Annotated in this window: 42 protein-coding genes (1 of these 42 running past the window's edge); 10 read left to right on the forward strand and 32 right to left on the reverse strand. The window is 39.1% G+C overall.

What is annotated here, in order from left to right; genetic code table 11:
• Nucleotides 1-172 carry the beginning of a hypothetical protein gene (locus ASG14_RS14810; protein WP_056871860.1) on the reverse strand. It extends 260 nt beyond the left edge of the window, so only the first 172 of its 432 coding nucleotides appear in the window; its start codon is at nucleotides 170-172; the stop codon falls past the left edge of the window.
• A 714-nt stretch (nucleotides 173-886) separates the two neighbouring features.
• Here ASG14_RS14810 and ASG14_RS14815 point away from each other — a divergent pair.
• Nucleotides 887-1,315 (forward strand): CBS domain-containing protein, encoded by a 429-nt coding sequence (locus ASG14_RS14815; protein ID WP_056871861.1) that lies wholly within the window; start codon nucleotides 887-889, stop codon nucleotides 1,313-1,315.
• A 9-nt stretch (nucleotides 1,316-1,324) separates the two neighbouring features.
• Here the strand turns inward: ASG14_RS14815 and ASG14_RS14820 are convergent, their stop codons facing one another.
• The 3 genes from ASG14_RS14820 to ASG14_RS14830 all read right to left on the reverse strand — a co-directional run bounded on the left by ASG14_RS14820 (nucleotide 1,325) and on the right by ASG14_RS14830 (nucleotide 5,016).
• Nucleotides 1,325-2,773 (reverse strand): M28 family peptidase, encoded by a 1,449-nt coding sequence (locus tag ASG14_RS14820; protein WP_056871862.1) that lies wholly within the window; start codon nucleotides 2,771-2,773, stop codon nucleotides 1,325-1,327.
• Nucleotides 2,774-2,989: 216 nt separating this feature from the next.
• Nucleotides 2,990-4,045: a TerC family protein gene (locus ASG14_RS14825; protein WP_056871863.1), complete on the reverse strand. Its 1,056-nt coding sequence runs from the start codon at nucleotides 4,043-4,045 to the stop codon at nucleotides 2,990-2,992.
• A complete protein-coding gene (locus ASG14_RS14830) occupies nucleotides 4,045-5,016 on the reverse strand; it encodes a polyprenyl synthetase family protein (RefSeq protein ID WP_056871864.1) in 972 nt (323 codons plus the stop codon). Before ASG14_RS14830 ends, ASG14_RS14825 begins: the two co-directional genes overlap by 1 nt.
• A gap of 71 nt (nucleotides 5,017-5,087) precedes the next feature.
• On the opposite strand from ASG14_RS14830, the gene ASG14_RS14835 reads away from it, so the two are divergent.
• Nucleotides 5,088-6,089: a carboxylesterase gene (locus ASG14_RS14835; protein WP_056871865.1), complete on the forward strand. Its 1,002-nt coding sequence runs from the start codon at nucleotides 5,088-5,090 to the stop codon at nucleotides 6,087-6,089.
• A 31-nt stretch (nucleotides 6,090-6,120) separates the two neighbouring features.
• A complete protein-coding gene (locus ASG14_RS14840) occupies nucleotides 6,121-6,942 on the forward strand; it encodes an alpha/beta hydrolase (protein ID WP_056871866.1) in 822 nt (273 codons plus the stop codon).
• Nucleotides 6,943-6,962: 20 nt separating this feature from the next.
• Here the strand turns inward: ASG14_RS14840 and ASG14_RS14845 are convergent, their stop codons facing one another.
• The 7 genes from ASG14_RS14845 to ASG14_RS14875 all read right to left on the reverse strand — a co-directional run bounded on the left by ASG14_RS14845 (nucleotide 6,963) and on the right by ASG14_RS14875 (nucleotide 16,251).
• A complete protein-coding gene (locus ASG14_RS14845) occupies nucleotides 6,963-7,925 on the reverse strand; it encodes a YpdA family putative bacillithiol disulfide reductase (protein ID WP_082491626.1) in 963 nt (320 codons plus the stop codon).
• 78 nt (nucleotides 7,926-8,003) lie between these two features.
• Nucleotides 8,004-9,416, reverse strand: a complete 1,413-nt coding sequence (locus ASG14_RS14850; RefSeq protein WP_056872075.1) for a rhodanese-like domain-containing protein — start codon at nucleotides 9,414-9,416, stop codon at nucleotides 8,004-8,006.
• A 137-nt stretch (nucleotides 9,417-9,553) separates the two neighbouring features.
• Nucleotides 9,554-10,570, reverse strand: a complete 1,017-nt coding sequence (locus tag ASG14_RS14855) for an asparaginase (RefSeq protein WP_056871867.1) — start codon at nucleotides 10,568-10,570, stop codon at nucleotides 9,554-9,556.
• Between the two features lie 109 nt (nucleotides 10,571-10,679).
• A complete protein-coding gene (locus ASG14_RS14860; RefSeq protein WP_056871868.1) occupies nucleotides 10,680-11,447 on the reverse strand; it encodes a TatD family hydrolase in 768 nt (255 codons plus the stop codon).
• A gap of 104 nt (nucleotides 11,448-11,551) precedes the next feature.
• The gene (locus tag ASG14_RS14865) at nucleotides 11,552-12,547 is read right to left on the reverse strand and encodes an FKBP-type peptidyl-prolyl cis-trans isomerase (RefSeq protein ID WP_056871869.1); all 996 of its coding nucleotides are present in this window, start codon (nucleotides 12,545-12,547) and stop codon (nucleotides 11,552-11,554) included.
• Nucleotides 12,548-12,684: 137 nt separating this feature from the next.
• Complete coding sequence (locus ASG14_RS14870; RefSeq protein WP_056871870.1) at nucleotides 12,685-13,695, reverse strand: bifunctional oligoribonuclease/PAP phosphatase NrnA; 1,011 nt, start codon at nucleotides 13,693-13,695, stop codon at nucleotides 12,685-12,687.
• A 159-nt stretch (nucleotides 13,696-13,854) separates the two neighbouring features.
• Nucleotides 13,855-16,251 carry a TonB-dependent receptor gene (locus ASG14_RS14875; protein WP_056871871.1) on the reverse strand — a complete coding sequence of 799 codons (2,397 nt, stop codon included), beginning with the start codon at nucleotides 16,249-16,251 and terminating at the stop codon, nucleotides 13,855-13,857.
• A 274-nt stretch (nucleotides 16,252-16,525) separates the two neighbouring features.
• On the opposite strand from ASG14_RS14875, the gene ASG14_RS14880 reads away from it, so the two are divergent.
• From ASG14_RS14880 to ASG14_RS20290, 3 genes are all read left to right on the forward strand, one after another.
• Entirely contained in the window at nucleotides 16,526-16,945 is a 420-nt protein-coding gene (locus ASG14_RS14880; RefSeq protein ID WP_056871872.1) for a nucleoside-diphosphate kinase, read from the forward strand.
• A gap of 131 nt (nucleotides 16,946-17,076) precedes the next feature.
• Complete coding sequence (locus ASG14_RS14885) at nucleotides 17,077-17,805, forward strand: FKBP-type peptidyl-prolyl cis-trans isomerase (protein ID WP_056871873.1); 729 nt, start codon at nucleotides 17,077-17,079, stop codon at nucleotides 17,803-17,805.
• A gap of 55 nt (nucleotides 17,806-17,860) precedes the next feature.
• Nucleotides 17,861-18,034, forward strand: a complete 174-nt coding sequence (locus tag ASG14_RS20290) for a hypothetical protein (RefSeq protein ID WP_200940356.1) — start codon at nucleotides 17,861-17,863, stop codon at nucleotides 18,032-18,034.
• 63 nt (nucleotides 18,035-18,097) lie between these two features.
• Here the strand turns inward: ASG14_RS20290 and ASG14_RS14890 are convergent, their stop codons facing one another.
• The gene (locus tag ASG14_RS14890) at nucleotides 18,098-18,388 is read right to left on the reverse strand and encodes a DUF721 domain-containing protein (RefSeq protein ID WP_056871874.1); all 291 of its coding nucleotides are present in this window, start codon (nucleotides 18,386-18,388) and stop codon (nucleotides 18,098-18,100) included.
• Nucleotides 18,381-19,484: a DNA replication/repair protein RecF gene (locus ASG14_RS14895; protein ID WP_056871875.1), complete on the reverse strand. Its 1,104-nt coding sequence runs from the start codon at nucleotides 19,482-19,484 to the stop codon at nucleotides 18,381-18,383. Before ASG14_RS14895 ends, ASG14_RS14890 begins: the two co-directional genes overlap by 8 nt.
• Before the next feature lie 43 nt (nucleotides 19,485-19,527).
• On the opposite strand from ASG14_RS14895, the gene ASG14_RS14900 reads away from it, so the two are divergent.
• Nucleotides 19,528-19,977, forward strand: coding sequence for a hypothetical protein (locus ASG14_RS14900; protein ID WP_056871876.1), 450 nt, complete (start codon nucleotides 19,528-19,530; stop codon nucleotides 19,975-19,977).
• A 120-nt stretch (nucleotides 19,978-20,097) separates the two neighbouring features.
• A complete protein-coding gene (locus ASG14_RS14905) occupies nucleotides 20,098-20,763 on the forward strand; it encodes a tetratricopeptide repeat protein (protein ID WP_056871877.1) in 666 nt (221 codons plus the stop codon).
• 170 nt (nucleotides 20,764-20,933) lie between these two features.
• Here ASG14_RS14905 and pth read toward each other — a convergent pair whose 3' ends face one another.
• From pth to ASG14_RS14920, 3 genes are all read right to left on the reverse strand, one after another.
• On the reverse strand, nucleotides 20,934-21,494 hold the full coding sequence (gene pth, locus ASG14_RS14910; RefSeq protein ID WP_056871878.1) for an aminoacyl-tRNA hydrolase: 561 nt from the start codon (nucleotides 21,492-21,494) through the stop codon (nucleotides 20,934-20,936).
• 148 nt (nucleotides 21,495-21,642) lie between these two features.
• Nucleotides 21,643-22,227, reverse strand: a complete 585-nt coding sequence (locus tag ASG14_RS14915) for a 50S ribosomal protein L25/general stress protein Ctc (RefSeq protein WP_056871879.1) — start codon at nucleotides 22,225-22,227, stop codon at nucleotides 21,643-21,645.
• A 72-nt stretch (nucleotides 22,228-22,299) separates the two neighbouring features.
• Nucleotides 22,300-23,241, reverse strand: a complete 942-nt coding sequence (locus ASG14_RS14920; RefSeq protein ID WP_056871880.1) for a ribose-phosphate pyrophosphokinase — start codon at nucleotides 23,239-23,241, stop codon at nucleotides 22,300-22,302.
• A gap of 357 nt (nucleotides 23,242-23,598) precedes the next feature.
• Between ASG14_RS14920 and ASG14_RS14930 the strand changes: the two genes are divergently transcribed.
• Both ASG14_RS14930 and ASG14_RS14935 read left to right on the forward strand, forming a co-directional pair.
• Nucleotides 23,599-26,625 carry a DUF2723 domain-containing protein gene (locus tag ASG14_RS14930; RefSeq protein WP_056871881.1) on the forward strand — a complete coding sequence of 1,009 codons (3,027 nt, stop codon included), beginning with the start codon at nucleotides 23,599-23,601 and terminating at the stop codon, nucleotides 26,623-26,625.
• A gap of 228 nt (nucleotides 26,626-26,853) precedes the next feature.
• Nucleotides 26,854-29,895: a DUF2723 domain-containing protein gene (locus ASG14_RS14935; RefSeq protein WP_056871882.1), complete on the forward strand. Its 3,042-nt coding sequence runs from the start codon at nucleotides 26,854-26,856 to the stop codon at nucleotides 29,893-29,895.
• Between the two features lie 319 nt (nucleotides 29,896-30,214).
• On the opposite strand, the gene ASG14_RS14940 is transcribed toward ASG14_RS14935, so the two are convergent.
• From ASG14_RS14940 to ASG14_RS15020, 16 genes are all read right to left on the reverse strand, one after another.
• Complete coding sequence (locus ASG14_RS14940) at nucleotides 30,215-31,177, reverse strand: acetyl-CoA carboxylase carboxyltransferase subunit alpha (RefSeq protein WP_082491627.1); 963 nt, start codon at nucleotides 31,175-31,177, stop codon at nucleotides 30,215-30,217.
• Nucleotides 31,178-31,326: 149 nt separating this feature from the next.
• Entirely contained in the window at nucleotides 31,327-32,886 is a 1,560-nt protein-coding gene (locus tag ASG14_RS14945) for a S10 family peptidase (RefSeq protein ID WP_056871883.1), read from the reverse strand.
• Between the two features lie 124 nt (nucleotides 32,887-33,010).
• The gene (locus ASG14_RS14950) at nucleotides 33,011-34,591 is read right to left on the reverse strand and encodes a SusD/RagB family nutrient-binding outer membrane lipoprotein (protein WP_056872077.1); all 1,581 of its coding nucleotides are present in this window, start codon (nucleotides 34,589-34,591) and stop codon (nucleotides 33,011-33,013) included.
• Between the two features lie 19 nt (nucleotides 34,592-34,610).
• Entirely contained in the window at nucleotides 34,611-37,886 is a 3,276-nt protein-coding gene (locus ASG14_RS14955; RefSeq protein ID WP_235528596.1) for a SusC/RagA family TonB-linked outer membrane protein, read from the reverse strand.
• Between the two features lie 179 nt (nucleotides 37,887-38,065).
• Nucleotides 38,066-39,124: a FecR family protein gene (locus ASG14_RS14960; protein ID WP_056871885.1), complete on the reverse strand. Its 1,059-nt coding sequence runs from the start codon at nucleotides 39,122-39,124 to the stop codon at nucleotides 38,066-38,068.
• A gap of 284 nt (nucleotides 39,125-39,408) precedes the next feature.
• Entirely contained in the window at nucleotides 39,409-39,963 is a 555-nt protein-coding gene (locus ASG14_RS14970) for an RNA polymerase sigma factor (RefSeq protein ID WP_056871887.1), read from the reverse strand.
• Nucleotides 39,964-40,088: 125 nt separating this feature from the next.
• Nucleotides 40,089-41,972 (reverse strand): alpha-amylase family glycosyl hydrolase, encoded by a 1,884-nt coding sequence (locus tag ASG14_RS14975; RefSeq protein WP_056871888.1) that lies wholly within the window; start codon nucleotides 41,970-41,972, stop codon nucleotides 40,089-40,091.
• Between the two features lie 93 nt (nucleotides 41,973-42,065).
• Complete coding sequence (locus ASG14_RS14980) at nucleotides 42,066-43,442, reverse strand: MFS transporter (protein WP_056872078.1); 1,377 nt, start codon at nucleotides 43,440-43,442, stop codon at nucleotides 42,066-42,068.
• Between the two features lie 149 nt (nucleotides 43,443-43,591).
• Complete coding sequence (locus tag ASG14_RS14985; protein WP_235528597.1) at nucleotides 43,592-45,457, reverse strand: alpha-amylase family protein; 1,866 nt, start codon at nucleotides 45,455-45,457, stop codon at nucleotides 43,592-43,594.
• Nucleotides 45,454-47,772: a glycoside hydrolase family 65 protein gene (locus tag ASG14_RS14990; protein WP_056871889.1), complete on the reverse strand. Its 2,319-nt coding sequence runs from the start codon at nucleotides 47,770-47,772 to the stop codon at nucleotides 45,454-45,456. Before ASG14_RS14990 ends, ASG14_RS14985 begins: the two co-directional genes overlap by 4 nt.
• A 75-nt stretch (nucleotides 47,773-47,847) precedes the next feature.
• Nucleotides 47,848-48,528, reverse strand: a complete 681-nt coding sequence (gene pgmB / locus ASG14_RS14995) for a beta-phosphoglucomutase (protein WP_056871890.1) — start codon at nucleotides 48,526-48,528, stop codon at nucleotides 47,848-47,850.
• A 44-nt stretch (nucleotides 48,529-48,572) separates the two neighbouring features.
• Nucleotides 48,573-50,417 (reverse strand): glycoside hydrolase family 13 protein, encoded by a 1,845-nt coding sequence (locus tag ASG14_RS15000; protein ID WP_056871891.1) that lies wholly within the window; start codon nucleotides 50,415-50,417, stop codon nucleotides 48,573-48,575.
• A 197-nt stretch (nucleotides 50,418-50,614) separates the two neighbouring features.
• A complete protein-coding gene (locus ASG14_RS15005; RefSeq protein ID WP_235528598.1) occupies nucleotides 50,615-51,592 on the reverse strand; it encodes a SusE domain-containing protein in 978 nt (325 codons plus the stop codon).
• Nucleotides 51,593-51,635: 43 nt separating this feature from the next.
• A complete protein-coding gene (locus tag ASG14_RS15010) occupies nucleotides 51,636-53,219 on the reverse strand; it encodes a RagB/SusD family nutrient uptake outer membrane protein (RefSeq protein WP_369817231.1) in 1,584 nt (527 codons plus the stop codon).
• 12 nt (nucleotides 53,220-53,231) lie between these two features.
• Nucleotides 53,232-56,186, reverse strand: coding sequence for a TonB-dependent receptor (locus tag ASG14_RS15015; RefSeq protein ID WP_056871894.1), 2,955 nt, complete (start codon nucleotides 56,184-56,186; stop codon nucleotides 53,232-53,234).
• A 422-nt stretch (nucleotides 56,187-56,608) separates the two neighbouring features.
• Complete coding sequence (locus ASG14_RS15020) at nucleotides 56,609-57,634, reverse strand: LacI family DNA-binding transcriptional regulator (RefSeq protein WP_056871895.1); 1,026 nt, start codon at nucleotides 57,632-57,634, stop codon at nucleotides 56,609-56,611.
• Nucleotides 57,635-57,671: the final 37 nt, after the last annotated feature.

Consider the following 57,671-nt stretch of genomic DNA (forward strand, 5'->3'; position numbering starts at 1 on the left):
AATCGCAGTTAAAGATAAAAGTTCTTTCAAATGGACTACCATACGTTATAGATAGCCTTTTGTCATGATTTATTGCCGCTGTATCAGCAACAAAGTAAAGTTTTTTTCTCTCCTGAGAATAACCGACAATTATGATGGAGGCGAGCAGGATTGTAAAAAATATCGTTTTCATATCTATTAGGTTTAAGGGCAACACACATCAAGAGCTTAATCACCCCCTCTATTCCACCGCACTTACTTTCAGTACGAACATCAACAATTTTATTAGGGAAATTTTTACCAATCTTTAATGCAAAACTGAAATGGTCTTGCCTTGGATTTAGGTATCCACAACTGAAAATAGAAAGTGCATTCGAAAGAACTTCCATAGACTATCGTCAAGCCTTATCAGGATTCCGTGTGGACCTGTCAGCTAAAAGACATTGAGGTTGTTGGGCTGGACAATCTAGAGTGATAATCATAAGAATAAATGAGAAACTTGCTGTTATCACCATCTTAGTTATTCTGTGGTCAATTTTGAAATCATTCTTTTAAGCATTTAAAATTTAGATAGCTTCACAACATCGTGAATTACAATATACAAAATTTTCAAAAACATAACATCATTTTTTAAACGTAACCTTGATTACGCTCCGATTAACTTAACACTTACTCCTAATTAAAAATTTACGCAACGGGTCCAAGTCAAAACCAAATAAATGATTTCGATATTTAATGTCCATAGCCTAATGTAACCAGACGACCAAAATCCTTAAAAGGACTCTGCCATTGCTTTCCTGTTTAATATCGTGGTAGATGTCTCTTTTGAAAAAATATTAACAACACGAATAAAAGTTTGATTTACAGGCGATTATTTGTTAAATTGAGACAACCAAATTAAACAATTATGAAAAGTGTAAAACATCTGTTAGATGCCAAACAGGCACGCATTATCTCTGTAACCGAGAACAGTTCGGTTTTAGATGCATTAAAAGTCATGACTGATAAAAACATTAGTGCGGTTCTTGTTATGCAAGGCGCACTGCTTTCCGGCATTTTTACAGAACGCGATTATGCACGAAAAATCATCCTTCAAGGCAAATCTTCAAAAGATACGATGATAAAAGAGGCGATGACCGCGAATCCCATCTCCATTAAACTTACTGATACCATCGACTATTGCATGGAATTAATGACAGAAAAGCACATTCGCCATTTACCAATTGTAGAAAATGATGAAGTTAGGGGCATGGTTTCAATCGGCGATGTGGTTAAATTCATCATCGCAGATCAAAAACAAACTATTTCACAACTGGAAAGCTACATTAGCGGATAGTCTCCGGTTTTATTTCCACCGCCACTCCCCTGCTATAGTAAGTGGCTCCTTAAGGTTTTGCGATTCTAAAAACGCTCTCAATTCTTCTTCGCCTTGCACGCCAACCGGAATTTTCGGTGTATTAGCCAAGGCATAGGCAAGCATTGCGCTATATCGAACCGTATTTTTAAGTTCCTGTTCATCAACCAGCTTGAAACTATCACCATCAGAATGGTAAAAAGGACCTGAATTATTTGGTAATTTTCCACCGGCTCCGCCCCCCGTAGGGATTCCTTCCAGCATAAATGGCTGATGATCGCTATGCAAACCGGCGCCTGCGTTAAATAAATTTTTGAAACCTGTATCAATCTTAACAATTTCAGCGCCCCAGGCAGTAAACAGTTCTTTCATCTCTGCTCTCGAAGTCGAAAATCCTTTAGGATCATTAGTCATGTCGTAATTAAGCATGAATTTAACCTGCCCAATAACTCCACCTTTTTTCGCCTGATCTACATACGCCTTCGAACCTAGCAAACCTTGCTCCTCGCCCATAAACAAAACAAACTCTACAGTTCGTTTAGTATTCAAGTTAAGTTTTTTAAAGGTACGGGCCATATCCATAATTGCAAAAGAGCCGATACCGTTATCAATTGCGCCTGTTGCTAAATCCCAGCTATCCAGATGCCCGCCAACAACAATCTTATCTTTGCGCATTTCTGAGCCTTTAAATGTTGCAATAACATTCCTTGCTTTAATCAATCCGGAAAAGTTCGTCATGGCAATGTGCGCAACCTGACTTTGATTTTTTAACTTTTCTTTAAGCAGCATGCCGTCTTCCAAACCAATGCAAACGGCAGGTATTGGTATTAGTTTACCGGTTACTGAGGCCGTTCCCGTTAACAATACGCCGTCTTTAACGGTGTTTATAATGATAACGCCTTTAGCGCCATACTTTGTTGCTATAGCCGTTTTTTCCGACCGGTGTAATGCCTTTGTGCCAGCTGCCGAACCTGGCAAAACGCCCAAATAAATTAATGCAATTTTACCCTTGAATTTAGCAGGGTTTGCCTGATAATCTACTTCCAGGCCGTTACCAGCATCAACAATATCACCAGTAATATCTGCTGTAACAGGCGAATGCGCCAAGGTAACAGCTTTCATTTTTACCAGGCTGCCTTTATCGTTACCAACTTCAACATTGATGGTTTTCCTCGCCCAGCTTTCTACTTCAAAGGGCTGAAATCGAACATCACAACCATAAGATTTCAACAAATCGAAAGCATATTGTTCTGCCTTTGCGCCATTCGCAGAGCCTGTTAACCGGTGGCCAATGGTTTCAGTTTCCTGTTTAAGTGTTTGATAAGCTCTTGAATTTTGTTGAACGTCGGTGTTGATTTTTTTAAAAACGTCGCCGAAATTGTCCTGAGCCTGAACCATAAAAGAAGTGCAAAGTAATGCAGAAGCGAAAAAATATTTCATGAAATGTCGGTTTGGGTTGTCGATTTATGGGTTGAAAATACAAAATATTAATTTATACGAATCGCTGTAACGTATATTTTGCCTGACCTTAGCAAATTCCGCACTACTATTTTATGTACCGCAAGTATAAAGCAGGTTAAACCACAGTCAGAAATTTGGAAGAAACCGGCGAAGTTACAATAACAACTTCGAGTAGATTACGGAGATAACGAAAGATTAAGATTCGACGTGAATTGTTTTCTTCGGAAAAACTAAAGAGGCTACAACACTAATAACAAGAATGCTTAAGATGACAATTAGCGAATGTTCGGTTGTGAAACCCCATTTCTCGAGGTAAGAATGAGCAACCATTTTTACACCTATAAAGGTTAGCAGAAATGCTAATCCCGTTTTTAAGTAATGGAATTTGTGGATAATATTTACAAGTAAAAAGAACATAGACCGAAGTCCCATGATTGCGAATATATTTGAAAAAAACACAATGTATGGGTCTTTAGTTACTGCAAAAATGGCCGGTATAGAATCGACAGCAAAAAGTAAATCAGTAAACTCAACAATTAGCAAAACCAAAAACAATGGTGTTACCATTCTTTTTGCATTAATTTTTACGAAGAATTTTTTGCCTTCATATTTAGGATGAATCGCGAAGATTTTCGATGCCCATTTTACTACAGGATGATTTTCAGGGTCGATTTTATCATCGCCTTCTTTACTAAAAAACATTCTTATACCGGTAAAAACTAGGAATGCGCCAAAAACATAAAGTATCCAGGCAAATTTGGTAATTAATGCAGCACCAACGAAAATGAAAACGAAGCGCATTAAAATTGCACCTAAAATACCCCAGAAAAGCACACGGTGGTAATACTTTTCTTCAACTGCGAAAGCAGAAAATATTAGCACAATTACAAATATGTTATCTACAGACAGCGCATATTCAATTACATATCCCGTTAAAAATTCTAAGCCAAGGTTTTGCTTATAAATGGATAAGCTTTGCTCAAAATTGCCGGGGATTAAGGTAATATGGTGTTGATGTTTGACAACAATTTCTTTCAGGTGCGCAAAATCTTTAATTCCGTGCAGCTCCTGGCCTTCGGTTATCAGAATAAAATAAAAGCCAATGGCGAAGGCAACCATAATTAAGCTCATTATGCCCGCTTGCTTTAAGCTTACAACATGTTCTTTTTTACTGAATAAACCTAAATCGAGCGCTAAAATAAGCGTGATGAATAGCAGAAAACCTATGCTGAAAAGTAACTCGTTGCTCATTATTTTTTACGTTCGGTGGTGTATAGTACGAGTTGTTCCAACCCTGTTCTTGCCTCTCCAGCTTCAAATTGATGCAAAATCTGAAATGCCTCGTTTTGATAATCCTGCATTTTTTGATTTGCATAAAATACGCCGTCCTTTGCGTTTACAAAATCTATAATCTGCTGAATTTTTGCCGGGTCGTCCTGGTGGTTCTTAACAAGGTTAATAATTCTTTTGCGCTCCGGTTTATCGGAGTTATTTAAAGCATAAATTAAGGGAAGGGTAACTTTTTTCTCTTTAATGTCGATTCCTAAAGGTTTACCAACATCGTCGGTTCCAAAATCAAAAGTATCATCTTTAATTTGAAAGGCAATTCCAACCTTTTCACCAAATAACCGCATCTTTTCAACAGTTGCATCATCGGCCCCGGCCGACGCCGCTCCTGCAGCACAGCATGATGCAATTAAAGAAGCGGTTTTCTGGCGGATAACATCGAAGTAAAGTTCTTCAGATATATCCATTTTCCTAACTTTCTCAATCTGCAACAACTCGCCCTCACTCATTTGTTTAACTGCTTCTGATACAATCTGTAACAATCTATGTTCGTTATTGTTTACAGATAACAACAAACCTTTCGCTAACAAGTAATCGCCAACCAAAACGGCAATTTTATTTTTCCATAAAGCGTTGATGGAGAAAAAACCGCGGCGTTCATAAGCGTTGTCCACAACATCATCATGCACCAAAGTGGCAGTATGTAAAAGCTCTACCAACGCTGCGCCCCTGTGGGTAGATTCTGTAATTCCGCCGCAAAGTTTGGCAGCAAAAAACACAAACATTGGGCGCATTTGTTTGCCTTTTTGTTTAACAATATAATGGGTAATCCTATCAAGCAGCGGGGCATCGCTGTGCATGGAATCTTTAAAGGTTTTTTCAAACGCTTTAATATCAGCTGCTATAGGTTTTTTTATCTGTTCGATTCCCGGCATTAAGTCGAAAAATTTTGATTGCAAACTTAGGTTAATTTCCTATAAAAGTTTACATTTAATAAAATATTGCATTGAAAAAACGCTATAAAATTCTATTAGGTCTTTCGGTTTTGCTAATCGGAACATATTTCGCCGGGCCTAAACCCAAAAAGCCTGTTTACAATGAAGATTTAACCAGGGTACCCGACATTTCTGAACTGGAAAGCTATATCAAAACCATCGAAAGTGGTCATAAAATTAAACCAGGTAATGAAGCTGAAATCATATGGGCCGATTCTACCCACAAGCAAACGAAATATTCTATTGTTTACCTTCACGGTTTCTCGGCCTCGAAAATGGAAGGAAACCCGACACATTTAAACCTGGCAAAAAAGCTAAAGGCAAATTTGTTTCTTCCGCGTTTGGCAGAACATGGTATCGATACCATTGCGCCAATGCAATTTTTTACTGCCGATAAACTTTGGGAAACGAGCAAGCAGGCACTCGCCATTGGAAAAAAGCTGGGTAAAAAGGTTATTATTATCGGCACCTCAACAGGCGGAACAGTAGCCATAAAACTCGCGACCATTTATCCGGAAATCAATAGTTTAATTTTAATTTCGCCCAACGCGGCGATTAATGATAAAAACGCATGGCTTTTAAACGACCCTTGGGGCTTGCAGATAGCCAGAAAGGTTGTTGGAGGTGATGAAAGACGTGTTTTAGATAGACGGAGCGATGAATATAGAAAATATTGGTGCACCAATTACAGGCTGGAATCATTGGTTGAACTTGAAGAACTTGTTGAAAGTACAATGACTAAATCGGTATTTGCAAAAGTAAAACAACCCGTTTTAATGCTTTATTATTTCAAAAATAACCTCGAACAAGACCCTGTAGTTCGTATTGATGCGATGCTTAAAATGTTTAACGAATTGGGAACGGCGCCAGAGTTGAAAAAGAAAATCGCTATCCCTAACGGTGGAAATCATGTTTTAGGGTCGTACATAACTTCCAAAGATTTACCAAGTGTAGAGCTTGCAATTGACAATTTTGTTGGCAATGTTTTGAAGATACCGGTATCACAGCAGTAGTTTTTATTTTTCGATTTTTTAACCCATTTATATGAAGTTTTGCGCTAGTCTAATCCTGTCTTTAATTCTTGTATCCTGTAATATTTTTGCGCAGAAAACAGAACAGGCGAAGCCTTTAATAATTGGCGAAGTTCAGACCATTCAATCGGAAATTTTAAAAGAGAACAGAGCACTCAACATTTACTTGCCCGAAGGCTACAGTACCAATTCTGCTACAACTTACCCCGTAATTTATCTTCTGGATGGTTCTGCAAACGAAGATTTCATTCATGTAGCAGGTTTAATTCAATTTTTGACGATGATTGAAGCCATGCCGAAATCTATCCTGGTAGGCATTGCAAATGTGGATAGACGGAGAGATTTTACATTTCCTACTTCCATCGAACAGGATTTGAAAGATTTCCCAACCACAGGCAAATCAGAAAATTTTATCCAATTTATTGAAGAAGAACTTCAACCTTTTATTCAGAAAAAATACAAAACAAGCAATTCGAAAACAATTATCGGCCAATCGCTGGGCGGGTTATTGGCGATAGAAATTCTCCTGAAAAAGCCTCAGCTTTTTACCGGTTATTTGATAATTAGTCCGAGTTTGTGGTGGAATAAGGAGTCGCTTTTACTTCAGGCACCGAAGTATTTACAAAAACTATTGCCAAAGGGCACGGAGGTTTACCTATCAACAGGGACTGAAGGCAAACAAATGGAGAACGATGCCAAAAATTTATTAGCACTTTTGCGACAACAGAATAACATTAGAGTGGAATATCTGCCGCTTCCGGCGGAAAATCATTTAACAATTTTGCATAACGCCCTTTATAAAGGATTTATGTTTTTGTATCCGAAAATGAAATAGCTTTCCGATTTGCAAACGATCTAATTTTTAATGTTTTTTATGATAATTTCTGCGTGAACCCGGGAGTTTTCAATGAAAAGCTTGTGTGTATCTAAGCCACCACAAACCACGCCCGCGAGGTATAAGCCATTAACGTTTGTTTCCATCGTTTCTTCGTTGTAAACAGGGCAAAGGCTTTCAGGTAAGTTGATCCCAAATTTCCGTAGCATCGAAAAATCCGGCTGGTAGCCCGTCATGGCGATTACAAAATCGTTTGGAATGGTGCTTATACCTTCCGGCGTTTTAATGTCTACCTCACCTGGCCTAATCTCCAAAAGTTCAGCGTTAAAAAGTGCCTTTACTTCGCCCTCCTTAATTCGGTTTTGAATATCCGGCCTCACCCAGTACTTAACATGAGGACCCAAATCGCCGCTGCGAATCACCATAGTAACATTTGCACCCTTTCTATAGGTTTCGAGTGCAGCATCGACGCCAGAGTTGTTTGCGCCTACAACCACAACATTTTGAAAGGCATACAAATGTGGGTCTTTATAATAGTGCGTAACTTGTGGCAAATCCTCACCAGGAATATTCATCATTAATGGTACATCATAAAAACCTGTTGCAACAATTACATTCCCAGCGGTGTAACTGGATTTAGAAGTCGAAATCTCGAAAATATCATTCGGTTTTTCAACCTTTTCAACACGTTCAAACAGGTTGATGTTTAATTCGAATTTCTCAGCAACACGACGATAATATTCAATGGCTTCATTCCGGTTTGGCTTAGGGTTGATGGTTACAAACGGGACACCGCCAATTTCAAGTTTTTGCGAAGTTGAAAAGAAGGTCATAAAAACGGGATAATTGAACAGGCTGTTTACCAAAGCACCTTTTTCAATTATTACATAGCTTAAGTTAGCTTTTTTTGCCTCTATAGCACAAGCCATTCCGATTGGGCCGCTGCCAATAATTAATACATCGTAATGTTTTTGATTTGCCAATAGATTCTATTTATTTATGATATTGCCTGTCTAACTCGATATTTAACTTCCTAAGCTTTATTTAATTCCTTAACGCAATTAACTACTCATCACCTTGCTCGGGCACAAAAAATCAGTGGTTTCTAAACCAGTATTCTTTATTGCAGCATAACCACCGGCAACATCTATAACATTTTCTACACCCCGGGATTTTAAAATTGAAGCCGCTATCATCGAACGGTAGCCGCCTGCACAATGGATATAGTAAGCTCCCTTTGGATTAATTTCTCCTGTCCAATCGTTAATAAAATCTAACGGCCGACTTAAAGTAAACGCTAAGTGCTCAGATTCATACTCTCCAGGTTTTCGAACATCGAGAGCTGTAATTTCGCCTTTGTTTACAGCCTCCTCAAAAGCTTCGGCGGAGATCGATTCTATCGTGTCGATCTCTTTTCCGGCATCAGTCCACCTGTCAAAACCTCCGTCTAAATATCCAATCGTATTATCATAACCAACCCGCGTTAAACGCGTAATGGCTTCCTGCTGTTTTCCTTCATCGGTTATCAGCAGAATTGGTTGTTCCAAATCAGTAATTAAAGCACCAACCCAAGGGGCAAACTGCCCGTTTAAACCGATATTGATTGCATTCGGAATAAAACCTTTTGCAAAGGCCTGCGGGTCTCTGGTATCAAGCATTATTGCGCCAGTCTGGTTGGCTAAATTTTCAAATTCTTGTGGAGTCAACCCAACAAGTCCTTTTTCAAAAATACCGTCGATACTTTCTACCCCGCCTTTATTAATGGCCGCATTTTTTGCGAAGTATTGTGGCGGTGGCATAATTCCATCGGTAACTTCAGCAATAAACTGTTCTTTTGTTTGCGCTTTTAAGGCGTAGTTAACTTCTTTTTGATGGCCGAGCGTGTCAAAAGTTTCTTTGCTCATGCTTTTACCGCAGGCCGAACCAGCACCGTGAGCCGGATAAACGATCACATCATCGGCTAATGGCTTAATTTTTTCGTTTAATGAATCGAAAAGCATTCCTGCCAAATCTTCCTTGGTTAAATGCCCTTTCTGAGCCAAATCAGGTCGGCCTACATCACCAATAAAAAGGGTATCGCCACTGAAAATGCAATAATCTTTACCTTGTTCATCAGTTAATAAATAAGTGGTCGATTCCAGCGTGTGCCCAGGCGTATGTAATGCGGTAATGGTTAAGTTGCCTAGCTTAAACTGTTCGCCATCTTTAGCGATATGTGATTGGAAATCAGTTTTAGCGGTTGGGCCGTAAATAATCTTGGCACCAGATTTCTCTGCTAAATCTACATGGCCCGAAACAAAATCGGCATGAAAATGAGTTTCAAAAATATACTTGATTGTTGCGCCAGCTTTCTCCGCTTTCTTTAGATAAGTGGAAACTTCTCTCAGCGGATCGATGATTGCCGCTTCACCATTACTTTCTATGTAATAAGCAGCCTCCGCTAAACAACCTGTATATATTTGTTCTATTTTCATATCGTAAGTGTTAAAAACAAGCATCAGGTTTCAGATAAATCAAATCATCTCTAACCATTACTTTAACCTTTACCAACAAAAATAGGGCTAATTACTCATAACCGGAATGACTTGCATCATAATTGCAGAAGTTTTACTTAATTGGTTAGCTCGCCGCGTAGCGATTGCTCCATTAGCTTTTTACTTTCCTCAATTGGTAAATCCAACCCCATCACAAACATCAACTTGGTAACCGTAGCTTCGAACGTTAAATCGAAACCACTCAGAATACCCATTTGTTGCAATTCGCGGCTTGTTTCATATCTTCCGAGTTGCACAGAACCTTTTTTACACTGCGAAATGTCGATGATAATTTTGCCGTTATCAAGTGCCATTTTCAATGCATCTAAAAACCATTTAGCCGTTGTGGTGTTACCTGAACCGAAAGTTTCTAAAATAATTGCATTGACCTGAGAATTGGTAATTGCCTGGACGGCTTGCGGTGTAATGCCAGGATATAACTTAAGAACGCCGATATTGGAATTGAAATTTGTGCGTAGAATAAGCGGCTCTGCCGGCGCTTTTAAGATGTAGTTTTCGTGGAATTGCAGATGAACACCCGCCTCTGCCAGAATTGAATAATTTGGTGAGCGGAATGCCTCAAACTTTTCAATGTTATATTTTATCGAGCGGTTGCCTCTAAAAAGTTGCGCATCGAAATAAATACACACTTCGGGCACTAAAGCCTTGCCGTTTTCTTTTGTTGCCGCAATTTCAAGCGCAGTAATTAAATTCTCCTTTGCATCGGTTCTAATTTCTCCGATAGGCAACTGAGAACCGGTTAATACGACCGGTTTGCTGAGATTTTCGAGCATAAAACTCAATGCCGAAGCTGTGAAAGCCATTGTATCAGAACCATGCAGAATAACGAAACCATCGTACAAATCGTAATTTTTGTAAACGAGTTCGGCTAAGGTTTTCCAAATTTCCGGATCGATGTTGGACGAATCCAAAACCGGATTAAAAGAATGAACATCCAAGTGGTAATTAAGGCGACTTAATTCGGGCACATTTTCTTTTATCTGCTCAAAATTAAAAGGCACCAACATCCCGTTTACCGGGTCGTTTATCATACCGATTGTGCCACCAGTATAAATTATAAGGATTTTGTTCATTTGGTTTGGTAAAGGTTGCTCACCGCAAAAGAACGTAAAAGATTTCTATTTAAAGCTTAGTTTTACTCTAATTGTAAAATAACTGGTACATCAGCGACTACGAATGAAACTATATTCCAAAAATTTTCTTTGAGTTTTCGGTTGTTACACTTGCAATTTCCTCAACTGAAACCTGATATATTTCGGCTAGTTTTTGAGCAACGTAGATCAGGTAACTGCTTTCATTCGGTTTCCCCCTAAAAGGAACCGGGGCCAGATAAGGAGCATCGGTTTCGAGCACCAGGTTTGCCAGGGGTATATTAGCCAAAACAGCATCAAGACCAGCCTTTTTATAAGTAACAACGCCACCTATGCCTAAATAGAAATTTAAATCTATAGCCTGTTTTGCCTGCTCTAAATTTCCTGTGAAACAATGAAAAATGCCCCGCAGCTTCTCATCACGCTCGCTTTCTAACACTTCAAAAACTTCATCAAAAGCCTCGCGACAATGGATCACGATTGGCAGTGATAAATTTTTCGCCCAGCTAATTTGTTTATGAAACGCATCTTTCTGCTTATCTAATGTGGTTTTATCCCAGTACAAATCAATTCCGATCTCTCCTATTGCATATATTTTCCTGTTGCTTATGCTTTTATATATAACATCAAGTTGCTCTTCAAAACCATCTATCACGTCGCAGGGGTGCAAGCCAGCCATTGCGAAACAATGATTGGGATACTTATTTACCAAATCATCAATCATCGCAATTGAAGCTACATCTACATTAGGCAGGAACAACCGGTTTACATCATTTTCAAAGCAACGCTCCATCAATTGAGCTTGTTTTTCAGCATCTTGCTCGTAGTATAAATGGGTGTGGGTATCGGTAAAAATCATAGCGCAAAGATAATTGTTATCGTTCGAAGATTAGGGAAAAGTTTATCAAACAACAAAGCCCCGAAATGTGAAATTCCGGGGCTTTGAAAATGATTTATAACCGCTTATTGAGCTGGTGCAACCGGAGCCGGTGGAGCCGCAGCCGTTACCGGATTTCCTTTTTTAATAGATTTGATTTCGATATCAAAAACTAAAGGTGTAAATGGATTAATTGGTCCACCACCGTTTTCGCCATAACCTAGTTTTGATGGGATGATAATTTTAACTTTACCACCAACACCGATTAATTGAACGCCTTCGATAAAACCTGGAGCCAATTGACTAAGCACTAACGGACGAGCACTATATTGAGCCATTGGTGAGTGAATACCTGCCTCTTTAGCAATTTTTTCGTCTGATGTATCGAAAACATTGATTTTGCCATCGCCTTTTTTAGTTGTAAACTGGCCAGTATAATCTACCATCACGGTATCCGTTAAAGCCGCTCTTTCAGCATTACCCGGTTTTTCGATAACATACTGTAAACCCGAAGCTGTAGATTTAACCTCTAATTTATTGTCGTCGATGTATTTTTTAATTTTTGCAGACTCATTTGCTTTATTTTTAGCAATTAAAGCTTTGTATTCTGTCTCGAAGAAACTTCTTTTCTTTGTTTCGAAAGTAGAATCTGCTTCATTCGCAGCTTTGTGCAATACCTTTTCAATTTTTACCGTAAAGGTTGCGTAGTTACTTTTCAAACCTGCTGGTTTTGGCTGGCCAGAATATTTTGCCATCGAATCTAAATTCAATTTGAACGACGCACTATCGCCTTCGCCTAACATTTTTAAAGCAGCAACTAAATCGCCTTTAAACATCGATTTGCTAATCGGGAAAAAAGCTGGACGTTCATTGTCATAAGTGTTTACTAAAGTCGAGTCCGCATTTGTAGCGCTTTCAACAGTTTGTATACCATTTAATTTTACGAAATCGCCTTCTTTGATTTTTTCTTTGCCTTCATCTTTTAAGATTTTGTACTGCAAATCTCCTTCACCTTTTTTGTAATTGTTACAAGCAGCTAAGCCTAACGTTGCTGCAAATAGAATAATTATTCCTTTTTTCATTATTTGTCTATTGATTTTTGTTTGTCATGAAGCTTGCTTCGCAGGTTTCATTATTTTAATTGATTTTTCCTTTTTCAAGCCCTGCTTAGCAGGTTTTAGTATTTAATTATTGATTTTCTTAATTCAGTATAGCACTATTATAACAATAGCTGGCTTTTATATTCTGGCAATATCGACTTAAACTCTTCAATTACCTCAGTTAGTGATTTATCTGACGCACCGCCAGCTGCATTTCTGTGCCCACCTCCATTGAAATACTTTTTGCAAATTTCGTTGGCAGAAAAATCTCCAGTAGAGCGTAACGATAACTTCACTTTATCTGGCCTTTCGATAATCAAAGCGGCCAAACGAATTCCATTTATGGATAAAGCGTAATTTACCACACCTTCAGTATCGCCGGTTGCACTGTGGTATTTTGCAAGTTCATCTTTGGTAACCGTAATAATTGCCGTGTTAAACTCGTGGAAAACTTCAAGCTTGTTCGATAAGCAATAACCAAGAAAGCGTAAACGATCTTCGCTCGCATTATCGTAAACCAATTGATGAATTTTCCAGTGCTCGGCGCCTAAATCGATAAGGTTTGCCGCAATGCGATAAACATTCGAGGTGGCTAATGGAAAACGAAACGATGCAGAATCGGTCATTATTCCTGTATAAAGACATGATGCAACGTCTTTATTAATGCCTTTTTCATCCTCTAACTGATTAACAATAAAATCGTAAACCAATTGAGCGGCTGCACAGGCATTGATATCCCAATGGCGGTAATCGTCAAAATCTTCAGGGTCTAAGTGATGATCAATCATTACTTTTTTCGCTGAAGCTGCTCTTACCAGTTCGCCTAAATCATTAATTCTGCTTAGTGTGTTAAAATCCAAACAAAAAATCAGCGCTGCTTCTTCTACAAGTTTTGCGGCTTTTTCTTGTTCTTCTGTAAAGATAACGACGTCGGCATTATTTGGCATCCAATGTAAAAACACGGGGTAATCGGTAGGCGTTATCACTTTTACGTGATGGCCTTTTTGAATTAAATAGCCATATAAACCTAAAGACGAACCCATTGCATCGCCATCAGGTTTGTGATGTGTGGTGATTACAATTTTCTGTGGCGTAGCCAATAAGGATTTTAACTCTGTTAATGTAAGCATAATTTTTGCGCTGCAAAGCTAAGTAAATTTAGTATTAGTTGAGCTCTTATTTAACTCATTAATGATAATGTTTCAAAGCGTGCTCCAATTTCGCTATAAAAAGAAAACGGGTTAGCCTTCATTAAAGGCTAACCCGCTTATTGTAAAAAAGGTTGTCTGTTAAAATTTGTAAGATATTGTTGTAACGAACTGACGTGGAGGAATTGGGTTCACACTATAATTTTCATGTACAAAATAGTTTAACTCATTAGAGATGTTCGCAACTTTAGCAAGCAGCGAAATCTTTTTCCAGCTGTAGCCAGCCGAAAAATCGAAGGTTGTAAAAGCGCTTAAAGGAATAATACCTGATGAAGAGTTGTTTTTTGTTGTGTTCCGTCCACCATTTCTATCACCTGTATAAAAAGCTGATGCGCCAAATTTTAGGCCTTTAACCGCACCATCCTGAAAGGTGTAAAATACTGTTCCATTTGCGGTGTTTTTTGTTGTTCCAACAACACGTTCCCCCTCAACAATACCGTTAACAGCCAATGTTGATGTGTATCGCATATAATTATAAGCGTAGCCGGCTATAAAGTTTAACCCAGGCAGCACCACTCCCGATACATCAATTTCGATACCATCGCTTGCAGTAGCGCCCGAAAATTCACGTTTTGTTGGATCTGCTAAAGCAGTCTGCGCAAATTTGTCATTTTTAATTCTGTACACCGTTAAGTTGGCCGAAAGCTTTCCTTTAAAGAAATCGTTTTTGATGCCCGCTTCATATTGGTCGATTATTGATGGCCCCATTGGACCATTGGTTGCAATATCGATGCCTGTATTAGAGGTGAAATTGTTAGAGTAGCTCGCATAAATTGAAGTTGATGAAACCGGCTGATAGATCAAACCAAATTTTGGAGAAAAAGCCTTATCAATTTTATCAGCGGCGCTTCCCTTCGAATCTACACCGCTGGCAAGTGTGTTTATGGTTGTTGTTGGCGTTTTCTGGAACGACCACCGAACTCCGGCCAACACCTTAAACTGCTCAGTTAATGATATCAAGTCCTGAACAAAACCACCCATTCTAAATACATTCGCATTTGTATTTGTAAGTAAAGTGGTGTTGGGCATATTAAAATTACTTGGTTTATCAAAAGATGATGGGTCTAACAGATTTACGCTATCGTAATAGGTAGGCGCAGCGGCAGGCAAAACGTTTGTTGAAGCAAAGCCACCGGTTTTGGTTTTAGACTGGTCTGCATCAGCACCAACCAAAAGGCTGTTTTTGAATCCTGCCAGTTTAAAATTTCCAGTTAAATTTACTTGCTGATTAAAAGTAACCTCCTCAATATCAGAGCGGGTTAACGCCCTGTTCCAAATGCCCGCAGCGTTAGCAGCAGGGCGTTCGGCCGAGAAATAGTCTCTGTTATAGGCTTGCACAGCAGCAATAACGTTTAGTTTCCAATCATCATTAAATTTGTGGTTTAATACAGCCTGGGCCGTTGAAGTATTGGTTTTGTTGTATGCCCAGTTTGTATTAACGAATACATTTCTTGCCAAAGGAGCAAGCGCATTACCAACTGTTCCGATTCCAAAATCTGGGGTAAAATTACTTTTCAGGTAATCTCCCTGTACAATCAGTTCGGTGTTTTCGCTAATTTTGTATAATAGAGAGGGGTTTACATAAAACCTTTTTGAGCTAACATTATCCCTGTAACTCCCTGCTGATTCATAAGTGCCAATTACTCTAAAAGCCACTTTTTTAGAGATAGGACCATATATATCTACTATTGGTTTGTATAAATCGTAGCTACCAACACGCATAGAAACTTCAGCACCATATTCAAATTTCGGCTTCTTCGTAACCATGTTTACTACTGCGCCACCACTAACGCCGCCATACAAGATTGCAGCACTACCTTTTAAAACCTCAACAGATTCTAAAGTGCTTGCTTCCGGACTTCCGCCAATTGTTGTTCTGGCCCCGTTTTTAAAAACATTATTTGAACCCAGGCTATAGCCTCTTGCGTAAAAGTTTTCGCCTACCGAACCTCGGTTAGCGCCCAAAGCCACGCCATTAATGTTTTTCATTACGTCACCTAGCGTATTGGCTTGCTGATCACGAATAACCTGAGCACCGACAATTTGAACTGCCTGAGGCAAATCAATTGGCGCAATCGCTATCTTTCCTAAATTAACCGGCTTTTTATTTGGTGTTTTATATCCGTTTATAGAAACCTCATCTAACTGAGAGGCCGATTCTGAAATCGAAAAATTTACGGTGGCAGACTGCCCATCAATAATTGTAACTTCTTGCTGCATGGCTTTTACTCCAACGGCAGAAATTTTAACGATATATTTTCCGTCAGTTAAATTATTGATTGTAAAGTTACCATTCTGATCGGTTTGAGTGGTTTTGCCGCCGTTCTTTAAACCAACACTCACATATGGTGCAGCTTTCCCATCGCTGGTTTTTACCTGGCCGCTAATGCCTGCTACTTTGTTTTGGGCTATTAAGTTTACTGATAAAAGTAGCATTACGATTATCAGATTTGAGATACGGGTAAATTTTTTATTCATGATTATTTGGATTGATTCTAAACAGCCGCAAAGGTAATATCGCCACGGTAATTTCCAAATTTTATTTAGACTTATTTTAAATAGAAAACCATTTTAGTTAAATATCCATCTTAAACTCATCTAAAAGGCTATTTCAGGAGAAATAAAAAGTTTAAAAAACATCAACCTTAATTTGGCATTGAAATCGCGCTCCATAGATGAGTAAAGATTTAATAAACATTTATCTTTCAGTAATTAAAATGTACTTTTGCAAAAAATTTGATATTAAAGCACAATGAGCACTAACAGAACTTTTACCATGATTAAGCCAGATGCGGTTGCAAACGGCCATATTGGATCAATCTTAAACGACATCACAAATGCAGGATTTAAAATCGTTGCATTGAAATATACTAAGCTAACTGATGAAACTGCTGGTCAGTTTTACGCAGTACATGCAGAACGTCCTTTTTACAAAGATTTAGTAAGCTTCATGTCGTCAGGACCGATTGTTGCGGCAATTTTGGAGAAAGACAATGCGATTGAAGATTTCAGAAAGCTAATCGGTGCAACAAATCCGGCTGAAGCTGCAGAAGGTACAATCCGCCAGAAATATGCGAAATCTATCGATGCGAATGCAGTACATGGTTCAGATTCAGACGAAAATGCTGAAATCGAAGGAAATTTCTTTTTCAAAGCTGACGAACGTTTCTAAAAAACGGTTTAAATAGAATTTAAAACCTCGATTAGTCGGGGTTTTATTGTTTTATAAGTTTTGTATCTTTCGCCCCATAAATAATAACAAATCGTTTTCCTCCGTTAGGAAACAACAATAAAAACACACAAATGAAAAAAACTATCGTAACAATATTTGCTTTAGGCATTGCTTTTAACTCTATTGCGCAGACAAAAAAGCCTGTTGCAAAAAAGCCAGTTACCGCGACTAAGACAACCGCAGCACCTTTAGCATTAAAATCCAGTTTAGATTCTGTTAGCTATGCGTTCGGTTCATCTATTGGGGCCAGCCTAAAAACAACCGGACTTTCTACCATGAATTACGAGGTATTATTGAAAGGCCTTAAGGATGCATTTACAGGCGGCAAAGTAATTTTAAATCAACAACAGGCACAACAATGCATTAATGATGCACTTACCAACGCTAATAAAGGCAAGTTTACCGGAAACATCACCGAAGGGAAATCTTTTTTAGCGCAAAATGGCAAACGTGCCGGCGTAAAAACGACTGCTAGTGGCCTGCAGTATGAGGTTTTAACAGTGGGAACAGGTGCTAAACCGACATCAGTATCTGATTCTGTATTGGTTCATTATAAAGGAACGTTACTAAACGGAAAGCAGTTTGATAGCTCGTATGATCGTGGCGAGCCCATTACTTTTACTTTAAACCAGGTTATAAAAGGGTGGACAGAAGGCGTACAACTGATGAACGCAGGATCTAAGTATAAGTTATTTGTGCCTTACGATTTAGCCTACGGTGAGCGGGGTTACGGACCAGACATACCGCCCTACAGTACATTAATTTTCGAAATCGAGCTTTTAAAAGTTAACGGTAAATAATAAATTGTAAAACATTATTTCTTATTAAGATGTTAGATATATCAAAATTAACATCATGAAAAGAACATTCCCTTTAGTACTGATTGCATTTTTATGCACCACCTTAAGCAGTTGCGAACTTGTAGAAGGTATATTTAAAGCCGGCGTTTGGTCTGGAATTATAGTCGTAGTAATCGTAGTTGCGGTAATAATCTGGATATTATCCAAGGTATTTGGTGGTAAAGGATAATTATAAATTACTTTAAGTATTAATTTTAAAAAAAGCTGAAGACGAAAACTTCAGCTTTTTTGTTTACAAAAAAATCATTTCTGTTATCACTTCACTGCCGGCATGCGCATTTAGTTTCTGAATTATGCCCTGCCTTACCAATACGAGTTCATTTTTTATTACCGAAGATTCAATACGTATAAAAAGCTTTTTATCGTGGATATAAATTTGCTTTGTGCGGTTCGCTATTGCCGTACCCATAATTTCGGGCCATATGGCGAGGATGGAGGTCTCATCGAATTTACGGCGCAACCTGTACACATCAAGCATTTTGCCGATGGCATCTTTAAGGGTAACATCATTGGGTTTACGCATGCTTTATATGTCCGTTTTCTACTTCAAACAAAGTTACATCAACTTCTATCTTCTTAAAAATTGATTTAACCCGTTCGATTCCTGTATCAGTAATAAATATTTGTCCGAAATCGTGATGAGAAACCATTTGCATAAGTTTCTGCACGCGACTATCATCTAGCTTGTCGAAAATATCATCCAACAACAATAATGGTTTAAAGCCTTTATTTTTAGCGAGATAGGCATATTGAGCCAGTTTTAACGCAATTAAAAATGACTTTTGCTGGCCTTGGGAGCCAAATTTTTTCAAAGCCATTCCACTTATTATAAAAGCAAGCTCATCTTTATGAACTCCAGTTGTTGTACGCTCTAAAACGCGGTCCTTTTCAACAGATTTCTGCAACAACTCATCAAAAGGAGTTTCATTTAGCTGCGATAGATAAGACAGTTCAACGGTTTCCTTGTTATCAGTAAGGTAGCTATAATACTCGTTAAATAAAGGGATAAACTCATTCATAAAGGCCTTACGAATGGCAAAAATCTTCTTACCGGCGTTAATCAATTGTTCATCGAGTATTTGAAGCAACGTAGCGTCGTACCTTTTAGTAAGGGCAATTTGTTTTAGCAACGCATTTCTGTTTGCCAGCACGCGGTTATAAGCTATTAACTGGTCGAGGTAATGTGAATCAGTCTGCGAAATCACGTTATCAATAAACTTTCTTCGCTCCTCGCTTCCCTCCATAATCAGGTTTACATCATAGGGCGAAACCATTACAACAGGAAACAGTCCAATATGATCGGCAAGTTTATCGTATTCTTTTTTGTTGCGCTTAAATTGTTTTTTCTGATTTCTTTTTACGCCACAGCTAATTTTTTCATTTTTCAAATTCCGGTTAAAATCGCCCTGAATCATAAAAATGTCTTCGCCGGTTTTAATTTGCTGCCCGTCAATCGGGTTAAAATAACTTTTACACAAACAAAGGTAATGTATGGCATCGAGCATATTCGTTTTTCCTGAGCCGTTATTGCCTGTAAAAACGTTTACGGTATCAGAGAAGCTGATTGCTGCATCGCCATAGTTTTTGAAATTAAGAAGGGTAATGTTCTTCAACCACATAATTATGCCGCAATTTACCTAATTTTTACCCTTCAAATGTTCAATGTTAAAAATTAAAGCTTACATTCATCGCAAGTATAAATATATGGTAGCACAAAAAATGTTAGAAGGAAATGTCCTTTGGTCTTACGATTACGAACTTAACAACGAGAAAAATTTTGGTTGGATAAAAAGGTTTGCGGGCATGTTTTCTTTTTTAAAGCCGTTGCATAATCACGAGGGCAATATTTTACTTGCATCCAACGGCTTATTTATCACAGGCGATGAGCATTTAGAATTGCCGCTTTCAAACATTGAGGAAGTTTACATGGGTTTCGACGAACTTTTTCCAGCTTCGTCAGTAAAAAATCTGGGCATGTTCTGGCAACCAATTAGGATTAAATCATTTATAAACCACTCCGAAAGCCAAACGGTTTATCTGGTGATAAATCATACCGGCTTTTTTAGCGACAACAAAACGTGGTTCAATACCCTAATTAGTTTATTGCGTTGATAATTTAAAACTTGAAAATTTCTGCCCCTAAATAACTATTGTTTAATTAAATACTTGAAAATAAAGGTTGATACTTTGATTGAAAAACGTATTTTTGCAATCTTAATTTTTTAAACAAACATGTCTACAACAGATAACCAGACAACTCAACCTATTAGAAAAGGTTCTTTTTTACAGGAAAATAATAAAAGCCTGTTATTTATAGCAGGAGCTGTAATCGTTTTAATTGGTGTTTATATTTGGTACCAAAACGTATATTTAAAAGATCGTGCACAGGAAGCTGCGAGCAAAATGTTCAAAGCCGAGCAATTAATTGGTGTTGATTCTTTATCGAACAAAGCAATTAAAGGCGAAGGTGGTTATCCGGGATTAGAGCAAATTGCTAAAGATTACGATAATACAAAATCAGCAAATTTAGCAAACCTTTATTTAGGAGGCATTTATTTACGCAAAGGCGAATACAAACAAGCAATTGATGCTTTGAGTAAGTACAGCGCTACTGGCAGTCCGGTTGCAGACCCTTTAGCTTTAGGTTTATTGGGCGATGCTTACAGTGAATTAAAAGATTATAAACAGGCTGTTACTTATTATAAGAAGGCTGCTGATAAATCGAGCAAATTTACATCTCCTATGTTTTTAAAGAAATTAGGTTTAGTGAACGAAAACCTGAAAGATTTTAAAGGTGCTGTAGAAGCTTATACTAAAATTAAAACGCAGTACCCGGAAAGCCAGGAAGCACAATTAGTTGATGCTTATATCGCAAGAGCTCAGGAACAGGTTAAGTAATCATTAACTAACATAATATAAAAGACCTTCAAATGAAGGTCTTTTTTTTTGTAGTCATTTTTGCAAAAAACACGCTTCGCTAACGTAGCATCTTAGTCTCTGCCGGGACAGTTGCCTACCTGTGGGCGAAAGGTTCCATCACGCTTGTGACGAACGTCATGAGCAGGACACTATTTGTTAAAAGCAGTCATGGTTTGCGCAGGGCCAACCGTTACAAAACTTTTTACCAATTCGACGCTTTTATCTATCAGCGCAGGCAATTCTAATTGCTCTTTCTTATCAAATAAACCTAAAACAAAGTCAACTTGCCTGCCTTTAGGGTAATCGCTGCCAATGCCAAAGCGCAAACGGGCATAATTTCGTCCGCCGCAAACTTCTTCGATACTTTTTAAACCATTGTGGCCTGCAGAACTTCCCTGAAGTTTTAAGCGAAGTTTACCCAGCGGCAAAGCCAGATCATCTACAATCACCAAAACATTTTCCGGTGCAATTTTAAGTTCTTTCATCCAATAGTTTACCGCTTTTCCACTCAGGTTCATAAAAGTGGTTGGCTTAATTACATGGAGCTTTTTGCCTTTAAAACCTACCTCCGCATAATAAGCCAGGCGAATGTTTTCGAAACTTCCGCCTAAACCTTTAACCAGCTCATCGGCAATATCAAAGCCAATATTATGGCGTGTATGCGCATAATCCGGACCAATATTACCCAAACCAACTATTAAATATTTCATAGCTGCAAATGTAAAGGCTTAAAGCGAAAAGACCAACAAGGAAGAAGTAATAAGGGGAAAATCAACAAAGATAAAGGCTAATCAAAAAAAAAGCGGTGCAATAAATGCACCGCTTAATTCTGTAATCAGAAAATCTTCCAGATTCTGATTATTTTTTACCTTTAGCAGCTTCAGTTTCTGCTTGTTTTAATGCTCTAGACATTGCAACTGAAACGATTGTATCTTCAGGTGTGTTAGTGATAGCATATTTGTTGCCTTGTAAATCGCGAACACGGAATAAGCTACCAACTTCTAATTTTTCTAAACTTACTTCAACGTTTTGAGGCATATCAGCAGGTAAAGCTTTAACACGAAGTTTACGTAATTTTTGGATTAACTTACCACCCATTTTAACGCCTGGAGAAGTTCCTGTTAATTTTACAGGGATTTCCATTACGATTTCCTTTTCATCAAATAACTGAAGAAAATCGATGTGCATTAATACATCGGTAAGTGGATGAAACTGAGTGTCTTTTACGATAGCTTTAGTTTTAGCACCGTTAACATCAATCTCTACAAAGTTCACTTCCGGGGTATAAATAACATCTCTTAAATCAGCAATAACCACAGCTAAGTGTTGTTGCTCTTTTCCACCATACAATACCGCCGGAACTTTACCTTCGTAACGAAGTTCCTTGGCATCGCGTTTCCCTACGTTCTCTCTTGGAGAACCGCTAATTGCGATTGTTTTCATTTTATTTATATTTATTTATTAAAATTCTTTTTGAGTCTGCCGCTAAATCGTAAAACGAATAACGATCAACGTTTATACTCTAAACAAATCGCTGATTGAACCATGCTCATTTACATTGGCAATTGCCCTTGCAAATAAACTAGCTGTACTCAGCACTCTAATTTTCGAACTTTCCTGTTTTAGAGGAATCGTATCGGTAACGATTAATTCTGACAGCACAGAGTTTTCAACCGTTTCAATTGCTTTGCCTGATAATACAGCATGCGTACAAACTGCACGTACACTTGCTGCACCGTTTTCCATAATCAAGGCCGCAGCTTTTGATAAGGTTCCGGCGGTATCACAAATGTCATCAATCAGTACTACATCCTGTCCGGTAACATCGCCAATAATCGACATCGATTCGATTTCATTAGCACGTTTACGGCGTTTATCGCAAATAATAACTTCAGCATTAAAAAATTTCGCAAAGGTACGAGCCCTGTATGAACCACCCATATCTGGTGATGCAATAGTTAAATTTGGCAGGTTCAAACTCTTAATGTAAGGAACAAATATTACCGAACCATCTAAGTGATCAACCGGAATATCAAAAAATCCTTGTATCTGCGCAGCATGCAAATCCATCGTCATAATGCGGTGAATGCCTGCTGATTTTAACAAATTCGCAACCAATTTAGCACCGATAGCAACACGCGGTTTATCTTTTCTATCCTGACGGGCCAAACCATAATAAGGAACTACTGCTGTTATATAATGTGCTGATGCGCGTTTCGCTGCATCTACCATTAATAAAAGTTCCATTAAATTATCGCTGGGCTGATAAGTAGATTGGATTAAAAAAACATCACAGCCCCGGATTGATTCATCAAATGAAGGCTGAAACTCACCATCGCTAAACTTGTGGATAGTAACATCACCAAGTGGCTTGCCGTAACTTTCAGCAATTTTTAATGATAATCCTCTTGAACCTGTTCCGGAAAATAATTTAACCGGGTTAAACTGCAATGGCATGATCCGTGAGTAGTTTACGGTTTAAAAAAAATCGGATCATGCATTTTCTAAATACATGATCCGATGCTAAATTTTGTTGTCCGACCTGGATTCGAACCAAGACAAACAGTACCAAAAACTGTCGTACTACCCTTATACTATCGGACAAACTACTTATCGAGGATATATCCCCGAAAGGGAATGCAAATGTAGGCAGCATATTTTAAATATGCAAGAGTGATTTCAAAAAAAAAGTAAAATTTATTTCTGTTTCGAAAAGATTGAAAATTTCTGTTCGCACCGTGCAACGTTTTCAATTAAAAGCCGACTTTATAGGTCAAACCTATAACCCTTTTACTATCAATTACTAAACGAACTATGAGATACTCGAAAATTAACAACCTAACCGGCTGGTTATGTTTTTTTATTGCAAGCATCACTTACATTTTAACCTTAGATAAATTTGCAAGTTTTTGGGATTGCGGCGAATTTATTGCCTCAGCCTTCAGACTTGAAGTTGTGCACCAACCTGGAGCGCCACTGGTTTCGATGATTCAGAGAGCGTTTTCGGCATTTGCACTAGGTGATAAAACTAAGGTAGCTTATTTTATGAATGTGGCTTCTGCCCTGGCCAGTGCTGCAACAATTCTCTTTCTCTTCTGGACAATCACCGCCCTCGCGAAACGGATTTTGATAAAAGGAAACCAAGCCCCAACTGGCTCCCAAACGCTAAGCATAATTGGAGCAGGCCTTGTAGGCGCACTTGCTTATACTTTTTCGGATAGCTTTTGGTTTTCGGCAGTTGAGGCAGAAGTTTACGCTTTATCGTCGCTTTGTACAGCCGTTGCCTTCTGGGGGATTTTAAAATGGGAATCGCAGGCAGATGAGCCCCGTGCAGACCGATGGCTGGCATTTGTAGCCTATGTGATAGGCCTTTCGATTGGTGTGCATCTGTTAAACTTATTGGTTATTCCTGCCCTTGTGTTTGTTTATTATTTTCGAAAAACACCAAACCCAACCAACAAAGGGATTATTAAAACTTTTTTACTTTCTATTCTAATGCTCGCCTTTGTTCAGTTTGGCATCATTCAATACTCAGTAGCAGCGGCTGCATACATGGATTTATTTTTTGTAAATACTTTGGGATTCGGCTTCGGAACGGGCGTTTTATTTTTCGCGGTGTTAATAATTTCTGCATTGGTTTTTGCAATAAGATACTCGGTTAAACAAAAGAAACAGTTTCTTAATCTTGCTTTGGTTTCAACCGTTTTACTAATATTCGGTTATAGTTCCTTTTCAATGCTGATTATAAGGGCGCATGCCAAGCCAAACCTCAATAACACAAACCCTGAAAACGCTTTTACCTTTTTAAACTATGTAAATCGTGCTCAGTATGGAGACAGACCATTACTGTTTGGAGAAAATTACAACACAGAAAAAATAGACGTTAAAGAAACGGGAAAATTATATAAAAAGGGCGAATTGAAATATGAACCTGCCGGAACCAAATCAGATTACGTTTATGCAGAAAAAACTTTGTTACCAAGAATGTACAGCGATAAACCTGAACATCAAAAGTTTTACAAAAGCTGGATGGGTTTTGACGACTCGCACAAACCAGGCCTTTTAGACAACATAAATTACATGTTTTCTTTCCAGACGGGCCAAATGTATATGCGCTACTTTATGTGGAATTTCGTTGGCCGGCAAAATAACCAGGATGGACAACTTGGCGAAAATGGCGGCGGGTGGTTAAGTGGCGTTAAACCTATTGATGCGCTTCGTTTTGGCGATCAGAAAAATCTACCGCCTTCTATCGTTGAAAATAAGGCTTACAACAGGTTTTTCTTCCTTCCGTTGATTCTGGGCTTAATTGGTGCGGTGTGGCATTTCAAAAAAAACCAGAAGCAAGCAGGCGTAATCGGGCTCTTGTTCTTTTTCACCGGGGTTGCAATTGTGCTCTACTTAAACTCTGTTCCTATCGAACCGCGTGAACGTGATTACGCTTATGTAGGCTCATTTTATGCATTTTCAATTTGGATTGGCTTAAGCGTATTCGGACTAAAAGATTGGGTCTTTAGAAAAGTGACGCAAAAAAAAGCCGCTGTCTTTGCTTCACTAACAGCGCTTATTGCTGCCCCGGTTATTATGGCTACACAAGGTTGGGACGACCACGACCGTTCAGAAAGCCATCTGGCACGAGACATTTCAATCGACTATTTAAAATCATGCGCACCAAACGCCATCCTGTTTACCTATGGAGATAACGATACCTTTCCGGTATGGTATGCGCAGGAAGTTGAAAATATCCGGCCGGATGTACGGATTGTAAACCTGAGTTTATTCACGGCAGATTGGTACATAGACGGTATGAAGCGCAACCAAAACGACTCTAAACCGCTACCAATTTCAATGAAACCCAACCAATATGCCGAGGGAACACGGGACGTAATTTACTATCAGGACTATAAAATTGCCCAAAGCGTAGAACTGAAACAACTAATGGAGGTTTTGTTATCTGATAATGATGAAGACAAAATCACACTTCAGGATGGTTCAAAGGCAAATATCCTTCCTACTAAAAAATTCAAATTAAGTGTAAACCAACGTGAAGTTCTTGATACGGGAACTGTTCCTACCGAGGATGCGGGTAAAATTGCCAGTACAATGGAGTGGACGTATAATTCCAATTACCTTACAAAAGGAACCTTGGCATTGCTGGATATTTTAACGCACAACAAATGGCAAAGACCAATATATTTCAGTGGAGCAATGCCCGATGAGCAGTATGTTGGTTTAAATAAATATTTATATGCTGAAGGATTGAACTATCGGCTCCTCCCGCTTAAGCCAGATACCTCGAAGCAGGAAATGTTTGAGCAGGTTAACGTAAAGCCATTTTTCGACAATATGGTAACCAATTATAACTACGGAAATATTAAATACGCTAACCATTTAGACCGACAATCGGCAGACGATGTGACCATGTTTTCGAATATGTTTAATGGTTTAATTACTGGCTTAATTAACGAAGGCAGGATTGCAGAAAGTAAAGCCGTTGTGAACAAATACTACCAGGTGATGCCGCTTAAATTTTACAGCATGAGACATGTAATGAGTTCATTTTATTTTACAGAAAACCTTTATCGATTAAATGATTTAGCCCGGGCAAATGCATTTATCAATCAATCGGCAGATTACATGACGAAAGAACTTACACACCTGGCAGATGTTTCGGAAAGTAAAAACAAGTTATCGTCTGAAAGAGATGTGCACGTTTATATGACTTATTTAGGCCAGATGGTAAAACTGACCCAAGCCTATAAGCAAACCGATTTGAGCAACAAACTGGAAAAAGAATACAATCAGTTTGTAAACAGGTTTGCCCCATTTGCCGGAAGCTAATCCGAACATCACCATTATGCCAAAACCCGTAAAGTACTGTTTCAAAAGCACTTTGCGGGTTTTGGTTTACTTAAGAGCAATTTTGTGTAATTTTTACCGGCGCAGCAGACTCAATTGCGTTAAAAAGTGTAAAAACAATGGGAGTTATTCCTCATTTATCGACTATATTAATTAATTTCGGCAGCATTTTTATGTGCAGGAATATTTAATCATCATTATCAAAAACCAATGAATTATTCAAAAGTTAATAATATAACGGGCTGGGTTTGTTTTTTAATTGCTACCATAACATACGTCTTAACATTAGAACCATCAGTTAGTTTCTGGGATTGTGGCGAGTTTATCGCATCTGCGTTGAAAATGCAGGTTGTTCACCAACCCGGAGCACCTTTATTTTTAATGCTACAAAGGTTTTTCTCCATATTTGCTTTCGGAGATGTAACCAAAGTTGCTTATTGGATGAACATTGGTTCTGCGCTATCAAGTGCTGCAACCATCCTATTTTTATTTTGGACAATTACCGCACTCGCTAAAAAAACTATAGTTAAAGCTGGTGAAAGCTTAACATCAGGGCAATTAATAAGCATTATGGGCGCCGGTGTTGTTGGTGCATTGGCCTACGCCTTTTCAGATAGTTTTTGGTTCTCTGCAGTAGAATCTGAGGTTTATGCTCAGTCATCTCTATTTACAGCTATCGTTTTCTGGGGTATTTTGAAATGGGAAGCCCACGCTGATGAGCCAAAAGCCGATAGATGGCTTTTATTCATCGCCTATATTATGGGTTTATCAATCGGTATTCACCTGTTAAACCTTTTAACCATACCAGCAATTGCCTTTATTTACTATTTCAAAAAAACAGGCAAAGCAACAACTTCGGGCATTTTTAAAACGCTTATCGTTGGTATCTTAATTTTGGGCGTTATCCAATATGGAATTATCCAGTATCTGGTATCTTTTGGCGCATACTTCGATTTGTTTTTCGTTAACACTTTGGGTTTAGGCTTTGGAACCGGCGTTTTATTCTTCGCTGTTTTAATTATTGCCGCCTTCGTGTGGGGTATTCGCTACTCCATCAAACATCAAAAGAGATTACTCAATTTAGGCCTTATTTCTACGGTTTTAATCATTTTTGGATACGCTTCGTTTGCGATGATAATCATCAGAGCTAAAGCCGACCCAAATTTGAACAACAGCGCCCCTAAGGATGCATTCTCATTTTTAAGCTACTTAAACAGAGAGCAATATGGCGATAGACCATTACTTTTCGGACCGGATTACAACTCGGAAAGAACCGGTGTAACTGAAGGAAAAACAATATGGAGAAAAGGCGCTGAAAAGTATGAAGTTGCAGGCAAAAAGAACGATTACGAATACGCAGATAATACCTTTTTACCACGTATGTACAGCGATGACCAAAAACACGCAGAGTTTTACAAGGAGTGGATGCATTTGGACGATAGCAAAAAACCAAACTTAGTTGATAATGTTGGCTTTTTATTCAGCTACCAAATCGGTTATATGTATATGCGCTATTTTGGATGGAACTTTGTTGGACGCCAAAATGATGAACAAGGACAGGGAAGCGGCTTCGAAGGTACTTCGTTAAGCGGAATAAAACCCATCGACGCAATTTGGCATGGCGATCAAAGTCATTTGCCGCCGTCTACGGTTGATAATAAAGCATACAATAGATTCTTTTTCTTGCCATTGATTATCGGTTTAATGGGTGCAATTTGGCATTTTGGCCGCAACCAGAAAGATGCCGGGGTAGTTGGTTTATTATTTTTCTTTACAGGGATTGCAATTGTTTTATACTTGAATCAGAAACCGTTAGAACCGCGTGAGCGTGATTATGCCTACGTTGGTTCGTTTTACGCCTTTGCAATATGGATTGGACTAGGGGTTTTAGCGATAAAGGAATGGCTGTTTAAAAAGCTTACCCCTGCAACCGGTGCAATTGCAGCCTCTGTTATTGGCTTGTTTGCTGCTCCGGTTATAATGGCGCAACAAGGTTGGGACGATCATGATCGTTCTACAAAAATGGTCGCTCATGATATCGCATTAGATTACCTACAATCCTGCGCACCAAATGCCATACTATTCACCTATGGTGATAATGATACTTACCCGCTTTGGTATATCCAGGAAGTTGAACGGGTGCGTCCGGATGTACGTATCGTTAACCTGAGTTTGTTTGACACCGATTGGTATATAAATGGCATGAAGCAAAAACAAAACGACTCTGAACCTTTACCAATATCGATGAAAGAATCGCAGTTTGTGCAGGGCGAGCGTGATGTAATGCCTTACGATGATTATAAAATCGCGGGAAATGTGGAACTTAAAAATGTGGTCGATTTACTATTGTCTGATAGTCCCGACGATAAAGTAGCCATGCAAGATGGTACAAAATCAAACTTCCTGCCAACAAAAAACTTTAAATTAACCATCAATCCGCAGGATGTTATAAATACAGGAACTGTTCCGGCAGCGAATGCAGACAAAATTGCTTCAGAAATGCAATGGAAGTTTAACAAAGGTTATGTTACTAAAGGTACATTGGCTATGCTCGATATCCTTGCGCATAATAACTGGAAACGTCCGATTTATTTCGCTTCTACAGTACCTTCAGAACAGTATAATGGATTAGATAAATATTTGTATAGTGAAGGTTTGGCCTTGCGCTTATTACCTCTGAAAGCTGACACTACCTCTTCAGAAGATAGAGAGGAATTGTTAAACACCCCAGTTCTTTATAAAAACGTAATGGAGAAATTTAAATGGGGCAATATAAAAACCGCCAAATATTTAGATCCACAATCGTCTGACGATACCTTTATCTTTACAAATCTTTTCAGCAGTTTAACAGGAAGCCTGATTAAAGAAGGGAAAGTTGATGAAGCGAAAAAAGTAATCGATAAGTTTTATACGGTTATGCCTGATAGATTTTTCGGGATAAGAACGGTTGTTGTAAAATACTACATGGCAGAAAATCTATACAAACTTGGGGAAACTGCTAGAGCCAATGATATTTTATTGAAATCTGGCGATTACATAGAAAAAGAACTTACCTATCTTGCTGATATTTCTGCATCAAAAGGAAGCATAACAGGTACTCAAAACGTTCAAACGGGGTTATATTATCTGGACAGGATGATTAAAACTTCGAAAGCAATGGGACAAACGAAAGTTAGTACGCAACTTGAAAAGCAATTTTCAGGACTTGAAGCAAGATTTTCCAGTTATTTTGGTCAGCAACCCGGGCAATAAGTTCTAAAAATATTTTAGTAGCAGCTGCATTAATTTGTAGCTGCTTTTTTTTTGGGCTAAGCTGCCTGTTATTATTGCCGATACGAATATTAAGTTGTGGCTGTTGGTTTGCGCTCGATGGGGGTTTGGTTTGCACTCGTTTTAACGAGCGCTTTATAACCTAGCGACTAAGTTGCAAAGTAACGCATTCGCAAAAGTTGAATGCGACCATGACAAAACCCAAACGAAATGTTTATTGCTGGAATCAAAACCAAACATATTTTAAATAAAAAAGTCCTGCATGGATAACCAGGCAGGACTTCAATATTAAAAAAATATATTATTCATTAACAACGCCCATCGCACAGAATTTTTCAATTCGTTGTTCGATAAGTTTATCTGTTTTCAGTTTTCCTAACGATGATAAATCTTTTAAAATATAATCTTTTAAGCTTTGCCCCATTAATTCAGGATCTTGATGTGCACCACCCAAAGGCTCTGGGATGATTCCATCGATGAGTTTGTTACCAAACATATCATCTGAGGTAAGTTTAAGACATTCGGCTGCTTTTTCTTTGAAATCCCAGCTTCTCCATAAAATTGAAGAACAGGATTCAGGAGAAATTACCGAATACCAGGTATGCTCAAGCATGTAAACCTTATCGCCAATGCCTATGCCCAAAGCCCCGCCAGATGCACCCTCACCCACAACAATACAAATAATTGGAACCCTTAGTACCGACATTTCTAATAAGTTTCTGGCAATCGCTTCACCCTGACCGCGTTCTTCGGCCTCTAAACCCGGGTAAGCACCCATCGTATCGATAAAAGAAATTACCGGTTTGTTAAACTTTTCTGCCAGGCGCATTAAACGCAATGCTTTCCGGTAACCTTCAGGATTTGCCATTCCAAAATTACGATATTGGCGCTCTTTGGTGTTTTTTCCTTTTTGGTGACCAATAACCATAACCGTTTGGCCATTGATGGTTGCAAAACCACCAACAATGGCTTTATCATCTTTAACCGTTCTATCGCCGTGTAACTCAATAAAATCATCACAAATCATGTTGATGTAATCGAGTGTCTGCGGCCTGTCGGGATGGCGGCTCATTTGAACCTTATTCCAACCGGTTAAATTATTATATAAGTTATTCGTGGTTTCATTTAATTTGCCGTCAAGTTCATCTAAAGTGGCAGTCATATCTACCTTAGTCTTTTCGGCAACTTGTTTAACCTTTTCTATCTGCTGAACTAAATCTGCAATAGGCTTTTCAAAATCGAATGATGTTTTTATTTGCTGCATAATTGGGTTACAAAAATAAGTATTTATTTTTAGTTTGCAGTTAACAGTTTTAGTTAAACATTAACACTTCCTTGCTTTACCACGCCTGGCAAATTGAATTGTAAATAACCGTGAAAGCGTCTTTAAATCCATCGAATCTACAAAGCTGGTTAAAACTTAGCTGCCTCGCCACTTTTTGGCAGCGCTTTCTTAATAAAATCCCTGATGTGGTTGTTTGCAGTTTTTAAGTCATCTTTGCGTAGGTACATCATGTGTCCGCTTCGGTAGCCTTCCCAGGTCATTCTATCCTGAAGTTTGCCCGCAGCATCTAACTGCCACATGCTGTATTTAGCATTGAAATAATCGCAGGCGCCATCATAATAACCCGACTGTACCAGCAGATGAAGGTATGGATTTTGTGCCATTGCCTGCCTTAAATTGTCGCCGGTTTTGTCACCTGAGTTGTCCCAAGGATAAACTGAACCAAACATGTTATACTTCAAATCCGTTTTGTAATTAAGCTCATTCCTGATGTACATGTTAACTGCCGGGGTAAAAGAATGTAGCCATGAGGTTAATTCTGCATTATAATCCGGAGATTCGCCGGCGCCCATTTTATCAATCCCTTTGTAACGGGAATCTAAACGACCAACGGTGAAGCCTTTATCTCTCAACAACTCTTTCCAAAAAAAATCTGTAGGAACATTAAGGTTATAATCCAAAAATACCTTTTCTGATATTCCGGAGTAGCGGGCCATTTTCGCGGCGATTGACTTTTTCTTTTCGACACTAAGCATTCCGCCCTGGGCAATCGCCGGAATAACTTCGTTGATGGTGAAACTTTCTACCTCGGGTAACATTGCCGTTAAATCTTTCGATTGTAAATCTGTAGCTAAAGCTTTGTGGTACCAGGCAGTGGCTGCGAAGTATGGCAAACGCAAAGCTGCATCAACCGGGCCGCTTCTCTCAATGCCAAGCTCTGTAGGCGATACCAAAACGACACCATTCAAATACATCCACTGGCTATTTTGTAACTCCAGGGCAAGGCCAGAAACACGTGTTGTTCCGTAACTTTCGCCGATTAAAAATTTTGGCGATGCCCAGCGGTTATTTCTGGTAACAAATGTATTTATCCATTCTGCCAGGTATTTGATATCGGCCCTGACACCAAAAAATTTATTCGTTGGAATATCTTTGTTGATTGCTCTTGAATAACCAGTATTCACCGGGTCGATGTAAACAATATCAGCAACATCAAGAATTGAGTAAGGATTTTCTTTGTAACCGTAAGGCTGAACGGGATAGCCTTCATCATCAATATTTAAAACCACCGGACCCGTATAAGCAATATGCATCCAAACCGAAGCAGAGCCCGGGCCGCCATTAAATGAAATGACCAAAGGCCGTTTATCTTTGTTCTGTACATCGGTTCTCTCATAATAGGTATAAAACAAGCCTGCAATTGCTTTCCCGTCTTCATCCCAAACAGGCAAAGTTCCGGTGGTAGCTTTATAAGGTATCGATTTGCCATCGATGCTGACCGAATGATTGGTAATAACCGAACTCTCCGCCTTGATGGTCCGCTCGTTTCCTGATGGCTTTGCCTCTTCCTTAATGGTAACCTGAGATGTTGTTACAGTTTCTTTAGCAGGTGTGCGCCTTGGCGTTTGCTGCGCATTTGCAAAAAGGCTTCCTAAAAAAAAGGTAGTTAGTAAAAGTTTAAATTTCATTAGTTCTGGTTTGGTTCATAAATATCTAATTTAAGCTTCGCTAATCAAAAAACCATTGAAAATGTTACCATAAAAAAATGGCATTGTGAATCCACAATGCCATTTAAAATAAAAATTAAGAAAGTTATTTATCCCACCAAACTCTACCAACAAGTTTATCTCCTCCGGGTACCGCAGCAGACGCCGCTTTGTAGTTTGCCGCATTTGATACGCCCTCGCCTAGTGGATAAGGTAAACGGCGTGGAATTGAGCCGCCTGTATTCGTATTTGGATAAACTATCGGAACCAAAGCCGGTAGACCTGTTCTACGCCAGTTGGCCCAGGTTTCGTAAAAATCTAACATGGTGATGGTATGCGCCCAGTATTGTGTGGCAATCATATCCAAGCCATTTGCAGCTACATACGGATGGGCAGCTAAATACGTCGTAGCATCGCCCGCACTTACGGCCATGTTTGGATCATATTGCGATAAAAAAGTCATTGCTGAAGTAACGCCTGCATTATAATGTGATGCAGCAGAACCACCAATATTAAAACGCTGTGCAGCCTCGGCCCATAGCAGTTCTGATTCTGCATAAGTTAAAATAAAGGTATTTCCATCTCTCTTTAGCATACCCGGATTTGGCGAAGAATAATCGGTAAAATCGGTAAAAGAGGGATCCTGACGAACATCTCTACCGGCAATACCACTCAAGTCTTTACCGTTAGGCATACCTTTCTGCACCGATGCAGTGGTTATAAATGCAGGGTTTTGTGTTTTAAGAACATCTGTTAAATACAACTTAGTTACCGCTACTTTACCTAAACGCGGGTCGTTATTTGTTTTCAGATAATTAATAAAGGTGCTGCTCCATCTTGTGTAGAAATTTTCCTGACCGCCATCGCCGAGCAAAACCTGCGCATTTCTGTTTTGAGTTACACGGCCGCCATTAACATCATGTTTAAAAAATGCATTGTCACCATCGCTCGTCATCGTTTTGCCAACGGCTTTCGTAATGTAACTTTGTGCCAGGGTCGCATCGGCTTTTGTTAACCTCATCGCCATGCGCAACATTAAGCTATTGCCGAAACGTTTCCATTTGGCAACGTCACCCGCAAAAACCAAGTCGCCGATTACGGCATCGCCTGATGCATTTAAAGCTGTTGATGCTTCATCTACTTCTTTTAATAAATCTGTGTAAATCGCCTGCTGCGTATCGTACTTAGGATAAAGGATTGCAGAATAGTAGCCCTTTCCAGCATCCGAGTATGGAATATCTCCATATAAATCGGTTAATCTTTCGAAGATTAAAGCTTTCCAGATTCTACCCATTTGATGAACATTGTTGTACTGCGCTTTGCCTCTGGTAGATTCTACCAAATCAACAGCATATTTAACCTGATCTGGATAGGCCTTTTCCCAATAAGCAGCGGTGTAACCTTCGTTCAGCATGTATTTATCTCCGGCCCAGTAACTAATTACCGATGACATACCCTGCATCATGGTGGCGGCATAAATTAAATTTCCCCGCCAGGTTTCATAGGCAAAATCGGTACTTCCTGTATAGGTTAACTGTGCGGTAGATAATAAATAATTAGGATTGTTTTGATCCTGACTCACCGATAATGGATCGGTATTAATTTTTTCGAAATCTTTTGTACACCCGGCTATCAGTACTAACCCAGATAATAGAAGTGGTACATATAATTTTATGATCGTTTTCATTTTCAATTCTTTTAAAGGATTATAACTTAACACTTAAATTTAAACCGTATGTGCGTACTGGTGGCACACCGCCCAATTCCATACCTGGAATAGTTGCATTATAACTCGATTCCGGATCGATGTTATCAGTTTTCTTCATCAGAATAAATAAATTACGACCAACGAAACTTAGATTTAAGCCCTTAATTTTATTATTGAACATTTTAGCAGGGAAATTGTACCCCAAAATAACCTGTCTGAATTTTACAAAGCTGGCATCCTGTACAAACTGTTTCGAAACGTTGTTTGCATAGGTGCTGTAATAATTTGCAGCATTAATGCCTAAAGCGTCACGATTCTCGAGCGTTGCCTGATGCAATCCAAAAACATAGCCATAGTAATCTGTGGCCGAGAAAATCTTTCCGCCCCATTTCCCATCTATTAAGAAAGATAAGTTAACACCTTTGTAATTGAATTCATTGTTCCAGCCGGCTGCCCATTTGTTGTAAGCAGATCCGTAAGCTTTAAGTTCACCTCTTTGCGGCGCCCCATTGGTATCTTTTACAATATTGCCAGTTGCGTCATAAAGAAAATCGTAGGCCATAACCTGTCCGATAGCCATCCCTTCAAGATTTTGTAAGAAACCAACGTTGCTTCTTGAAGTTGCCAATAACTGTGATGCCGTGCCTGGCGCAAGGGTTAAAACTTTGTTATCATTATAAGAACCGTTTACGCTTGAGGTCCATTTAAAATCGTCGGCCTTTAAAACCACACCAGAAATTAAAGCTTCTACCCCTTTGTTTCTAAGCTTACCGATGTTTAAAACCGCTCCGCTGTAGCCGGTAGTTGTTGAGGTTGGAACCGGAAGAATTTCATCGGTTGATTTTTTGTTGTACCAGGTAACATCAAAGCTCAACCTATCTCCAAAAAACCTCATTTCCGTACCAATTTCCAACTCTGTAGCTTTTGATGCCCGCAAAGATGAATTTGGTATGGAGCTGTTTACGATATTACCAAGTGGCGCACCATTGTTGGCCTCACTACGTAAATTGTAATAAAGCTGGGTTTGGAAAGGGCTTGTTGCCTGCCCTACCATTGCATAACCTGCTCTTAATTTACCGAAGCTTAAAAAGGATGGTTTCCACAGTTCTGAAAACACAAATGAGCCACTAACGGATGGATAAATTACATCGAGTTTGTTGTCTTTACCTGGTGTGGCTAATGTTGAAAACCAATCTGTTCTGGCACTACCCGTTAAATATAAAACATCTTTGTAGGCAAGTTCTAAAGTCCCATAAACCGATTGTGTTTCCTGATCTAACTTATAAGCAGAAACTGATTTACCGCCGGTATTTGCGAGTGTGTAAATCCCAAATATTTGAAATGATGAACCGCCGTTTGTAATGCCTTCGCTCTTTGTACGGCGATAACTTGCACCAAGGTTTGGCGTAATAGAAAAATTATCAATTTTGAAAGACTTACCGATTAATCCATCAATATTGATATCTGAAAATTTACTGTTTTGTTCGGTGTAGCCACCATCTGCATCATAGGCAGTACCAGAAGGAGTTACCGAAATGTAGCTATCATTGTATGAATCTCTACCTGCCCTTCCCTGTATAAACAAACCATTATCAAATGTATATTTTGCGCTGAAAGAGCTTAATAAACGTTCTCTTTTCGTATCATGGATAAAATCATTGGCGGCAAACCACGGGTTTGTTGCGTAAGGGTTGCCAGTGTTATATGATAGCTCAGATCCATCGGCGTTTTTACCTGGCTGAAGCGTTGCAATATTAACGCTTGTTGGTAAAAATGCTGCGTTGTAATTTGCGTTTCCTGCACCATCTGATAGCATCGGCCGGTTTTTTGCCTGCTCAAGAATGTAATTCATTCTTGCATCGATAACTAGGTTTTTAACCGGATCAAAAGTTCCCGATAAGGTAAAGTTTTGTCTGTCGAGCCCAGAGTTTGGTACTACAGAATTATTAGTCAAATCGCTTGCCGATAAACGAATTACGCCGCCGGTGAAACTCTTATTTAATGCTAGTGTATTTGTCCAGCTTCCACCAGTTCTGTAAAAATCTTTAATATTATTTTCCTGTGCGCTGTACGGTCTGCTTACGCCATCAAACTGGATAACATTGCTGCCATCTAATCTTGCACCCCAGCTCGAACTTCCTGTAGAAGCGGCTGCCAGTTGGGTGGTTGGTTTCTGCCCGTTAACACCCTGACCATAAACATATTGCCAGTTCGTTCTATCCATAACCTGTTCGGCAACATAATTACTGCTAAACTCAATGCTGTTTCCCTTTCCACTTTTTGTGGTAATTAGGATTACGCCTGCCTTAGCTCTGTTTCCATATAAGGCTGATGCCGCAGCACCTTTAAGCACCGAAATACTTTCTATATCATCAGGATTTAAGTTGCTGATTGCATCACCTAAATCGGGCGCATTATCGTACTGGCCGCCATTGTTTCCAATGCCGATTGTACTGCCGAACCCAACGGGTGCGCTCTCCATCGGTATACCATTTACAACATAAAGCGGCTGACTAGATGGGCCTAAACTAGACACTCCACGGATGGTTACGTTAGTTGCAGCGCCCGCACCGCCCGAAGTACCGGCGATATCCAAACCGGCAACTTTACCTACAAGAGAATTTGTAATGTTATTTTCGCGGGCCTGCGTTAGTGTTTCGCCTCCAATTTGCGTAACCGAATACCCAAGCGCTCTTCTTTCTTTTTTAATACCCAACGCCGTTACCACAACATCGGTTAGTTGTTTGCTGTCTTCGCTTAAAACAATATCGAAGTTTGTTTGAGAGCCAACCGAAATTTCTTTAGTTTGAAAACCCGCGTATGAAACTACCAACACCGCATTTTCCGGGGCATTTAAAGAAAACTTCCCGTTTACATCGGTTGATGTACCTATTGCCGTACCCTTTACCCTAACAGACGCACCAGGTAATGAGCCACCCTGCGCATCTTTTACCGTGCCGCCAATAGGAACTTCTTTATTTCTGCTGATGACAATCAATCCGCCATCAGAAACCGAATACTTTAGATTTGTTCTATTAAGGATTGCAGATAAAACATCAGTAACCGGAATGTTGGTTACCGTAATGCTTACATCTTTATTAACAGGAACATAAGAGGAGCTGTATACAAAATGATAACTGCTTTGCTGCTCTATAATCTGTAAAACCCTGGCTAGTTTTGTTTTTTTAACATCGAGAGAAATTTTTTCCTGAGAAAAAACCGATGCAGAAACATTAAGACAGGTAATGAAAACCATAATACAGGTTAGTTTCATTAGCATAATGAATTTTAAAAGCGTTCTGTATCTCGTACGCCCTTGCAGTAAGTAATAATAAATCATATTTTTGTTTTTTTGGTTGCATAATTAACTGGCAGCAATCTGTTTGCGCATAAACTGCCATTGATTGATCAAAAAGAATTTATAAGGGCGGTGCGCCAACACCGTCCTTTTTTCTACTTCGAAATAATTACCTGATTTCCTTTTATCTCATATTTAAAATTTTCTACTTTCTGTAATGCCGACATTACCTGTTCAATGCTTTCGTGACTAAAGGTTGCCGTAAACCGATATTTTTCAATTTCAGGATTTGTAAATTTGATTTCAACGTTGAACCATTTTTCCAAAACGGCTCGTATTTCATCAAAATCCTGATCATAAATTTCAATCCTGTTTTGCGTCCAGGCGGTTTCAACAATTGTACTGTCTTTTATTAAAGTGTAATGGTTTATTATAATTTCCGGGCGGGTTGCCACAGGCTTTACAGCTTTCTGCGTTTCCTTAACTGCTTCAGTTTTGTAGAAGGTTACTTTCTGACTCGGTTTAAGCGTTATCGTTCCGCCATTGCCATTAACAGCTTCCATAGTAATCAACCCTCTAATTAAAGTTGCTTCTGATGATATCTCGTCGGGATAGGCCTTTACATTAAAAGCAGTACCCAATACATTAATGTTAAATTCTGCGGTGTGCACTTTAAAAGGCTTACTCTTATTATGCACAACATCAAAATAGCCTTCTCCTTTTAAGCTAACCTCACGGGAAGTCTGATTGAAATCTTTTCCTATCGATAATGAACTTTGCGCATTTAACAAAACTGTTGACCCATCCGGAAGCGTAATTTTTTTCCTTTCGCCGCTTTTGGTGTGAAACGTTTTTGCTATCGAAACGACTTCCGTGTTTCCAACTTCGTAAGCCCGGTAAAGGAAGCCAATACTCAACACAATCAATATGGCAGCGGCCACTTTAAGCCAGGTGTAATTTCTGCTAAGTTTTAGCGAATGCTCGCTGTTATAGCTTTCTTTTAAAGCATTCAGTTGATTATTTAACGGACGTTTATTTCCGCTCAAAATGAAATGTAATTTTTTTGCTTCGGCAATAACATCTGCCTGTTCTGGATGAGCCGCAATATACTTCTCCCAATATTCACTGCAAAGCTTATCATTTCCTGCACAATACTGCTGAAATGTACTGTCTACAAGAAAATCTTCTGCATTGAATTGATTTCTATCAATCATTATTATTTGGCTTTTACTTATCAGTGCCCAAAAAGTTTACTTTTTCCTAAAAGAATTTTAACTTTTTTTTAACAAACCAGGGTATTTGTCCTCCAGATGCTTAAAACGAAGAAATTTTATTTGTCTATTACCTCATTTTACCAGAAAGAAGTGGAATATTTTGAACCAGATATGGCTGTTTTGCGGAACATCATTTTAAATGCTTCACCCGAAACTGCAGGATGCGCTCATGTAGGGAGGAGAAAACTAGAAACCACAAAATTATTTTCGGGTTAACTTTGCATTTAAGCCTTAAGTTCTTTACGCAGAACTTTTAATGCGTCATAAACGGTGTTATAGGCTGTTTTTATTGTTTGATTGGTTTGCTCAGCGATTTGTTCGTAACTAAGTCCATCAAAAAATTTAAGGTGTATTAATTGTTTTTGCCTGAACGTAAGCTTATCAAGTGCGTTTTTTAATTGATATCGAACCAGTTCGTCACTTTGAACTTTTACGATAAATTCCTCATAACTCATCTCCATCCAATCGCCATCGGCGCCGGCATTGCTTAATGCAACATTCAACTTTTTTCTACGCTCCAGTATCCTCAATAGTTTCCGCTTAAGAAACGTTCGAAGGTAGGCTTCAACATTATCGACACGGGTGAGCGTACTGTGTTTTTCCCAAATGGTTGTAAAAACGAGATCGGTGGCTTCGCCGGAAATATCTGCATCAGCACAAACCCTGATTCCAAAATTTACCAGAGGATAATACAGCGCAGCATAAAGATCAAAAAAAGCATCCTTGTCGCCAGAACGTAGCCGTTCCCAAAGCAAGTGATGCATTAATTTGTTCTCCATATATTTCAGCTAGTTGTTAAAACAATATTAACTAAAATAGCTAAGATTGTAACCAAAAAAGCCACTGATTCTACGATTTAAAAATTGCTTCAAAATCTTACGACATAAAGTCCAAACAGCCCTGCTTACTTTAAAGCGATTTTACTAAAAATATGGTATTCACCAGGCGCCAAAGTTGCGGTGTAAATGTTCGATGAAAGGTTTACATTATTGCCAACCGCATCAAGCCAGGTACCCGGAGCGCCAAAATCTATATTCGCATTTTGATTAATCACATCAAAATTACCAACAACCACTACGGTATTCGCTGCATCGCTGAGTTTGATGTACTTTACACCACCTGTTAAATTATAAGCGGCATTTGTGGTATTGAAGATGCTATTGTTCTTTTTAAGTTTGATAAACTTCGAGTACACATTATAAAGTGCTTTCCTGTTGGGGTCTGTAAAGTAATCCCATTTAATCGGTTTTTCGCCGGTGCGGCCATTAAAGTCAATGCTGATATCATAACCCAATTCACCAAACTGCCAAACCATCTTCGGCCCGGGGATGCTAAAAAGAAAGGCTGCTGCCATTTCTTCGCGTTTTAAAGATGTTGGCAGGTTTCCTTTTATCAGGTAGGTGCCAGACATGTTTCCAAATGAAATGTTTTTATAGTTTAACCGTTCCTCATCATGGCTTTCGGCGTAGGTAACCAGGCCATCTGATTTTGTGAAACCATGTTTAGCATAAAATCCCCATGAAAAATCAGAACTGCCGAGCCAGCCCATCGTTGCTTCATTCATGTTGTAGTTTAAATTATTCCACAGCATCATGCCGTCATCAGCCAAAACTTTTTCTTCGCTTGCATCGGCAAAGTGCTCCAGGATAACAAAAAAATTGGGGTCGATACTTTTTATGTAAGCATTATAGTCTTTCCAAATTGCAATTCTCCCCGCATCGTATGCGCTCATTGTTGCATCATCTGTAGAAACTTTTTGTGTAAACCCTTTAGATAAATCGAAACGAAATCCATCCACTTTATACTGCTGCATCCAAAACTTTATTACATTTTTGGCGAAATATTTTGTGGCTGCACTTTCGTGGTTAAAATCGTAACCAACGTTGTAAGGGTGTTTGGCATCTACATTAAACCAAGGACTATTTGCCGATGGCTTTGAGCCATCAAAATAGAGCTGTACCATTGGCGATTGCCCGAATGAATGATTCAGGACTAAATCCATAATAACTGCTATACCTTTTCCATGGCATTCATCAATAAAATTCTGAAGCGCGGTTTTGCTTCCATAATATTTATCAGGAGCAAAATAAAAGGAAGGATTATACCCCCAGCTAAGATTTCCTTCAAACTCGTTAACAGGCATCAGTTCAATAGCGTTAACACCCATATTCACTAAATAATCTAGCTTTGTCAGCGTAGACGCGTAAGTGTGTTCGGTCGTAAAATCACGGATAAGCAGTTCATAAATAACCAGATTATTTCTATCTGGCCTGATGAAATTGGCATTCTTCCAGGTGTAAGCTGGCTGGTTTGCAATCATTGTACTTACTAGACCGGTTGTTTTTCCCGTTGGATAAGCTTTTAAATTTGGATAGGTTGAAGCAGAAATGTAGTTATCGTTCGCTGGGTCTAAAACCTTTTCACAATATGGGTCGGCAACTTTTAAACTTCCATCAACTAAAAACTGATAAGCGTATTCTGTACCCGGATTAAGGTTATCAACCTGAATCCACCAGGTATTTCCGTCTGTTGTTTTTTTCATTACCGATGCCGTTGGAGACCAGTTATTGAATTCGCCAATTAGCGAAACGCTGGTTTTGCCGGGTGCGTATAAGGTAACTATCGCTGAAGTTCCATTATTGATGAATGCCACGCCATCTTTGGCACCCGCAGGCAAATCAGCAGCCTGACCGCTTGGCGGAGGAACGGCGCCACCATCTGTCGATGCTTTTTTACAGCTAACATTTAAACCGGTAAGCAACAACAGTAGGTAAATAACTTTTTTCATTTTAATTGTATTTATTGGAAAATCATAGTTGCGGGCAACCAGGCGAACTGGTTCGCAATAAGATTATACTATGTAACTGCAAGTCGAAGGGCGTTAAACTGACCGGTTTTCTTCGATGCCAAGTTCTGCTGCCAAAACCTGGTTTGTATTTTTAGGCTCTTTAATAAATATGTAACAAATAAGTGCTGCTAAAATCATTAATCCGCCACCAAGTTGAACCGCTAAAAGTCTGTCGTTATTGAGTACATTGCGCATTAGCCAGCCAAAACCTAATGATGCGATAATTTCGGGCAATACGATGAAAAAGTTGAAGATGCCCATGTAAATCCCGATTTTATCTTTTGGTAAAGAGCCGCTCAACATGGCGTAAGGCATAGAAAGAATGCTTGCCCAGGCAATGCCAACGCCTGTCATACACAGGTAAAGCATGTTTTTATCGTGTACCCACGCTACGCTGATTAATCCAATTGCACCACATATTAAACATAATGCGTGGGTGGTTTTGCGTCCTAAAGCATCGGCAATTTTGGGTAAAACCAGGGCGAAAAGGAAGGTGATTACGCTATAATAGGCAAGGGTTAAACTCCCGAAATCAGCACCATGGGCGTAAACCGGGTCAGCAGCATCTTTACCACCAAAAACGTTTACAGCCACTGCGGTAGTGTAATAAAACCACATTAAAAACAAACCCGGCCAGGTAAAAAACTGTACTAAAGAAACAATTTGCATGCGCTTCGGCATGTTTCTTAATGCACCGAGAATTTCAGAAACGCCGCCACCAAAACCTTTGTTGCTTTCGCGAACTTTTTCTTTGAAATCTACATCTTGCGGGGGATATTCTTTGGTTGTGAAAACTGTCCACAATACGGCCGCAAAAAAGAAGAAAGCACCGATGTAGAAGGAGAATTTCACATTTTCCGGAATCTCTCCCTGTGCTGCTGTATTTTGCAAGCTGAAAACATTATTCATGAGCCAGGGCAAAGCAGAGGCAATGCTTCCGCCCAAACCTATCATCATGCTTTGCATGATAAAACCACGGTTTACCTGGCTGTCGGGCAATTTATCGGTAACGAAGGCACGAAAAGGTTCCATGGCTATGTTGCCGAAAACATCTAATACCCATAACAATCCTGCAGCCATCCACAGGGCGCTGCTATGTGGCATAATGATTAAGGCAATACTGCTTACAATTGCTCCAATCATAAAATATGGTCTTCTTCTACCCCACTTTGGATGCCAGGTTCTATCGCTCAGGTAACCAATAACAGGTTGAACCAGAAGACCAGTTAAAGGAGCAGCCAAAAACAACAACGGAACCTGATCGGGGTTAGCCCCAAGGTTTTCATAAATACGCCCCATGTTGGCACGTTGTAGATCCCAACCAAACTGGATTCCGAAAAAACCAACACTCATGTTGATAATCTGTGCAAGCGTTAGTTTCGGGTTTTCGAATATTGTTTTTAAGCTCATTTTATTTGGTTTAGTCTTTTCCACGATAACGAAGCAGCGGTTCCCCTACAAAGCGCTCAGCATTTTCAAAGAAAAAAACCAAGCCTACTTTTTAAAAGCTGTTAATTATGTACTTCTTCTTCGTGTATTTTGAGGTTAATTATAAAGGTTTAAAATTCTATAACCTGTGCCGAAACCGGACCAAGTTTTACAGGGATACTTGTGCCTGCGGGTATATTTAATCTTCTATCGGTTAATAAATCCGTAACCGGAGATGAATGTTTAACTTTCAAAACGGCATCAGGAATTTCGATGTTAGCCTCCAGGCTTTGGTTTCTGTCAAAATTAGCAACGACCAAAAGGCGTTGTTTGCCAGAATAGCGAATAAATGCATTCATGCGATTGTTCATATTTCCGGTTTGCGGAACATCATAAATTTCCCCGTTTATAACCGCATCACTTGTTGAAGTTACTTTTAAGAGTTGCTTGTAGTACGATCGTAAATTTCGTTGTTCCTCGTTCAGTTTCATTCCATCAAACAAACCGCCGTTCATCCACTGCTGATGATTTGGAACGCCCCAATAATCGAAAATTGTGGTGCGGTTGTCATCTCCTCCAAACCCCTCCCGGCCACTGCCTGGCTCGCCCACTTCCTGCCCGAAATAGAGCATTACCGGACCAGAACCTAAAGTTGCCGAAACCACCATTGCAGGCAAAGCCAGTTCAGCTTTCCCTGCAAAGCCCGCCGATGCAATACGTTCTTCGTCATGGTTTTCTAAAAAGCGTAACATATTTTTGCCAAAACCAGCGCTTTCTACCTGCCATACATTACGAATGTCTTTTACATCTGCAGATGGTTCGTTTCTGATTAACTTTTTAAGGCCGTCGTACAAACCCACTTTATCGTAGAGGTAGTCGAATTTACCTTCGTCTAAATATTGTTTATAAACCAGCGGATTATAAGCTTCGCCAAGAAAAATCAAATTAGGGTTAACCTTTTTTACCTGCGGAATGACCCAGCTCCAGAATGCGATAGGTACCATTTCTGCCATATCGCAACGAAAACCATCGACACCTTTTTTAGTCCAGAAGATTAGAATATCTCTCATTTTTGTCCAAACCGGAGGGATAGGTTCGAAATGATTTTGTTTGCCGTTTTGATAATCTACACCATAATTCAATTTAATGGTTTCGTACCAATCGTCGTATCTAGGCGAGGCGGTGAATGCATCGTTACCGGTTGCCTTCGCCGGATTCTCATCAAATTTACCATCTTGCAAAGCAGATAGCGGCGTTTTTTCTCCGTTGGTGGGTACTACAAAATGCTGACCAGGAATATAATAAAAATCATTTGTCGCACTAAAAGCTTTGGTTACATCATCTTCAGCGCCAAAATCTACAACCTGTTTCGGCTTAGCGTAGGAATGGTAGCTTCTGGCAACGTGGTTGGGGACAAAATCGATAAGAAGTTTTAAATTTTTATGGTGTGTTCTTTTTACCAAAGCCTCAAACTCCTGCATCCTATTTTTAACATCCACGGCCAAATCAGGATTTACATCATAATAATCGCGAATAGCATAAGGTGAACCCGCTCTGCCTTTTACCACATCGGCATCATCAACCTTAATTCCGTAGGCAGAATAGTCGGTTAAACTGGCATGGGCGAGCGCACCCGTGTACCAAACATAATTAGCATGCAATTCTTTAATTCCATCTAAAGCCTTATCTGTAATGTCATTAAACTTTCCCGATCCATTTTGAGCAATGGTGCCATAGGGAATATTTGCAGTGTTTTTATTTCCGAACAAGCGGGGCAATAACTGATATATAACGATTTGCTTATCGTTCATTTGTTTACTCTTTTTTTGTGCAAAGGATGATTGAGAGAGCATGGCAAAGATAACCGAAAGCGCTATAAAGTTAAACCAGCGGCCTCCGGAATTTAAGAAGCATGGAGCAGAGAAACGCGTCAAGCCTGTTAAGCGTTGCTGTTTAATCTTCATACCTTTAAGCGCTAAGCCATCAGCCTTTCTCATACCAGGGCTGCGTTATTAACTTCAATTTCTGCGTTTCCGGCCAAATTATAAATCTTGTTCTTAATGCCGATTTTCAAATCAATACCATTGTGGTTTTTTATGGTTATTCCATTTTCGGTAATGTTAATTTTCAGGGTAGCACCTCTAAAACCAACAGTAAAAGAGAAAGATTTCCATTGCGTTGGTAAGAACGGATTAAAATGCAGTTTACCATCACGAACACGCATACCGGCAAAGCCTTCAACAACACTCATCCAGGTTCCTGCCATCGATGTGATGTGCAAACCATCTTCTGTATCATTGTTGTAATCGTCCAAATCTAAACGGGCGGTACGCAAATAGAATTCGTAAGCACGTGCTTCATCGTTCAGTTTAGCGGCTAAAATGCTGTGTACGCAAGGCGATAAAGAACTCTCATGAACGGTGCGTGGCTCATAAAAATCGAAGTTCCTGCGAATGGTTTCCAAATCGTAATCCTCTTCGAAGAAATACAATCCTTGCAAAACATCGGCCTGTTTAATAAACGGAGAACGCAAAATCCTGTCCCAACTCCACTTCTGATTAATTGGTCTTTCGCTTGCCGGCAAATCTTTCACTAATGTTTGTTCTTTATCAAGATAGCCGTCTTGTTGTAAGAATATGCCCAAATTTTTATCTTCAGGGTAATACATTTTCTCGATAATGTCTGCCCAATCCGAAAATTCTTGGGTGTCGAAATTCAGACTTTTTAACAAGTTGTCGTACCTATCCGGCTGTTGCGCTTTTACAATTCCAGCAGCTTCGGTTGCGTATTTCATACACCAGGTAGCAAGCAAGTTGGTATACCAGTTGTTATTTACGTTGTTTTCGTACTCGTTGGGTCCGGTAACACCAAGCATTACATACTTTTGTTTCTCTCCACTCCAGTTTACCCGCTGTTTCCAGAAACGGGCAATGCCGATTAATACCTCGAGGCCGAAGTCTGAAAGATAGCTTTCATCACCAGTGTAACGGATATAGTTGTAAATAGCAAAAGCAATAGCGCCGTTACGGTGAATTTCTTCAAAAGTAATTTCCCATTCGTTGTGGCATTCTTCGCCATTCATGGTAACCATCGGATACAAAGCTGCGCCGTCTTTAAAACCCAATTTCGCAGCATTTTCAATTGCTTTACCTAACTGTTTATGGCGGTAAATCAATAAATTTTTACTTACTTCCTGCGGAGCAGTCGCAAGATAAAACGGCACACAGTATGCCTCTGTATCCCAATAAGTAGAACCGCCGTATTTTTCTCCGGTAAAACCTTTCGGACCAATATTTAACCGATCGTCTTTACCTGTGTAAGTTTGAAATAACTGAAAAATGTTGAATCTGATGGCTTGTTGTGCCGAAATATCGCCTTCAATAACGATATCACTTTCCTCCCATTTAGTTGCCCAGGCCTCGGTTTGTTCGCTTAATAAAACATCGAAACCCTTCGCAGTTGCTTTGGCAATAACTGCTTTTGTTTCCTTTAAAAGCGACTCCTTCTCATAATTTTCTGAAGATAAATTAGCCGCGATTTTTATCAGCGTAATCTCTTCGTTTGCTTTTAACTCTACGGAAAAAGTTTGCCCAACGAACTTTTCTTTACGAACAGCCTCTGGCTTTATGGCTACTTTCTCGGAGTTTTTATACAATTCTATGCTGCTTCCGGTGCAAACCTCGAACGCTGTTTTCTTTGTTCTTAGTTTTATGTAAGCTTCTGTTCCATTGATTTCATCAGAAACCAATGTCCAGAATTTCTCATCGTAATTACTATCCTGGTTTTTAATATCGCCATCGATGAAAGGCATTAAGGTAACAGTTCCATCGAAATTTGTGGCAGTAATGCTGTAGCGGATTGCGCCAACTTCATCATCGGCGATGCTGCAAAAACGTGTTGCTTTTACTTTTACCGTTTTACCCACTTTTAACTTTGCGGTGAAGCTACGCTCCAAAATACCGGCATGCATATTTAGCACACGCCTGAAATCACTTACCTCAGCGGTGGCTAAATCTAAAATCTCTCCATCAATCTTTACTTCGATACCCACCCAATTTGCGGCATTTAATACCTTTGCAAAATATTCCGGGTATCCGTTTTTCCACCAGCCTACGCGGGTTTTATCAGGGTAATAAACACCCGCTACATAGTTCCCCGGCAAACTTTCGCCACTGTATGTTTCTTCAAAATTGGCACGTTGCCCCATACGGCCGTTACCCAAACTGAAAATGCTTTCCGAAATTTTATTTAAATGTGGATCAAAGCCTTCTTCGATAATGTTCCACTCATCCGCTTTAATGTAATTCTTCATATCTAGTATCAAGTAGTTAGTATCAAGTATCAGGACCGAAATCGCCAATGCTTAAACCCTACATCTTAAACCTTATTATAGTTCTTCTAAATCCTTAACTGTTAATTTATCTAGTCCGCTTACCACCACATCTGCTTGCGTAAGTACACTTTTCTCGCCGATGCCAATGGCTTTCATGCCACCACGCTTTGCGGCTTCTACACCAGCAACCGCATCTTCAAACACCACACATTCGTTGGGTTTAAAGCCTAAAAGTTCTGCACCTTTAAGAAAAACCTCCGGATCGGGCTTTGATTTGGTAACCATATTCCCATCCACAATCTCGTCAAAAAAATGAGCAAGATTAGTTTTCTCTAAAATGACTCCTGAATTTTTACTTGCCGAACCTAGTGCGAGTTTATATCCTGCTTTGTGAATAGAGGTTAAAAAATCAACGGTTCCCGGTAATACTTCGGCCGGTGTCATTTTCGTAATCATATCTACATACCAGCTATTTTTTAAAGTAGCCAGTTCTTCTTTTTCAGCATCTGTTTTAACCACCTTACCCCAATCCAAAATCTTGTTCAGACTTTCTACCCTACTCACCCCCTTAAGTTGCTCATTCTGTTCTTCAGTAAAATCAAAACCCATTGTGTTGGCCAGGCGTTTCCAGGCCTGATAATGGTAAACGGCGGTATCTACCAGTACGCCATCCAAATCGAAAAGACAGGCTTTAATTTGAGCGGTTGAAGGTAGTATGTTTGATGTTTCTTGCATGGTATATTTGTAATAACCGTTAACGGAAGTTAACGGCAATGAATTTAATTCAACTCTAAAATTAACGTTGTTTTAGCTGGCACTTTAATTTCTTTTACCGACATATTTTCTCCTGAAATTACATTTTTTGCGGTAGTAATTCCATTTGTTCTTTCCGCAAATCTGTCGGTATTCAAAGTTTTCGCTTTGTCTGCATTGTTCACGATAACCATTACCGATCCCTTTGGCTGGGTATTGTACCTGAAATAAACGTAAATGTCATCCTCAGGCACGAATTGCATTAACTTTCCGCTTTGTAAAGCAGCGCTGTTTTTGCGATAATTGGCCAGGGTTTTTACAAAACTAAATGCTTCATTTTCTTTGTTTGTTCTGCCATCGGCGATGAACTTATCTTTCTTATCACCATCCCATCCACCAGGAAAATCAGCACGTACCAGCCCGTCGGGGTTAGAAAAATTTTTCATTAAAATTTCTGTACCATAATACATTTGAGGAATGCCACGCATGGTTAAAAGCAAAGCGATGCCCATTTTAAATTTGTCGAAATCTTCATTAACAACAGAATAAAACCGGCTCATATCGTGGTTATCCAGCGCAATACAATTTAAAGTTGGGTCTTTGTATAGAAAATCATGGGCAACAACATCATACAGGCGATTCACGCCATCTGTCCAGCCGTTCTTTCCATTTAAAGCTTCATAGATTCCTTCCTTAACAGCCATATCGGTAATACCTGGCAAATGCGTATCAAAACCACGGTTAACGGTGTTGCCCTGAGTAAAGTAAGCCTGATTTGCCACACCAGAAACAAAGGTTTCTCCAAAAATGGAGAGCTTAGGAAACTCTGCTTTAAGCTTAATTGCCCAGTCTGCCATATATTCGGGGTCGTTATAGGGGTAAGTATCTAAACGTAACCCATCGATACCTGCATATTCTATCCACCAGATATGGTTCTGTGTTAGATAATTTTGCACGTAGGGATTAGACTCGTTCAAATCAGGCATTGATGGAACAAACCAGCCATCGAGCATTTTCTTACGATCTGCCGCAGACGCATGTGTATCCATTACGGTTTGGTCGCGGTAACTGGTTTGGGTATATTTTGGCCATTGATGTACCCAACTTTTCATTGGCAAATCTTTAAAAAACCAATGTCCGGTGCCAATATGATTATGAACAATATCTTTTATAACCTTCATGCCATTAGCATGAGCTGTTTCTACATATTTTTTATAGAGTTCGTTGGTTCCGTATCGGGGATCTATTTTATAATGATCAGTAGCGGCATAACCATGGTAGGATGCCTTTTCCATATCATTTTCAATCTCTGGAGTCATCCAAACGGTTGTGATTCCTAGATCCTTCAGATAATCTAAATGGTTGATCACGCCTTGAATATCTCCACCGTGACGGTAATACATACTGTCGCGGTTTAATGCTGTTTCGGCTAAGCCTTTAACAACATCATTACTTTTATCGCCGTTCGAAAAACGATCAGGCATCAATAAGTAAATAAAATCTTTTTGAGTTACACCCTGAATCCTGCCAACATTTTTATCGCGGCTTTTTAATTCGTAAGTGTAAGCAGATATCTTTTTGCCGTTGGCAGAAAAGTTTATGGGGAATTTACCAGCCTTTACCGAGGACGATAGCTCCAAATCGATAAAAAGGTAATTAGGATTTTCGACTTTGTTAACTTTAACCAGTTTTACGCCAGGGTAAGTTAATGTAACTGTGCTTGGAGCAATGTTATCGCCATGAACAAGCAATTGTAGCTTTGGATTGTGCATCCCGGCGAACCAGAACATCGGTTCTATGCGCTCTAATTTTTGAGCGAATGAACTACTTCCAACAAAAAGGATAAGGAATAATAGATATATTTTTTTCATTTTCTAAATTTCAGATGGAGACCAATGAAGCTGGTGTACAGCTTATTTAAGAATTTTTGAGACCATTAAGCATGGCTTAAAATTAATTTAGGATTAGAAAATGAAGAGGAATTTGTGCTAAAAAACGAAATGGGATCATGTAACGAAGGGCTTAAAAAAACCCTGCAAAAATTAGTTTTTCTGCAGGGTTGTAAAAGTTATTGTTTAACCGCAGTAAAACTTCCCGTTTTACCATCTGCGTTAAGTGTTAATGTTAATTTGTAAGTTCCAGCAGTAGCGATAGCAACATTGTTAGCGCCATCACCAATACTTGTTCCCCAATCGTGGTTTAACCTGAACTTAAGTTCGCCAGCAGTTAGAGGCGTAGTGATTGTCCAGCTGTTTTTACCATCATTGATGAATTTCATATCTGTATCAACAGACCAGTTACTTCCCGGAACTGCGTTACCAATAATCGACCACACTAATTCTTTAATGGTAAAGGTGTTTGCATTTAAATCAACAACAAGTTGTTTTGCACCTTTAGAAATAGAACTGATATCTCCTCCTGAAGTACTCAGTTTACCACCGCCAGCGTCTCCATAAGCAACATCCCATTTTTTAGCAGGAGTGATTTTAAATTTGTCACCATCAAACGCAATTACGCCAGTGTAAACACCGTTACCGGTTGCAGAAATTAAACTATCTGCAGTAGCTGGGTTCCATCCCTGATAATTTCCAGGAACGTAAATCCAGGCTGTTAAAGGGAACGGCCGGGCGCTAATGGTTACTACATTACTGTAAGCAGGCGCCACACTGTTGGAGATAGAAGATTTAATCCTAACCTCAACATCAGTATTGGCTGTGGTTGGAATACCTAAAGCCAATAACAAATTGTTAAAATCTAAACCAGTATAGGCTTTAGTAGTTGCTTTTGCATCTAAAATAGCTTCTTTCGGTGCGGCGAAATTAGTTCCCTTTACTGCAAGTTGCAGGGTGTTTGAAACGGCTGCCTGATAACCAAAGTTGGCATCGGCCAAAGTAAATGTTACAACCGTTGAGGTAAGTTTCGATTTATCTAAAACCACATTGGTTGCTGAAGCTTGCAATGGAGCACCAGTGCCTGTTGTTGCAACGGCTTTTGTTTCATCCTTTTTGCATGACCATAACGACAGAGCGATTAAGCTTAATGTCATTGATTTTAAGAATATTGATTTCATATCTTATTTAAGATTAAGATTAATAGCCTGGATTTTGTTTCAAGTTTGGATTTGCAATCAAATCTGCCGTTGGAAGCGGATATAAGTTGCGGAATGCAGGTAAAGCTGTACCAGCTTTTACGCCACCTTTGTACTGCCACAAGTAGCTACCATCGGTATATTTACCGTAACGAACCAAGTCAGTTCTGCGATGGCCTTCCCAATACAACTCACGACCACGTTCATCCAGGAAGAAATCAGTAGATAATACAGAAACATTTCCGCTTGCATTGCCATAAGCACGTGCACGCAAAAGATTTACATAAGTTAAGGCTTGTGCTGTACTGCCGCCTGTTCCGCCACGCATTACCGCTTCACCATAAATTAAATATTGCTCGGCTAAACGGAAAATTGGAAAATCCAATGAACTGAATGTACCGTTTAATGATGGAGGCGTAACGCCTGTAGAACTAATATTTTTGAATTTAGTAACACGTAAGCCGTCAGTAAACACACCTATATCGTCGATTCCTGTTTTGGCACCGAAGAAAGCACCACGTTTATCAAGTGTTCCATTTGGATCTGGAAACAAGGCAGGCAAGTTCGCACGCGTTCTGTTACCACCCCAGCCGCCATTCGGAACACCATACGTTCCAGGATTCATATCGCCGTTAATACCAGCGTTGATTAAGAAGGTTGTACCGCCATAATTTGTTCCGTTAATACCATCATAGTTTATAGATAAGATGGTTTCAAGGTTATTTACATTGTTGTCGGTTCTAAACAAATCCATGTAGTTTGCTTTTAAAGCATAGCCTGCATTTATTACTTTAGACGAATAGGTAATTGCTTCGGTATATTTTGCAGTACCTGTATAAACGTTCGCATTTAAGTAAATTCTGGCAAGCAAAGCCCAATCTGCACCTTTATCTGCACGACCATACTCATTAGTACGCGGCTCAGCCAAATCGGTTTCGATTGCCTTCAATTCAGACTCTATATAAGTAAATAAAGCAGCTCTGGTGATTTGTAGCGGGGCAACTTTACCAATCTCATTGGCTTCAGTTACAAAAGGCGGATTACCAAAGGCATCCATCAATACCCAATACTGATAAGCACGCAGGAAACGGGCTTCAGCACGATAACGTTGTATATTGGTAGCATCGGCACCTGTAATACCACGGGTTGCTAATTTCTCTGCTGTACTTTCGCGAAGGAATTCGTTTACAAACGTAATTTGCAAAATACTTCTAGAGTACAAACCTCTTAGAAACTGATTATCCACACTCGGTGTAGAGTAATCAAGTTCTGGAATACCGGTATCGCCCCAGGCACAAATCGCCTCATCTGTTGTAAGCTCTTGCGAAGTCCAGAATAACCTTAAAAAATCTGCAAAGCCTGAGTTTAAACCGCCTACATCACTATTATCAGAACCGCCCGGACTGGTTAAAGCATAAGTAGCGTAAAGCTTAACTAAACTATTTTTGTAACCTGCAGGGGTTGCATAAACCACATCTGCAGTTGCATCATTCGTTGGTTTTAAATTTAAGTCGCTTTGTCTACAAGAAGCCAAAGCAAGCATAACTAAACCAGATGCTAATATTGTTTTAAATGAATTTTTCATTTTCATAATTAATTAAAAACCAACATTTAAGCCTAAAGTGAAAGTTCTCGGACGAGGATACAGGTTATAATCTATACCCGATATCGACTCAGGATCAACACCTTTGTACTTAGATACGACAAATACGTTTTGGCAGTTTGCTGAAATGCGGAGCGTTGTATTTCCGTTAGGAGAAAGTTTACCAACATTATAGGCAAGGCCAACATTATCCATCTTTAAAAACGAAGCGTTTTTGATGTAATAATCACTTAAGAACTGGTTAGCCTGAAAGCCTGTGTTGTAGATGTCTACACTAGAATTATTTAGAATACCTTGCGTACTCAATACGTTGTTTCTAATTCCAAAGTTCGAAGATATATTATCGTAGATGTAGTTACCGATATTTGCTCTCAAAACAGTGCTCGCGGTCCATTTTTTGTAAGTGAATGAGGTATTGAAACCAAAAGTGAAGTTTGGATCAGGTGATTTAAAGAAATATTGGTCGCTTGTATTAATAACGCCATCGCCATTTAAATCTGCGTAAACACCTTCAAGCGGTGCACCTGCTGCGTTGTAAACCTGTTTATAAACAAAGAATGATTGAGGCACTTGATTAACTGCATGGTATTTTAATGTAACCCCGGTTCCACCTGTAATGTCACCTGCACTCACTTTAGAACCTGGATCAGGATTTAAAGTTAAGTTGGTAATTTTACGTTTGTTGTAAGCTGCGTTGAAACCAAAATCCCATGTAATATTTTCTTTTTGGATAGCAACAAAGTTTAAGCTTGCTTCAGCACCCCTAACATCCATATTACCAACGTTAGTGGTTAATAAATTTGTAAAATTGATACCAACCGGAATATTTACCACACTTAACAAGTCTTTTGTTTTCTTGTAATAAACATCTAAACTTCCGTATAATCTACCTTTTAAGAAACCATAATCTAAACCTGCATTATAGGTCGTTGTAGTTTCCCATTTCAAATCAGGGTCGTAACCAGCAGCACTATAGTAGTTATAAAAAGTGTTACCAACCTGGTACTGTCCGTTGTTGCTATTCGCGTAATATCTCGATAAGTATTCGTAATTTCCTATTCCGTCTTTATTACCGGTTTCACCGTAGCTTAGTCGTAATTTCATATCAGAAACTACTTTGCTATCTTTCAGGAAGTCCTCACCAATAATTCTCCAGGTAAAACCAACTGATGGAAAGTATCCCCAACGATTTTGCTCAGAAAACTTAGAAGAAGCATCAGCACGCATGGTACCATTAAGGATATATTTATCAGCAAAGGTATAAGTGAACCTACCGTAGTAAGAAAGTAATTTATTTTGCTCTATCGAGAATGGGAAAACCGGTGTAGTTAATAACTCTCCAGTTCCTTTATAAGTGTTAAAATTGAAGTTTGTTTGGGCAATATCATAGTAACCATAACCTGCCGTTACATCAAATCTACTTTTAATACTTTCTACAGTTTTAGCATAGTTTAAGTAGAACTCTGAAAATTTATCATGTTCTAAGTTTTTTCTGCTTGAATAAGAACCGCTTGTTGATGCGCTTTGAGCTGCAAAAACAGGAACTGATGTAGAACCATAACCTTTAGATACATCGTAACCTAAATTTAAGTTTGCATGTAATTCTGGTAAAAAGTGGAAAGAGTAATCAAATCTTGCGTTACCAAAACTTCTTGCTGCGTTGCCATGGTTATTTTGTAACTCAATTAGCGCTAACGGGTTTCGTGGAGCGTTTGGATTTGGAACCGTTCCGTTAATCCATTCGTAGTAACCACCAAACTGATTGGCCGCGTAAACAGGTTTAGTCGGATCGAATTGAAGTGCTGAACCAATTGCACCATCATTTGGATATTGAGATTCTGTTAGTGAACCTTTAACCGTCAAATCAATTTTCAGGTGGTCGGTAAACAATCTTGGTGAAAGTGTAAGTGCACCGGTAGCTCTTTTCAAATCACTTTTGATTACCACACCTTGCTGATCCAGATAACCTGCAGAAACGCGGTAAGGCAAACCTTTAAATGAACCTGAAATACTAAGGGTGTTATCAGTAGTAAAAGCTGTACGATAAATTACATCTTGCCAATCTGTGTTCTCCGTACCTAATAACGCTTTTTGAGCTGCCGAACCGTTTGCATTAACGTATGCACGAACTTCATCACCAGAAAGCATAGCAACTTTTTTAGCTACAGTTGCAATTGAATTATTTGTTGTAAAGTTAATTACCGGTGCGCCGGAACCGCCTTTTTTAGTCGTGATTAGAATAACACCGTTAGAGGCTCTTGAACCATAAATTGCAGTTGCGTTCGCATCTTTCAACACGGTAAAAGTTTCAATATCGTTAGGGTTAATTAACGACAACGGACTTGGAGCATTTCCAATACCGTTACCACTAAAAGGAACACCATCAACCACGATTAAAGGATCGTTACTTGCATTTAATGAAGCACCACCACGAATACGGATTTGGCTACCACCACCAGGGGCACCACTACCGTTAATAATGTTAACACCGGCAACTTTACCTTGTATTAACTGTTCTGGTGTCGTAATTGTACCCTTTTGGAAATCTTTAGAACCAACCGTGGTAATTGAACCGGTTAGGTTTTTCTTTTCGGCAGTACCGTAACCGATAACTACAACTTCATTCAATTTTTGCGCATCAGGAACCAGTTGAAAATTTTCGGTTGCATTAGCGGTAACATTCACAGTTTTATCTAAAGTTTGGTAACCGATAAAACTTGCAGATATGGTTAGGGAACCATTTGTTAAACCCGCCAGTTTAAAATTACCGTTTCCATCGGTAGATGTACTTCTGGTTGTTCCTTTTACATAAATGGAAGCGCCAGGCAGTGGTTGGCCGGTTTCATCAAGCACCCTACCGGATACAGACCCGGTTTGTGCTTTTACGATTAATGCTGAAAAAACTAACAGCACCAAAAGCCCCTGTTTTAACAGGTAAAATACTTTCATATTCGAAGCTCGTTTAAGTATAAAAATTTGGTTAAATATTATAGTGATTTACACATAGGCCTAATTTACAGCACATAATGATAATTCAAAATTTATTTAGAAAATATATTTCAAGCCGCAATTTTGGAATTTGCCATCATCAAAAAATTCTATTTTTTTGGATTATTATTTTTGACAAAAATTAAGTCTATTAAATATAATGTACTTATAATCAATCGTTTAAAATATTAAAAGTTTAAAATAAAGTGTAATTTTTACACTAAGTGTTTTTTGCGTGTATTTTCGGGAACGTTCCCGATGATTTCGCCTTAAAATTTGATGGTTTTTCGGGAACGTTCCCGAAGAGCGTCCTTAATTCTGCCTAAAATACACTAAGTGTTGATTTTTTTTGATTAGAAAAGCTTCAGAAAATGACGCTATTTTTAATGGTTTTTTGGGGCGTTTGAGGTCGAATTTCGCATGATGATTTTCGACTGTAAAACCACCTCGGATGCCAGGTTTTTATCTACATTCGAATCGAGAATTTTAAAAAGCATTTTTGCTGCTTCGGTACCTATTTCGGTAGCGGGCTGCGTAATTGTAGTTAAAGAGGGGTTTAACAAAGGCGCTATTTCAAGACTTGAAAAACTAATAATTTTTATGTCGTTTGGAATGGAAATACTTAAGTCGTAGCAGGCATAATAGGTCGCGAAGGCCAAACGCTCAACCGATGTAAAAAGCCCATCCGGCTTTAAATCCGTTAAAGCATTTTTTATAATTACACTATTTTCTTCATAACTGTTACTACAATCTACAATCAGCTGCTCATCAAATACAAGATTGTGTTTCGCAAGTGCATCTATATACCCTTGCATACGCGTTTTACCAATAGATAAGCTTTTATTTACAACCAGGTAACCGATGCGTTTGCAGCCTTGCTCAATTAAATGTTCTGTTGCTAAAAAACTGCTGTTATAATCGTTTGTAATTACCCTCGGCGTTTCAATATCTTCATAAATCCTATCAAAAAAAACAAGTGGTAAACGATTGGTTCCGAATTTGTTAAGGTAATTATGATCATTTGCTTCGCCAGAAACCGACATTATTATTCCATCGGCACGGCCATTGTGCAAATGGCGAATAAAATTAACCTCCTTTTTGTAATCATCATCGGTTACGTAAATTAAAATATGGTAACCGTTTTCACGGGCAACACGTTCAATACCGTGTATTGCTTGCGAGAAGTAATTATTTGCAAGTTCGGGAACAATTACCGCAATGGTTTTGCTTTTTTGTTCTCTTAAATTACTGGCGTAATGATTGGGTTGATAATTTAGTTCTCTTGCTTTCGCCAAAATAAGCGCTTTGGTAGCCGCATTTATGTCGCTATTGTCTCTAAATGCACGAGAAATTGTAGAAGTAGATAAATTTAAGGCTTCAGCTAATTTCTTTATATTAATACTATCCATTTGGCTTTAAAAGCTGATATTAAAAAATAACGCTGTA

The organism is Pedobacter sp. Leaf194 (genome assembly GCF_001423945.1).
Classification (GTDB): Bacteria; Bacteroidota; Bacteroidia; order Sphingobacteriales; family Sphingobacteriaceae; genus Pedobacter.

What these genes read in the sequence shown, in the direction of transcription:
- ASG14_RS14885 (WP_056871873.1), top strand. Translation starts at nt 17,077, where the DNA reads ATGAAAAAAACTATCGTAACAATATTTGCTTTAGGCATTGCTTTTAAC.
- ASG14_RS14980 (WP_056872078.1), bottom strand. Translation starts at nt 43,442, where the DNA reads ATGAGCTTAAAAACAATATTCGAAAACCCGAAACTAACGCTTGCACAG.
- ASG14_RS14830 (WP_056871864.1), bottom strand. Translation starts at nt 5,016, where the DNA reads ATGCCGGGAATCGAACAGATAAAAAAACCTATAGCAGCTGATATTAAA.
- ASG14_RS14955 (WP_235528596.1), bottom strand. Translation starts at nt 37,886, where the DNA reads ATGAAACTAACCTGTATTATGGTTTTCATTACCTGTCTTAATGTTTCT.
- ASG14_RS15000 (WP_056871891.1), bottom strand. Translation starts at nt 50,417, where the DNA reads ATGAAAAAAATATATCTATTATTCCTTATCCTTTTTGTTGGAAGTAGT.
- ASG14_RS14900 (WP_056871876.1), top strand. Translation starts at nt 19,528, where the DNA reads ATGTTAAAAATTAAAGCTTACATTCATCGCAAGTATAAATATATGGTA.
- ASG14_RS14930 (WP_056871881.1), top strand. Translation starts at nt 23,599, where the DNA reads ATGAGATACTCGAAAATTAACAACCTAACCGGCTGGTTATGTTTTTTT.
- ASG14_RS14825 (WP_056871863.1), bottom strand. Translation starts at nt 4,045, where the DNA reads ATGAGCAACGAGTTACTTTTCAGCATAGGTTTTCTGCTATTCATCACG.
- ASG14_RS14950 (WP_056872077.1), bottom strand. Translation starts at nt 34,591, where the DNA reads ATGAAAACGATCATAAAATTATATGTACCACTTCTATTATCTGGGTTA.
- ASG14_RS15015 (WP_056871894.1), bottom strand. Translation starts at nt 56,186, where the DNA reads ATGAAAGTATTTTACCTGTTAAAACAGGGGCTTTTGGTGCTGTTAGTT.
- ASG14_RS14960 (WP_056871885.1), bottom strand. Translation starts at nt 39,124, where the DNA reads ATGATTGATAGAAATCAATTCAATGCAGAAGATTTTCTTGTAGACAGT.
- ASG14_RS14985 (WP_235528597.1), bottom strand. Translation starts at nt 45,457, where the DNA reads ATGAGAAAGGCTGATGGCTTAGCGCTTAAAGGTATGAAGATTAAACAG.
- ASG14_RS14855 (WP_056871867.1), bottom strand. Translation starts at nt 10,570, where the DNA reads ATGAACAAAATCCTTATAATTTATACTGGTGGCACAATCGGTATGATA.
- ASG14_RS15020 (WP_056871895.1), bottom strand. Translation starts at nt 57,634, where the DNA reads ATGGATAGTATTAATATAAAGAAATTAGCTGAAGCCTTAAATTTATCT.
- ASG14_RS14820 (WP_056871862.1), bottom strand. Translation starts at nt 2,773, where the DNA reads ATGAAATATTTTTTCGCTTCTGCATTACTTTGCACTTCTTTTATGGTT.
- pgmB (WP_056871890.1), bottom strand. Translation starts at nt 48,528, where the DNA reads ATGCAAGAAACATCAAACATACTACCTTCAACCGCTCAAATTAAAGCC.
- ASG14_RS14865 (WP_056871869.1), bottom strand. Translation starts at nt 12,547, where the DNA reads ATGAAAAAAGGAATAATTATTCTATTTGCAGCAACGTTAGGCTTAGCT.
- ASG14_RS14875 (WP_056871871.1), bottom strand. Translation starts at nt 16,251, where the DNA reads ATGAATAAAAAATTTACCCGTATCTCAAATCTGATAATCGTAATGCTA.
- ASG14_RS14890 (WP_056871874.1), bottom strand. Translation starts at nt 18,388, where the DNA reads ATGCGTAAACCCAATGATGTTACCCTTAAAGATGCCATCGGCAAAATG.
- ASG14_RS14915 (WP_056871879.1), bottom strand. Translation starts at nt 22,227, where the DNA reads ATGAAAACAATCGCAATTAGCGGTTCTCCAAGAGAGAACGTAGGGAAA.
- ASG14_RS14905 (WP_056871877.1), top strand. Translation starts at nt 20,098, where the DNA reads ATGTCTACAACAGATAACCAGACAACTCAACCTATTAGAAAAGGTTCT.
- ASG14_RS15010 (WP_369817231.1), bottom strand. Translation starts at nt 53,219, where the DNA reads ATGAAAAATTCATTTAAAACAATATTAGCATCTGGTTTAGTTATGCTT.
- ASG14_RS14935 (WP_056871882.1), top strand. Translation starts at nt 26,854, where the DNA reads ATGAATTATTCAAAAGTTAATAATATAACGGGCTGGGTTTGTTTTTTA.
- ASG14_RS14850 (WP_056872075.1), bottom strand. Translation starts at nt 9,416, where the DNA reads ATGAAAATAGAACAAATATATACAGGTTGTTTAGCGGAGGCTGCTTAT.
- ASG14_RS14940 (WP_082491627.1), bottom strand. Translation starts at nt 31,177, where the DNA reads ATGCAGCAAATAAAAACATCATTCGATTTTGAAAAGCCTATTGCAGAT.
- ASG14_RS14970 (WP_056871887.1), bottom strand. Translation starts at nt 39,963, where the DNA reads ATGGAGAACAAATTAATGCATCACTTGCTTTGGGAACGGCTACGTTCT.
- pth (WP_056871878.1), bottom strand. Translation starts at nt 21,494, where the DNA reads ATGAAATATTTAATAGTTGGTTTGGGTAATATTGGTCCGGATTATGCG.
- ASG14_RS20290 (WP_200940356.1), top strand. Translation starts at nt 17,861, where the DNA reads ATGAAAAGAACATTCCCTTTAGTACTGATTGCATTTTTATGCACCACC.
- ASG14_RS14920 (WP_056871880.1), bottom strand. Translation starts at nt 23,241, where the DNA reads ATGCCATTGCAGTTTAACCCGGTTAAATTATTTTCCGGAACAGGTTCA.
- ASG14_RS14895 (WP_056871875.1), bottom strand. Translation starts at nt 19,484, where the DNA reads ATGTGGTTGAAGAACATTACCCTTCTTAATTTCAAAAACTATGGCGAT.
- ASG14_RS14945 (WP_056871883.1), bottom strand. Translation starts at nt 32,886, where the DNA reads ATGAAATTTAAACTTTTACTAACTACCTTTTTTTTAGGAAGCCTTTTT.
- ASG14_RS14860 (WP_056871868.1), bottom strand. Translation starts at nt 11,447, where the DNA reads ATGATTTTTACCGATACCCACACCCATTTATACTACGAGCAAGATGCT.
- ASG14_RS15005 (WP_235528598.1), bottom strand. Translation starts at nt 51,592, where the DNA reads ATGACATTAAGCTTAATCGCTCTGTCGTTATGGTCATGCAAAAAGGAT.
- ASG14_RS14840 (WP_056871866.1), top strand. Translation starts at nt 6,121, where the DNA reads ATGAAGTTTTGCGCTAGTCTAATCCTGTCTTTAATTCTTGTATCCTGT.
- ASG14_RS14975 (WP_056871888.1), bottom strand. Translation starts at nt 41,972, where the DNA reads ATGAAAAAAGTTATTTACCTACTGTTGTTGCTTACCGGTTTAAATGTT.
- ASG14_RS14815 (WP_056871861.1), top strand. Translation starts at nt 887, where the DNA reads ATGAAAAGTGTAAAACATCTGTTAGATGCCAAACAGGCACGCATTATC.
- ASG14_RS14880 (WP_056871872.1), top strand. Translation starts at nt 16,526, where the DNA reads ATGAGCACTAACAGAACTTTTACCATGATTAAGCCAGATGCGGTTGCA.
- ASG14_RS14990 (WP_056871889.1), bottom strand. Translation starts at nt 47,772, where the DNA reads ATGAAGAATTACATTAAAGCGGATGAGTGGAACATTATCGAAGAAGGC.
- ASG14_RS14870 (WP_056871870.1), bottom strand. Translation starts at nt 13,695, where the DNA reads ATGCTTACATTAACAGAGTTAAAATCCTTATTGGCTACGCCACAGAAA.